General features: G+C 68.1%; 51 protein-coding genes and 2 tRNA genes (1 of these 53 only partly in view). 35 read left to right on the forward strand and 18 right to left on the reverse strand.

Going from position 1 to position 57,671, the window contains the following annotated elements; translation table 11 throughout:
- Both ACFY5C_RS06385 and ACFY5C_RS06390 read right to left on the reverse strand, forming a co-directional pair.
- Positions 1 to 1,021: the 5' portion of a glycosyltransferase family 87 protein gene (locus tag ACFY5C_RS06385; RefSeq protein WP_389441145.1), read on the reverse strand. The gene continues 479 nt to the left of window position 1, outside the view; 1,021 of the gene's 1,500 nt are visible here — the first part of the coding sequence; it begins with the start codon at positions 1,019 to 1,021; its stop codon lies beyond the left edge, outside the window.
- Positions 1,022 to 1,222: 201 nt separating this feature from the next.
- A complete protein-coding gene (locus ACFY5C_RS06390; RefSeq protein ID WP_389441147.1) occupies positions 1,223 to 3,916 on the reverse strand; it encodes a transglycosylase domain-containing protein in 2,694 nt (897 codons plus the stop codon).
- Between the two features lie 352 nt (positions 3,917 to 4,268).
- On the opposite strand from ACFY5C_RS06390, the gene ACFY5C_RS06395 reads away from it, so the two are divergent.
- The 4 genes from ACFY5C_RS06395 to ACFY5C_RS06410 all read left to right on the forward strand — a co-directional run bounded on the left by ACFY5C_RS06395 (position 4,269) and on the right by ACFY5C_RS06410 (position 8,077).
- Positions 4,269 to 4,952: a PadR family transcriptional regulator gene (locus tag ACFY5C_RS06395; protein WP_389441149.1), complete on the forward strand. Its 684-nt coding sequence runs from the start codon at positions 4,269 to 4,271 to the stop codon at positions 4,950 to 4,952.
- Positions 4,953 to 4,996: 44 nt separating this feature from the next.
- Positions 4,997 to 6,079, forward strand: coding sequence for an inositol-3-phosphate synthase (locus tag ACFY5C_RS06400; protein WP_389441151.1), 1,083 nt, complete (start codon positions 4,997 to 4,999; stop codon positions 6,077 to 6,079).
- Positions 6,080 to 6,176: 97 nt separating this feature from the next.
- Positions 6,177 to 7,454 (forward strand): MFS transporter, encoded by a 1,278-nt coding sequence (locus ACFY5C_RS06405; protein ID WP_389441153.1) that lies wholly within the window; start codon positions 6,177 to 6,179, stop codon positions 7,452 to 7,454.
- A 107-nt stretch (positions 7,455 to 7,561) separates the two neighbouring features.
- Positions 7,562 to 8,077 (forward strand): hypothetical protein, encoded by a 516-nt coding sequence (locus tag ACFY5C_RS06410; protein WP_389441155.1) that lies wholly within the window; start codon positions 7,562 to 7,564, stop codon positions 8,075 to 8,077.
- Positions 8,078 to 8,370: 293 nt separating this feature from the next.
- Here the strand turns inward: ACFY5C_RS06410 and ACFY5C_RS06415 are convergent, their stop codons facing one another.
- On the reverse strand, positions 8,371 to 9,813 hold the full coding sequence (locus tag ACFY5C_RS06415) for a CCA tRNA nucleotidyltransferase (protein ID WP_389441158.1): 1,443 nt from the start codon (positions 9,811 to 9,813) through the stop codon (positions 8,371 to 8,373).
- A gap of 269 nt (positions 9,814 to 10,082) precedes the next feature.
- Between ACFY5C_RS06415 and ACFY5C_RS06420 the strand changes: the two genes are divergently transcribed.
- From ACFY5C_RS06420 to trxA, 7 genes are all read left to right on the forward strand, one after another.
- Positions 10,083 to 12,497 carry a DUF6049 family protein gene (locus tag ACFY5C_RS06420; RefSeq protein WP_389441161.1) on the forward strand — a complete coding sequence of 805 codons (2,415 nt, stop codon included), beginning with the start codon at positions 10,083 to 10,085 and terminating at the stop codon, positions 12,495 to 12,497.
- Positions 12,498 to 12,542: 45 nt separating this feature from the next.
- Complete coding sequence (murJ, locus tag ACFY5C_RS06425) at positions 12,543 to 14,789, forward strand: murein biosynthesis integral membrane protein MurJ (protein WP_389441163.1); 2,247 nt, start codon at positions 12,543 to 12,545, stop codon at positions 14,787 to 14,789.
- Positions 14,790 to 14,926: 137 nt separating this feature from the next.
- Positions 14,927 to 16,648, forward strand: coding sequence for a protein kinase family protein (locus ACFY5C_RS06430; RefSeq protein WP_389441166.1), 1,722 nt, complete (start codon positions 14,927 to 14,929; stop codon positions 16,646 to 16,648).
- 30 nt (positions 16,649 to 16,678) lie between these two features.
- Positions 16,679 to 17,416 carry an RNA polymerase sigma factor SigM gene (gene sigM / locus ACFY5C_RS06435; protein WP_389441169.1) on the forward strand — a complete coding sequence of 246 codons (738 nt, stop codon included), beginning with the start codon at positions 16,679 to 16,681 and terminating at the stop codon, positions 17,414 to 17,416.
- Entirely contained in the window at positions 17,413 to 18,342 is a 930-nt protein-coding gene (locus ACFY5C_RS06440; RefSeq protein WP_389441172.1) for an anti-sigma factor family protein, read from the forward strand. Before sigM ends, ACFY5C_RS06440 begins: the two co-directional genes overlap by 4 nt.
- Positions 18,343 to 18,512: 170 nt before the next feature.
- Complete coding sequence (trxB, locus tag ACFY5C_RS06445) at positions 18,513 to 19,481, forward strand: thioredoxin-disulfide reductase (protein ID WP_389441175.1); 969 nt, start codon at positions 18,513 to 18,515, stop codon at positions 19,479 to 19,481.
- Between the two features lie 39 nt (positions 19,482 to 19,520).
- A complete protein-coding gene (gene trxA, locus ACFY5C_RS06450; protein ID WP_031484651.1) occupies positions 19,521 to 19,853 on the forward strand; it encodes a thioredoxin in 333 nt (110 codons plus the stop codon).
- A gap of 81 nt (positions 19,854 to 19,934) precedes the next feature.
- Here trxA and ACFY5C_RS06455 read toward each other — a convergent pair whose 3' ends face one another.
- The 9 genes from ACFY5C_RS06455 to rpmH form a co-directional block, all read right to left on the reverse strand.
- The gene (locus ACFY5C_RS06455; RefSeq protein ID WP_389441178.1) at positions 19,935 to 20,552 is read right to left on the reverse strand and encodes a GNAT family N-acetyltransferase; all 618 of its coding nucleotides are present in this window, start codon (positions 20,550 to 20,552) and stop codon (positions 19,935 to 19,937) included.
- Between the two features lie 320 nt (positions 20,553 to 20,872).
- Entirely contained in the window at positions 20,873 to 21,970 is a 1,098-nt protein-coding gene (locus ACFY5C_RS06460) for a ParB/RepB/Spo0J family partition protein (RefSeq protein WP_389441181.1), read from the reverse strand.
- Positions 21,967 to 23,040 carry a ParA family protein gene (locus tag ACFY5C_RS06465; RefSeq protein WP_369276251.1) on the reverse strand — a complete coding sequence of 358 codons (1,074 nt, stop codon included), beginning with the start codon at positions 23,038 to 23,040 and terminating at the stop codon, positions 21,967 to 21,969. Before ACFY5C_RS06465 ends, ACFY5C_RS06460 begins: the two co-directional genes overlap by 4 nt.
- 295 nt (positions 23,041 to 23,335) lie before the next feature.
- Positions 23,336 to 24,052, reverse strand: a complete 717-nt coding sequence (gene rsmG / locus ACFY5C_RS06470) for a 16S rRNA (guanine(527)-N(7))-methyltransferase RsmG (RefSeq protein WP_389441183.1) — start codon at positions 24,050 to 24,052, stop codon at positions 23,336 to 23,338.
- A gap of 127 nt (positions 24,053 to 24,179) precedes the next feature.
- Positions 24,180 to 24,692, reverse strand: coding sequence for a protein jag (locus ACFY5C_RS06475; protein WP_389441185.1), 513 nt, complete (start codon positions 24,690 to 24,692; stop codon positions 24,180 to 24,182).
- 15 nt (positions 24,693 to 24,707) lie between these two features.
- Positions 24,708 to 25,982: a membrane protein insertase YidC gene (yidC, locus tag ACFY5C_RS06480; protein ID WP_389441188.1), complete on the reverse strand. Its 1,275-nt coding sequence runs from the start codon at positions 25,980 to 25,982 to the stop codon at positions 24,708 to 24,710.
- 3 nt (positions 25,983 to 25,985) lie between these two features.
- Complete coding sequence (gene yidD, locus ACFY5C_RS06485; protein WP_389441190.1) at positions 25,986 to 26,339, reverse strand: membrane protein insertion efficiency factor YidD; 354 nt, start codon at positions 26,337 to 26,339, stop codon at positions 25,986 to 25,988.
- Complete coding sequence (gene rnpA / locus ACFY5C_RS06490) at positions 26,336 to 26,707, reverse strand: ribonuclease P protein component (RefSeq protein ID WP_365055372.1); 372 nt, start codon at positions 26,705 to 26,707, stop codon at positions 26,336 to 26,338. Before rnpA ends, yidD begins: the two co-directional genes overlap by 4 nt.
- A gap of 20 nt (positions 26,708 to 26,727) precedes the next feature.
- Entirely contained in the window at positions 26,728 to 26,865 is a 138-nt protein-coding gene (rpmH, locus tag ACFY5C_RS06495) for a 50S ribosomal protein L34 (RefSeq protein ID WP_005482975.1), read from the reverse strand.
- Between the two features lie 383 nt (positions 26,866 to 27,248).
- Between rpmH and dnaA the strand changes: the two genes are divergently transcribed.
- The 10 genes from dnaA to ACFY5C_RS06545 all read left to right on the forward strand — a co-directional run bounded on the left by dnaA (position 27,249) and on the right by ACFY5C_RS06545 (position 41,179).
- Positions 27,249 to 29,204: a chromosomal replication initiator protein DnaA gene (dnaA, locus tag ACFY5C_RS06500; RefSeq protein ID WP_389441193.1), complete on the forward strand. Its 1,956-nt coding sequence runs from the start codon at positions 27,249 to 27,251 to the stop codon at positions 29,202 to 29,204.
- Positions 29,205 to 30,062: 858 nt separating this feature from the next.
- Positions 30,063 to 31,193: a DNA polymerase III subunit beta gene (dnaN, locus tag ACFY5C_RS06505; protein ID WP_266824758.1), complete on the forward strand. Its 1,131-nt coding sequence runs from the start codon at positions 30,063 to 30,065 to the stop codon at positions 31,191 to 31,193.
- 207 nt (positions 31,194 to 31,400) lie between these two features.
- Positions 31,401 to 32,276, forward strand: coding sequence for a phosphogluconate dehydrogenase (NAD(+)-dependent, decarboxylating) (gnd, locus tag ACFY5C_RS06510; protein WP_389441194.1), 876 nt, complete (start codon positions 31,401 to 31,403; stop codon positions 32,274 to 32,276).
- A 160-nt stretch (positions 32,277 to 32,436) separates the two neighbouring features.
- Complete coding sequence (recF, locus tag ACFY5C_RS06515; RefSeq protein WP_389441196.1) at positions 32,437 to 33,558, forward strand: DNA replication/repair protein RecF; 1,122 nt, start codon at positions 32,437 to 32,439, stop codon at positions 33,556 to 33,558.
- A complete protein-coding gene (locus ACFY5C_RS06520) occupies positions 33,555 to 34,106 on the forward strand; it encodes a DUF721 domain-containing protein (protein WP_389441199.1) in 552 nt (183 codons plus the stop codon). Before recF ends, ACFY5C_RS06520 begins: the two co-directional genes overlap by 4 nt.
- Positions 34,107 to 34,583: 477 nt before the next feature.
- Positions 34,584 to 36,644 (forward strand): DNA topoisomerase (ATP-hydrolyzing) subunit B, encoded by a 2,061-nt coding sequence (gyrB, locus tag ACFY5C_RS06525; protein WP_389441202.1) that lies wholly within the window; start codon positions 34,584 to 34,586, stop codon positions 36,642 to 36,644.
- A gap of 42 nt (positions 36,645 to 36,686) precedes the next feature.
- Positions 36,687 to 39,278 (forward strand): DNA gyrase subunit A, encoded by a 2,592-nt coding sequence (gene gyrA, locus ACFY5C_RS06530; RefSeq protein ID WP_389441205.1) that lies wholly within the window; start codon positions 36,687 to 36,689, stop codon positions 39,276 to 39,278.
- A gap of 18 nt (positions 39,279 to 39,296) precedes the next feature.
- Positions 39,297 to 40,103 carry a DUF3566 domain-containing protein gene (locus ACFY5C_RS06535; protein WP_389441208.1) on the forward strand — a complete coding sequence of 269 codons (807 nt, stop codon included), beginning with the start codon at positions 39,297 to 39,299 and terminating at the stop codon, positions 40,101 to 40,103.
- 126 nt (positions 40,104 to 40,229) lie between these two features.
- Positions 40,230 to 40,306: transfer RNA gene (locus ACFY5C_RS06540), tRNA-Ile, on the forward strand.
- A gap of 129 nt (positions 40,307 to 40,435) precedes the next feature.
- Positions 40,436 to 41,179 carry an AAA family ATPase gene (locus ACFY5C_RS06545; RefSeq protein WP_389441210.1) on the forward strand — a complete coding sequence of 248 codons (744 nt, stop codon included), beginning with the start codon at positions 40,436 to 40,438 and terminating at the stop codon, positions 41,177 to 41,179.
- Between the two features lie 78 nt (positions 41,180 to 41,257).
- On the opposite strand, the gene ACFY5C_RS06550 is transcribed toward ACFY5C_RS06545, so the two are convergent.
- Positions 41,258 to 41,641: a DUF6344 domain-containing protein gene (locus ACFY5C_RS06550; RefSeq protein WP_389441213.1), complete on the reverse strand. Its 384-nt coding sequence runs from the start codon at positions 41,639 to 41,641 to the stop codon at positions 41,258 to 41,260.
- Positions 41,642 to 41,978: 337 nt separating this feature from the next.
- Here ACFY5C_RS06550 and ACFY5C_RS06555 point away from each other — a divergent pair, with 337 nt between their 5' ends.
- Positions 41,979 to 42,107 carry a DLW-39 family protein gene (locus tag ACFY5C_RS06555; RefSeq protein WP_003999697.1) on the forward strand — a complete coding sequence of 43 codons (129 nt, stop codon included), beginning with the start codon at positions 41,979 to 41,981 and terminating at the stop codon, positions 42,105 to 42,107.
- 303 nt (positions 42,108 to 42,410) lie between these two features.
- On the forward strand, positions 42,411 to 43,670 hold the full coding sequence (locus ACFY5C_RS06560) for a hypothetical protein (RefSeq protein WP_389441216.1): 1,260 nt from the start codon (positions 42,411 to 42,413) through the stop codon (positions 43,668 to 43,670).
- Positions 43,671 to 43,796: 126 nt separating this feature from the next.
- On the opposite strand, the gene ACFY5C_RS06565 is transcribed toward ACFY5C_RS06560, so the two are convergent.
- Both ACFY5C_RS06565 and ACFY5C_RS06570 read right to left on the reverse strand, forming a co-directional pair.
- The gene (locus ACFY5C_RS06565) at positions 43,797 to 45,632 is read right to left on the reverse strand and encodes a serine/threonine-protein kinase (protein WP_389441219.1); all 1,836 of its coding nucleotides are present in this window, start codon (positions 45,630 to 45,632) and stop codon (positions 43,797 to 43,799) included.
- 190 nt (positions 45,633 to 45,822) lie between these two features.
- Entirely contained in the window at positions 45,823 to 46,371 is a 549-nt protein-coding gene (locus ACFY5C_RS06570) for a DNA-binding protein (RefSeq protein WP_328880513.1), read from the reverse strand.
- Between the two features lie 181 nt (positions 46,372 to 46,552).
- Between ACFY5C_RS06570 and ACFY5C_RS06575 the strand changes: the two genes are divergently transcribed.
- From ACFY5C_RS06575 to ACFY5C_RS06590, 4 genes are all read left to right on the forward strand, one after another.
- Positions 46,553 to 46,625: transfer RNA gene (locus ACFY5C_RS06575), tRNA-Ala, on the forward strand.
- Between the two features lie 403 nt (positions 46,626 to 47,028).
- The gene (locus tag ACFY5C_RS06580) at positions 47,029 to 47,211 is read left to right on the forward strand and encodes a hypothetical protein (RefSeq protein ID WP_389442243.1); all 183 of its coding nucleotides are present in this window, start codon (positions 47,029 to 47,031) and stop codon (positions 47,209 to 47,211) included.
- Positions 47,208 to 47,882, forward strand: a complete 675-nt coding sequence (locus ACFY5C_RS06585) for an RNA polymerase sigma factor (protein ID WP_389441222.1) — start codon at positions 47,208 to 47,210, stop codon at positions 47,880 to 47,882. The genes ACFY5C_RS06580 and ACFY5C_RS06585 overlap by 4 nt, the downstream gene beginning before the upstream one ends.
- The gene (locus ACFY5C_RS06590; protein ID WP_389441224.1) at positions 47,866 to 48,708 is read left to right on the forward strand and encodes a hypothetical protein; all 843 of its coding nucleotides are present in this window, start codon (positions 47,866 to 47,868) and stop codon (positions 48,706 to 48,708) included. Before ACFY5C_RS06585 ends, ACFY5C_RS06590 begins: the two co-directional genes overlap by 17 nt.
- Before the next feature lie 128 nt (positions 48,709 to 48,836).
- On the opposite strand, the gene ACFY5C_RS06595 is transcribed toward ACFY5C_RS06590, so the two are convergent.
- Positions 48,837 to 49,550 (reverse strand): DUF5324 family protein, encoded by a 714-nt coding sequence (locus ACFY5C_RS06595; protein WP_389441227.1) that lies wholly within the window; start codon positions 49,548 to 49,550, stop codon positions 48,837 to 48,839.
- A gap of 325 nt (positions 49,551 to 49,875) precedes the next feature.
- Here ACFY5C_RS06595 and ACFY5C_RS06600 point away from each other — a divergent pair, with 325 nt between their 5' ends.
- Complete coding sequence (locus ACFY5C_RS06600; RefSeq protein WP_389441230.1) at positions 49,876 to 50,409, forward strand: peptidylprolyl isomerase; 534 nt, start codon at positions 49,876 to 49,878, stop codon at positions 50,407 to 50,409.
- 103 nt (positions 50,410 to 50,512) lie between these two features.
- On the forward strand, positions 50,513 to 51,397 hold the full coding sequence (locus tag ACFY5C_RS06605) for a rhomboid family intramembrane serine protease (protein ID WP_389441232.1): 885 nt from the start codon (positions 50,513 to 50,515) through the stop codon (positions 51,395 to 51,397).
- 349 nt (positions 51,398 to 51,746) lie between these two features.
- On the opposite strand, the gene crgA is transcribed toward ACFY5C_RS06605, so the two are convergent.
- Positions 51,747 to 52,001 carry a cell division protein CrgA gene (crgA, locus tag ACFY5C_RS06610; protein ID WP_328425900.1) on the reverse strand — a complete coding sequence of 85 codons (255 nt, stop codon included), beginning with the start codon at positions 51,999 to 52,001 and terminating at the stop codon, positions 51,747 to 51,749.
- 141 nt (positions 52,002 to 52,142) lie between these two features.
- Here crgA and ACFY5C_RS06615 point away from each other — a divergent pair, with 141 nt between their 5' ends.
- The 6 genes from ACFY5C_RS06615 to ACFY5C_RS06640 are packed head-to-tail and all read left to right on the forward strand — an operon-like array spanning position 52,143 to position 56,587.
- Positions 52,143 to 52,919, forward strand: a complete 777-nt coding sequence (locus ACFY5C_RS06615) for a DUF881 domain-containing protein (protein ID WP_389441235.1) — start codon at positions 52,143 to 52,145, stop codon at positions 52,917 to 52,919.
- Between the two features lie 24 nt (positions 52,920 to 52,943).
- Positions 52,944 to 53,669: a class E sortase gene (locus tag ACFY5C_RS06620; protein WP_389442177.1), complete on the forward strand. Its 726-nt coding sequence runs from the start codon at positions 52,944 to 52,946 to the stop codon at positions 53,667 to 53,669.
- A gap of 17 nt (positions 53,670 to 53,686) precedes the next feature.
- Complete coding sequence (locus tag ACFY5C_RS06625; protein WP_164905044.1) at positions 53,687 to 53,884, forward strand: hypothetical protein; 198 nt, start codon at positions 53,687 to 53,689, stop codon at positions 53,882 to 53,884.
- The gene (locus ACFY5C_RS06630) at positions 53,881 to 54,519 is read left to right on the forward strand and encodes an aminodeoxychorismate/anthranilate synthase component II (protein ID WP_389441238.1); all 639 of its coding nucleotides are present in this window, start codon (positions 53,881 to 53,883) and stop codon (positions 54,517 to 54,519) included. Before ACFY5C_RS06625 ends, ACFY5C_RS06630 begins: the two co-directional genes overlap by 4 nt.
- Positions 54,516 to 55,808 (forward strand): class E sortase, encoded by a 1,293-nt coding sequence (locus tag ACFY5C_RS06635; RefSeq protein WP_389441240.1) that lies wholly within the window; start codon positions 54,516 to 54,518, stop codon positions 55,806 to 55,808. The genes ACFY5C_RS06630 and ACFY5C_RS06635 overlap by 4 nt, the downstream gene beginning before the upstream one ends.
- A gap of 14 nt (positions 55,809 to 55,822) precedes the next feature.
- Complete coding sequence (locus ACFY5C_RS06640; protein ID WP_389441242.1) at positions 55,823 to 56,587, forward strand: class E sortase; 765 nt, start codon at positions 55,823 to 55,825, stop codon at positions 56,585 to 56,587.
- Between the two features lie 27 nt (positions 56,588 to 56,614).
- Here the strand turns inward: ACFY5C_RS06640 and ACFY5C_RS06645 are convergent, their stop codons facing one another.
- Positions 56,615 to 57,370, reverse strand: a complete 756-nt coding sequence (locus ACFY5C_RS06645; protein WP_389441245.1) for a restriction endonuclease — start codon at positions 57,368 to 57,370, stop codon at positions 56,615 to 56,617.
- Positions 57,371 to 57,671: the final 301 nt, after the last annotated feature.

Below are 57,671 nucleotides of genomic sequence, written 5' to 3' on the forward strand. Positions count from 1 at the left end.
GCGGGCGGCGCGGTGCGGTCAGCGTGAGTGCGGCAATGCCGAGACAGCACAGCAGCATCAGCAGCGTGGCGAGCGTGTTGACCGTCTCGGTGCTCAGCGGGTCGCTGGAGTTCTGGGCCAGGATCAGCCAGAAGGAGCCGAAGTCCACCCCTCGTTCCTGGCTGAACCGGTAGAACTGCGACCAGCCGTCCCAGGCCAGGAGCATCACCGGAAGGTTCACGACCAGCCAGGCCACTGCCGTGCCGCCCAGCGCCTTCCCGAAATCCCGCCACTTGCCCGCGCGCCAGCACAGGACGAACAGCGGGCCGAGGAGGAAGACGGGATAGAGCTTCGCGGCCGTGGCGAGCCCCAGCAGGACGCCGAAGGCGAGCGCGCGGCCACGTGACCACATCAGCATCGCCGCGGCCGTCAGAGCGACGGCCAGCAGGTCCCAGTTGATGGTCGCGGTCAGTGCAAAGGCGGGCGCCAGGGCGACCAGCAGGCCGTCCCAGGGACGCCTGGCATGCGTGCGGGTCACGCAGACGGCGATGACGGCCGCGCAGACCATCAGCATGCCGGCGTTGACCATCCAGTACCACTGCTCCTGGTCCTGGATGCTGCCGCTGCCCGTCGTGAGCCAGGAGGCGACTTCCATGAACACACCGGTCAGCACCGGGTACTCGAGGTACTGCATGTCGCCGGGAAGCTTGTCGAAGTACGGCACCAGCCCGTCGGCGAAACCACGCCCCTGGAACAGGTGCGGGATGTCCGAGTAGCAGGCATGCGTGTACTGCGAGCTGGCGCCGAAGAACCAGGCGCCGTTGTAGCAAGGTGCCTTCTGGACCAGCCCGAGGGCGAACATGCCGATCGCCACGAGCACGATGATCCGCACCGGAGTCCACCAGGACGTGCCGAGCAGGGCCCGCCGTCCGATGGGGCCACCGATCAGCTCACTCCCGTTGGCGGCGACCTCGTCCTCTCTGGTCGGCCGCACCAGGTCCGGCTCGTGCACGCTCGTGGGCGTCGTCTCTGCGCTGGGCATGGGGCACATCCTGCCGTACGTGTCTGAGAACGGTGCGAGGGCGACGGGATGAGCGGCTGAGTGTTTCACGTGAAACCGACGTTTCACGTGAAACAGGCCTCGCCCGCCACCCGCAATCGGCCCCGCTCATGACGAAGGCCGGTGGCCGGCTCCCCGTTGCGTGGGTGCCGGCCACCGGCCTTCTGACGTCGGACGAGCCCGTCAGCCTGACGGTCCGCCGAAGATGCCTCCGTTGCCGTTGGCATTGCCGTTGTTGTTACCGTCCGTCTCGGTTTCCGTAGGCGTCGGCGTGGAGGTCACCCCTCCGTCCGTGCCGCCGTTGTCCGAGCCTCCGACGTCATTGCACTGGAAGCCGAAGCAGGTCTCGGTCGGCGTAGGCGTCGGCGAGATCAGCGACTCACTGGGCGTCGGACTCGGAGTCGGGCTGGCTTCCTCGGTCTCACTGGGCGTGGGGCTGGGCGTCGGCGTGGGGATGTCGTTGACGACCTCACCGATGGGCGTCGGCACCGGGAACGGAGTCGGCTTCGTGCCCTTCAGCGCCTGCTCCATGTAGTCGTGCCAGATCTCGGCCGGGAACGAAGCACCGTGGATCTTCTCCTGACCGCCCGTTCCGAACATCTTCAGGAACTCGCGGTTCTGGTTCTTCTCGTTGTCGTCCAGCCGGAACATCGCGATCGAGGTCGACAGCTGCGGGGTGTAGCCCACGAACCATGCCGACCGGTTGCCGTCCGTGGTACCCGTCTTGCCGGCCACCTCACGGTCGCTCAGCTGGGCGCTGGTGCCCGTGCCCTTTTCGACGACAGTCTTCAGGACGTCCGTGACGTTGTCGGCGACCTCCGGGGTGAAGGCCTCCTTGGTCTGGGTCTTGTAGGAGAAGACCTCGCCGTCCTTGTCCGTCACCTTCTTGACGGAATAGGGGGCACGCTGCTTTCCGCTGGACGCGAAGGTGGCGTAGGCCCCCGCCATACGGATCGCGCTGGGCTGAGAGGTGCCGATGGAGAAGGACGGGTAGTCCGTACCGGTCAGGCTGCTCTCCAGGATGCCGGCGTCCTCGGCCGCCTCCTTCACCTTGTCCAGCCCGATGTCCATGCCGAGCTGCACGAAGGCGGAGTTCACCGAGTTCCTCATCGCCTCACGGAGGTCGATCCGGTAGGCGGGAGGAGTGCCGTACGACTCATCGCCGTCGTTGACCTGGTTCCATTCCTCCCCCTTCTCGTTCCGCCAGATGTCGCCCTTGTAGTCCCTGATCTTGAGCTTGTTCTTGCCGCTGTACAGGCTCTTCGGCGACACCTGGGTGCGCTCGTCCTGCGCCTGTTCCCCTTCGAGGGCCGGGTTCCGAACGCCCCACTTCATCGCGGCCGCGAGCACGAACGGCTTGAAGGTCGAACCGACCTGGGCGCCAGTGACGTCGGCGTTGTTGGTGAAGTGCTTCGTCGCGTCCTCACCGCCGTAGATGGCCTTGATGGCACCGGTCGCCGGATCCACCGAAGCCCCACCGAACTGCACGTGGGTGTCCGTCTCCGGACGCTTCTCGGGCTTGATGTTCGCCTTCTGGACCTTCTTCACCGAGTCTTCGAGTTCCTTGACCTTCTTCTTGTCGAAGGTCGTCTGGATCGAGAGGCCGCCCTCTCGCAGCTTCTGCTCGGTGACGTTGGTCGTTTTGCTGTTGTTGACCAGGTAGCCGTTGGCGAGGTCCACGAGGTAGCCGATCTGGCCGCTCAGCGCGGAATTGAAGCGCGGGTTCTTCCAGTCGGGCAGCTCGGTGTACTTGGCTCGCACCTCAGGGCTCAGATGTCCGTACTGGACCATCTTGTCGAGGGTGTCCTGCATCTGGATCAGGGCACGCTTCTGGTTGGCCTTGGCATTCGCCGCGGGGTCGATGGACTGGGAACCCGCGGGGTCGTAGTACGTGGCGCCCTTGAGCGTGGCCGCCAGGAACGCGCACTCGCCTTCGTTCAGCTTGATGGCGTCCTTGTTGAAGTACGCGCGGGCGGCGGCCTGGATCCCGTAGGCGTTGCGCCCGTAGTAAGCGGAGTTCAGGTAGCCGGCCATGATGTCGTCCTTCGACACCGTGGTGCCCACCTTGACCGAGATGAAGATCTCCTTGAACTTCCGTGAGAGCGTCTGGGACTGGTCGCCCAGCCTCGCGTTCTTCACGTACTGCTGGGTGATGGTGGAGCCACCCTGCGTCTCGCCACCGGTGGCCATGTTGAACACGGCGCGGGCGATGCCCTTCGGGTCGATGCCGCTGTCGCTGTAGAAGGTCTTGTTCTCCTGCGAGATCACGGCGTTCTGCATCGCCTTGGGAATCTGCGACAGGTTGATGATCTGCCGGTTGGTCTCGCCACCGGTGGAGACCATCTCGCTGCCGTCGGCCCAGTAGTAGACGTTGTTCTGCGCCGTAGCGGTCTCGTCCACCTGCGGGACGCCCACCATGGCGTAACCGATACCGGCCACAGCCACCAGGCTCCCGAGAAAACCGACGAACAGGCCAGCCACGAGCTTCCATGACGGCACCCAGCGCGCGACGCCGTACTTGCCCGCCCGGGGATAGTCGACGAACCGCTTCTTCCCAGGGGGAGCGGCACGCCCTCGGCCCCGGCCGGGACCGGGGGCACCGCCGGGAGCGGCGCGGCGGCCGCCCCGGCCCGGTTCCGCCGCTCTGCGGCGGCCACCGCCGCTTCTCTGGGCGGCGCGTCGTGCCTCGGCACGCCCGCCGTACGGGCGTTCCTCGCCTTCCGAACCGCTGACACCCGACCCGTACGAGTCGGAAGGAGATCCGGTGGCGCCTCGCGGTGCCGCACGGCGGCCGGAGGACGAGCCGGACTGGCCGCGTCGGGCCGCGGCACGTCCGCCGTCCTGCGGCTGCGGCGGTTTGCGACGGTGCTCGCTCATCGAACGACTACTCCTCGGGCAGGCGCACCCCTGCGCGCCTGACAACGGCGGCTGATTTCCGGTCCCCCCGAAGTACGGATGTGGTCGGTTCTGCATTCACCCGTACTGCACCAAGGACAACGACGCCCTCAGGGGTCACGCGGTTCCCGGTGCTGTGCATGGCGCACAGACTACGCACCGTCAAAGCCCGCCTAGACCCGAACTTCACCCCAAATCAGGCAACTCGCTCCACATGAATCGTTGATGTGATCCCGTTCACCGTTCCCCCACTTGTCGCGCCCGGAAGGCCGTTCTATCGTCTAGATGTATCGAGTCGATACATCAGCGCGAGATATGACGAGGAGGCGAGGGGATGAGCCGACGGTCCGGGATCCTCGAGTTCGCCGTCCTCGGACTGCTCCGCGAGTCCCCCATGCACGGCTACGAGCTGCGCAAACGACTCAATACGTCACTGGGTGTGTTCCGCGCGTTCAGCTACGGCACGCTCTACCCCTGCCTCAAGACGCTGGTCGCCAACGGCTGGTTGATCGAGGAACCGGGGCACACCGCCGAGGACGCCCTTGCCGCACCACTCGCGGGGCGTCGCGCAAAAATCGTCTACCGGTTGACGGCGGAAGGTAAGGAGCATTTCGAGGAACTGCTCTCGCAGACCGGCCCCGACGCGTACGAGGACGAGCACTTCGCTGCCCGATTTGCCTTCTTCGGACGCACTCCGCAGGACGTGCGCATGCGCGTGCTCGAGGGCCGACGCAGCCGGCTGGAGGAGCGTCTGGAGAAGATGCACGCCTCCCTGTCACGCACGCGAGAGCGCCTCGACGACTACACGCTTGAGCTCCAGCGCCACGGGATGGAGTCCGTGGAGCGCGAAGTGCGCTGGCTGAACGAGCTCATCGAGAGCGAGCGGGCCGGGCGGGACCTGAAGGGTTCCGCTGCCGGGGGGTCCGCTCAGCAGGACACCACAACTGGAGAGCCGGGCGATCTGCCCCGTCCCGGGGACACCCCCGGGACGGATTCGCCCGGCGACACCGCCACGTGAGAGCTCAGTCAGGGCCTCACTCGTACACACAGGGAGCAACCGGAATGGGTTCGGTTCGCGTAGCCGTCGTCGGCGTGGGCAACTGCGCCGCGTCGCTGGTTCAGGGAGTCGAGTACTACAAGGACGCCGACCCGGCGTCCAAGGTCCCCGGCCTGATGCACGTGCAGTTCGGCGACTACCACGTCCGTGACGTCGAGTTCGTCGCCGCCTTCGATGTCGACGCGAAGAAGGTCGGCCTCGACCTCGCGGACGCCATCGGCGCCAGCGAGAACAACACCATCAAGATCTGCGACGTGCCGCGCACCGGCGTGACCGTCCAGCGCGGCCACACCCTCGACGGTCTCGGCAAGTACTACCGCGAGACCATCGAGGAGTCCGCCGACGCGCCGGTCGACATCGTCCAGGTCCTCAAGGACAAGCAGGTCGACGTCCTCGTCTGCTACCTGCCCGTCGGTTCCGAGGACGCGGCGAAGTTCTACGCCCAGTGCGCCATCGACGCCAAGGTCGCGTTCGTCAACGCCCTGCCGGTCTTCATCGCCGGTACGAAGGAGTGGGCGGACAAGTTCACCGAGGCGGGCGTCCCGATCGTCGGCGACGACATCAAGTCCCAGGTCGGTGCCACCATCACGCACCGCGTCATGGCGAAGCTGTTCGAGGACCGCGGCGTCGTCCTGGACCGCACGATGCAGCTGAACGTCGGCGGCAACATGGACTTCAAGAACATGCTCGAGCGCGAGCGCCTCGAGTCCAAGAAGATCTCCAAGACGCAGGCCGTCACCTCGCAGATCCCCGACCGTGAGCTCGGCGAGAAGAACGTCCACATCGGCCCGTCGGACTACGTGGCGTGGCTCGACGACCGCAAGTGGGCCTACGTCCGCCTGGAGGGCCGTGCCTTCGGTGACGTCCCGCTGAACCTGGAGTACAAGCTCGAGGTCTGGGACTCCCCGAACTCCGCCGGCGTGATCATCGACGCCCTGCGCGCCGCGAAGATCGCCAAGGACCGTGGCATCGGCGGCCCGATCCTCTCGGCGTCGAGCTACTTCATGAAGTCCCCGCCGGTGCAGTACTTCGACGACGTGGCCCGCGAGAACGTCGAGAAGTTCATCAAGGGCGAGGTCGAGCGCTAAGCACCGCGGCGCCGTAGCTGAACGCTCCTGCCAGAGCTGCCGAGGGTCCCCGGGTTGTACCGCCCGGGGACCCTCCCCGTATGTGAGGCTGTGCCCCATGTCCGTCGTACGCGACCTGCGGGTCCTGCTGCGCTTCGGGAACTTCCGCCGCCTGCTCGTCGTACGCCTGCTCTCGCAGGGCGCCGACGGCGTCTTCCAGACCGCGCTCGCCACGTACGTCGTCTTCTCCCCGGAGAAACAGACGTCGGCCACAGCGATCGCCTCCGCGATGGCCGTCCTGCTCCTGCCCTACTCCCTGGTGGGCCCCTTCTCCGGCGTCCTCCTGGACCGCTGGCGCCGCCGCCAGGTCCTTGTGTACGGCAGCCTGCTGCGCACCGTGCTGGCCTCGGCGACGGCCGTACTGATCGTCACCGACGTCCCGGACTGGCTCTTCTACGTCTCCGCCCTGTGCGTCACCGCCGTCAACCGCTTCGTCCTGTCCGGCCTGTCCGCCGCACTGCCACGCGTGGTCGACGAGGAACGCCTCGTGATCGCCAACTCCCTTTCCCCGACCGCCGGAACTCTGGCCGCGACCGCGGGTGCCGGCCTGGCATTCGTCGTACGGCTGGTGGTCTGGGACTCCGATGCGGCCGTGGTGCTTCTGGGTGCCGCCCTGTACCTGTGCGCCGGGCTGGCGGCACTGCGCATGTCGCGGGAACTGCTCGGCCCGGATCGCGAGTTGGTGCAGCCACGCATAACGACGGCCCTGGCCGGCACCGCGCGCGACCTGGCCGCAGGTGTCAGCCATCTAGCCACGCCACCGCGCCGGGAGGCCGTCTGGGCTCTGCTCACGATGACCCTGATGCGCTTCTGCTATGGCGCCCTGCTGGTCATGGTGCTGATGCTGTGCAGGTACGCCTTCTCGTCGAACGCGGATGACGGACTCGCCCTGCTGGGGCTGGCGTTGGGGATCTCCGGCGCCGGCTTCTTCGCGGCGGCGGCCGCAACCCCCTGGGCGGCGGGGCGCTTGGGTCCCGGCCGCTGGATCGCCGTGTGCGCGGCGGTCGCCGCACTCCTGGTGCCCACGCTCGGCCTGCCCTTCGCCACAACTCCCATGCTGGTCGCGGCTTTCGTCCTCGGCCTGACGACGCAGGGGGCGAAGATCGCGACGGACACGATCGTGCAGGCCTCGGTCGAGGACGGCTTCCGTGGCCGGATCTTCTCCGTCTACGACGTGCTGTTCAACGTCGCGTTCGTCGGCGCGGCCGGAGTGGCCGCCCTTGTACTGCCGCCGGACGGCCGCTCAGCACCTCTCGTGGTCGCAGTCGCCGTTGTCTACGCGGCAGTTGCGGTGGCTATGGCCCGCTTTGAACACCGCTCTGTGTCACATCAATGACACAGAGTCCTCTGCGGCTACGGGACTGTCAGTGGTGGCCGGTAACTTACGTGCGTCTTATATCGCGCATTGTTCGCGCCACGCACCCATGTTCCAGGGGGACCCAAGTGACAACTCCGCCGCCCACAGGCAACCCGTTCGCCCAGGGCCAGAACCCGTACGCCCAGGGCCAGCAGCCCGTCGGCCCGCCTCAGGGCCAGGCCCCGTATCCGCCCCAGGGCGGATACCCGCAGCAGCCTGGGCAGCCGGGGTTCCCTCCGCAGGGGGCGGCGCCGTATGCGCCGGTTCCGCCGCAGCCCGAACGCAAGTGGACCTTTAAGAAGGTCAAGAACGTCGTCGTGGCCGTGGTTGTCGTCGGCGTGGTCGTCGGCGGCTTCATAGCCAGCCGGGACGACGCCAACACGGCAAAGGTCGGCGACTGCATGAGCATCGCCAACCCCGACAGCATCACCGACCCGGATCTCGAAGTGGTCGACTGCGGCGAATCCAAGGCCGCGTACAAGGTCGCCGAGAAGAAGGACGGCACCTCGTCCGGCTGCGACCGCACGAAGTACTCCGAGTACACACAGAGCGGCGACGGAGACTCCTTCACCCTGTGCCTTGAGGACCTCTCGCCCAAGTAAGCCGCGACCATACTCCGAGGAGCGTCGTTCCACGCGAAACGCTGCAGGGGGCATCGAACGGCGCCGCATCACCTCCGATGCGGCGCCGTTACATGTGCGAGACGAGGGCGCTAGCGCCTGGGCAAAGGTGATGCTTCACGACACACCCGCCGCGCACATGGGACGTTGGCCAGATCTGGCCGCTACCCAAAGGACTCACCCTCACGTGAGGGCGATGTTTCACGTGAAACATCGCCCCGCGACGTATCCCGGTGGGTGTGTTTCACGTGAAACACACCCCTGCCTCCCAGGACTCAGCCCTGCTCGGCCCACCACTCCTTCAGCGCCGCCACCGCCGCGTCTTGCTCCATCGGGCCGTTCTCCAGCCGCAGTTCCAGCATGTGCTGGTACGCGCGGCCGATCACCGGACCGGGACCGACGCCAAGGATCTCCATGATCTGGTTGCCGTCGAGGTCGGGGCGGATGGCGTCCAGTTCTTCCTGCTCCTGGAGTTGCGCGATCCGCCCCTCCAGGCCGTCGTATGCGCGGGACAGTGCAGCCGCCCTGCGCTTGTTCCGCGTGGTGCAGTCCGAGCGGGTCAGCTTGTGGAGGCGGTCCAGGAGCGGCCCGGCGTCACGGACATAGCGGCGGACAGCGGAGTCCGTCCACTCTCCGGTGCCGTAGCCGTGGAAGCGCAGGTGGAGTTCGACCAGACGTGAGACGTCCTTCACGAGCTCGTTGGAGTACTTCAACGCCATCATGCGCTTCTTCGTCATCTTCGCGCCGACCACCTCGTGGTGGTGGAACGAGACCCGGCCGTCCTTCTCGAAGCGACGTGTGCGAGGCTTGCCGATGTCGTGGAGCAGCGCGGCGAGGCGGAGGGTCAGGTCAGGGCCGTTCTCCTCCAGCGCCATAGCCTGCTCCAGGACGATCAGCGAGTGCTCGTAGACGTCCTTGTGACGGTGGTGCTCGTCACTCTCCAGCCGCAGAGCCGGCAGCTCGGGCAGCACATGGTCGGAAAGCCCGGTGTCCACCAGGAGCCTCAGCCCCTTGCGCGGGTGGGCGGACAGGATCAGCTTGTTCAGCTCGTCCCGCACCCGCTCCGCCGAGACGATCTCGATCCGCCCGGACATCTCCTGCATCGCCGTGACAACCTCGGGAGCGACCTCGAAGTCGAGCTGCGCCGCGAAACGCGCCGCCCGCATCATGCGCAGCGGATCGTCCGAGAAGGACGCCTCGGGAGTGCCCGGCGTGCGCAGTACCCGCTCCGCGAGGTCCTCCAGACCGCCGTGCGGATCGACGAACTCTTTCTCCGGAAGCGCGACGGCCATGGCGTTCACGGTGAAGTCACGCCGGACGAGGTCCTCCTCGATCGAGTCGCCGTACGACACCTCCGGCTTACGGGAGGTCCGGTCGTACGCCTCGGACCGGTAGGTGGTCACCTCGATCTGGTAACCGTCCTTCTGTGCCCCGACCGTGCCGAAGGCGATCCCGACCTCCCACACGGCGTCCGCCCACGGCCGCACGATCGTCAACACGTCCTCGGGACGGGCATCAGTCGTGAAGTCGAGATCGTTGCCGAGCCGACCGAGCAGCGCGTCCCGGACCGATCCGCCGACCAGGGCGAGTGAGAACCCGGCCTCCTGGAAACGGCGGGCAAGGTCGTCGGCAACAGGGGCAACCCGCAACAGTTCACTTACCGCGCGGTGCTGCGCCTGGTTCAGGGCGCTGGGCTTTTCTTCGTTGGCGTTCGGCACAACAGAAGAGGGTACGTGGCCCGGCCGACGGTGGGCGCCCCCATTAAAGGTGCATCCCGGGGCCCGCAGACAGCTCCCGCGATACGCGCACAAGATCTGCCCTTGCGACCTACGAAACGCTCCTCTCAATACGGGCACATACGGGACAGGCCGCCACTGTGAACCGATCTTGTGGAGGAGACCGCGGCACTTCCCCTCAGCGCGCATCGTTACCATGCGTGGACGCACATTCCGACGACCACTGACGACGACGAGGGACGGACGAGCGCGTGGCCGAGGCGGCAGACTTCCAGGGGATGAGTCCCTCACCTGCCCGCCGGTGGATGCGGCGCACCGGAGCACTGCTTGCCGGGGCGCCTCTGCTGGCCGGGCTGCTTCAGCTGCCCACCGCCGCGCCCGCGCAGGCTGCGGGGCAGGACTCCGTGAAGGCCGCTTCCGGCTCGGGCACGGTGGCTGTCGCTGTGGACTCGCTCACTCCCTCCGCCCCCAGTGACGGTGACACGCTGACCGTGTCCGGCACGGTGACCAACACGGGCAAGCAGGCCGTCACCGACGCGCAGGTGGACCTGCGTCTCGGGGGCACCCTCAACACCCGCTCGGCCATCGACAGGGTCGCCGCGCGCAGCGAATACCAGCAGGGCGTCGACGGAGCCCCGGTGGGCGGGAAGTACGTCAAGGAGTTCTCCAAGCTCACCCCCGGGGTGTCCCAGCGCTTCAGCATCTCCGTACCGGTCGACAAGCTGGATCTCGGGGAGGACGGGGTCTATGAGTTCGCCGTCTCCCTGTCCGGTGAGACGTCCGCGCGTCCGTGGGACCAGGTGCTCGGCATCCAGCGGACGTTCCTGCCGTGGCAGCCCGACGAGGCCGACCCGAAGACCCGTACAGCGGTGATGTGGCCCCTCATCTCCACCGCACACATGACGGCGCAGACGGGGTCGGACGAGTCGCAGACGCCGGTCTTCCATGACGACGAACTCGCCAAGGAGATCGCTCCCGGCGGCCGCCTCGAGCAGCTCGTATCGCTAGGCAAGGACCTCGACGTCACCTGGGTGATCGACCCCGACCTGCTGGCCTCCGTGGACGCGATGACGGAGCGCTACCGCGTCCAGGGCGAGGGTGATGCGACGACGGCGGGCACCCACCAGGCGCTCGCCAAGCAGTGGCTGGCCGAGCTGCAGGAGGCCGTGCAGGACAAGGAGGTCGTCGCGCTGCCCTTCGGCGACCCCGACCTGGCTTCCCTGGCTCACAACGGCACGAATGTCACCGGCTCGCTCAGCCACCTCAAGGAAGCCTCCGACGTCGCCGCCGACACGGTCGACTCGATCCTGCACGTGGAGCCGACCACCGACTTCGCATGGCCCGTGGACGGCGCCGTGGACCCGTCCATCGTCAAGGTCGCCACCTCCGCCGGCGCGGACAAGGTGATCGCCCGCAGCGACAGCCTCGCCGAGACGGCCGGGCTGCCCTACACGCCCTCCGCGCCCCGCCCCGTCGGCGGCGGTACGACAGCGGTCGTCACGGACGCTCGGATGTCGACGCTGTTCCAGGGCAACCTGACAAGGGCCTCGAGCTCGACACTCGCCGTGCAGAGGTTCCTGGCGCAGAGCCTGGCCCTCAACCTCCAGACGGACAATCAGCGCAGCATCGTCGTCGCCCCGCAGCGGATGCCTACCGCGAGCCAGGCCCGCGCGATGGCCGAGGCAGTGACGGCACTCCAGGACGGCACGTGGTCCCAGTCACAGGACCTCACCGCCGCCGCCACGGCCAAGCCCGACCCCGCCGCCACCACGCAGGTGCCTCCGGCGTCCAAGTACCCCTCCTCGCTGCGCAATCAGGAGCAGGAGCTGCCGCGATCCGCCTTCAAGCAGATCGCGACCACGCAGGGCAAGCTCGACAAGTTCAAGGTGATCCTCACCAACCAGGACCGGGTGGTGACCCCCTTCGGGCGGGCCATGAACCGGGAGATGTCCACGTCGTGGCGTGGCCGCCCCGCAGAGGCAGCTGACTATCGCAACGGCGTGGAAGCGTACGTCGACTCCCTGGCCGGCCAGGTCACGCTGATCGACAAGTCCGAGACCAAGCTGTCCGGACGCAGCGCCACGATTCCGGTGACGGTGCAGAACAACCTGGTGCAGGGCGTCGAGCACCTGGTGCTGCGGCTCTCCTCTGGTAGCCCGAGGCGGCTCGAGATCGGTGGGGAGCGCTTCGACGAACAGCGCGTGGCGGTGTCCGGCGGGCACAGCCAGACGGTGAAGTTCACCACGTCGGCTCAAGCCAACGGCCAGGCCACGGTCGTAGCCCAGCTGTACACCGAGGACGGCCAGAAGTACGGCGCACCGGTCACCTTCGACGTGAAGGTCACCGAGTTCACTGCCACCGTGATGCTGGTCATCGGCGGCGGTTTCCTCCTGCTCGTCCTCGCCGGGTTCCGTATGTACACGCAGCGCAAGCGCGCGGCGGCGCGGGCGGCCGAGGCGGACGGTCCGGAGGAGACGAGCGAGGCGGAGGGCGATCCGGAGAACCCGGAAGGCCCCGAGGACCGTCTCACGGCAGAGGACCTTCTCAAGGAGGAGTCCCGCGCGGACGCCCGGGAAGAGGGCCCGGAGCAGCCGAGTGACCCGGCACCGGACACCGCAGCGGAAAGCGCCGACCCGTCCGGCACGGGTGAGAGAGTGGACCGTTGAGCGATGTCGTGGCCGGTGGGCCCGGGACGATGAGGTGGGGTAACCATGAACGCGCCGTACGACGGTGACCGCGGCCAGGCCGCGGGCCCCTCGGGGCACCCCGAGGGCCCGCCGCCCGAGGACGGCCAGGTACCGCCGCAGCACCCCGCGGACATGTACCTCCAGGACGCCTACGACCAGGACCCCTACCGGGCCCAGGACCTCTCGTCCCAGGACCCGGTCGCAGAGGCGCTGTACGACCGTGCCGCGCATCCGCCGCCCCCGCCGGGCACGTACCCGCCGCAGCAGCAGCTGTACGCCCAGCCTCCCCAGTCGCCGTACGCTCCCGACCCCCAGGTGTGGGCGCAGACCCCGGCGCCCGAGCCGGAGGGCCCGACGCAGTACCTGCCGTACGGCGACGACCCCCGTACGACCCAGTACGTCGGCGTCGACGACCTCGTCACGCACTCCACCGAGAACCACCCGGAGCACGACGCCTTCGCGCACCTCTTCCGGGACCAGCAGCAGGGCGGCCACCCGCAGTACCAGCCGCCGACGGTCCCGGGACCTTCCCCGGCGCCTGCCGGGGGCCCCTACCCGGGCCCTGTGGCACCTGCCGCGGCCGAGGCCGCCGCACCGACGGCGACGCCCGCTCCGGCCCCTGCGCCGACCGCCAAGAAGGGCGGGCGGGCCGGCGGCCTGCTGAAGTCGAGCGCCGTGATGGCGGCGGGCACGATGGTGTCCCGGCTCACCGGGTTCGTCCGGTCCATGATGATCGTTTCGGCACTGGGGCTCGGCCTGCTCGGCGACTCGTTCCAGGTCGCCTACCAGTTGCCGACGATGATCTACATCCTGACCGTCGGCGGCGGCCTCAACTCCGTCTTCGTGCCGCAGCTCGTGCGGGCGATGAAGGACGACGAGGACGGCGGCGAGTCCTACGCGAACCGGCTGCTGACCCTGGTGATGGTGGCACTCGCCGCACTCACCGCCCTTGCGATGTTCGGCGCGCCGCTCCTGGTCAGGGCGCTGTCCACCCCGGTCGCCAACGATCCCGCCGCCAACGAAGTGGCCGTCACCTTCACCCGCTACTTCCTGCCCTCGATCTTCTTCATGGGCGTTCACGTGGTGATGGGACAGATCCTCAACGCGCGCGGCAAGTTCGGCGCGATGATGTGGACGCCGGTCCTGAACAACATCGTCATCATCGTGACGCTGGGAATGTTCCTCTGGGTGTACGGCACCGCCGAGCGCTCCGGCATGACCGTCACGAACATTCCGCCGGAGGGCCAGCGGCTCCTCGGCATCGGCGTCCTGCTCGGCCTGGTCGTCCAGGCCCTGGCGATGATCCCGTACCTGCGCGAGACGGGCTTCCGACTGCGGCTGCGGTTCGACTGGAAGGGCCACGGTCTCGGCAAGGCGGCGATGCTCGCGAAGTGGACGATCCTGTTCGTCCTGGCCAACCAGGCCGGCGCGCTGGTGGTCACCCAGCTGTCCACCGCCGCCGGCGTCGACGCCGATGTCGACGGCACCGGCTTCGCCGCCTACGCCAACGCACAGCTGATCTGGGGCCTGCCGCAGGCCATCATCACGGTCTCGCTGATGGCCGCCCTGCTGCCACGGCTCTCGCGCTCCGCCGCCGAGGGCGACAGCGGGGCCGTCCGGGACGACATCTCCCAGGGCCTGCGGACGACGGCCGTCGCCATCGTCCCCATCGCCTTCGGCTTCCTGGCCCTGGGCATCCCGATGTGCACGCTGATGTTCGGCTCCTCGGGCACCAGCGAGGCCACCAACATGGGCTTCATGCTGATGGCCTTCGGCCTCGGCCTCATCCCGTACTCCGTGCAGTACGTGGTCCTGCGCGCCTTCTACGCCTACGAGGACACCCGGACCCCCTTCTACAACACGGTGATCGTCGCGGCGGTCAACGCCATCGCCTCGGCCGCCTGCTACTTCGTCATCCCGGCCCGCTGGGCCGTCGTCGGCATGGCCGCCTCCTACGGCCTGGCCTACGCGATCGGCGTCGGCATCGCCTGGAGCCGACTGCGCAAGAAGCTGGGCGGCGACCTCGACGGCACCCGCGTGATGCGGACGTACGCCAGACTCTGCATCGCCTCGGTGCCCGCGGCCCTGCTGAGCGGTGCGGCCTGCTATGGGATCGCCCAGACCCTCGGCCAGGGCGTCATCGGCTCCTTCGCAGCCCTGCTGGCCGGCGGAGCCGTCCTCCTCGGGATCTTCTTCGTCGCCGCCCGCAGGATGCGCATCGAGGAGCTGAACTCACTGGTCGGCATGGTTCGCGGGCGCCTGGGTCGCTGAACCTTGGGTACGCGCACAACCATCGTCCGCCACCGTGTGTCGTGCATAGCGGCGGACTGTGGGCACAATTGGTTTCGGCGTCGGACGGCGCGCACTGAGTCGGACGGCGCGCAACGAATGGGGAGGCAGGAACGACGGTGGCGGAACGGAGCACGGCTGCCGTCGACGTGGCAGACAACAGCGGCGATGAGCCGCTGACCGCTCAGGCGGACCAGTCCACGGCCGACGGGGTGGCCAAGAATCGGGAGCGGGACACGGACATCGACGAGGCACAGGGGAGTGGCGGGACCGAGGGTCCCGGAAAGGCCTCACCGCCCGAACTGCACAGCGGTCACAAACTCGCCAGACGCTACCGCCTCGAGGAGTGCGTCACCCGTCTGGACGGCTTCAGCAGCTGGCGTGCGGTCGACGAGAAACTCCGTCGCGCCGTCGGCGTCCACATCCTGCCCGCGGATCACACCCGGGCCCGTTCCGTACTGGCCGCCGCCCGCTCCTCCGCGCTGCTCGGCGACCCCCGGTTCGTCCAGGTCCTCGACGCCGTCGAGGAGAACGACCTCGTCTACGTCGTTCACGAATGGCTCCCCGACGCCACCGAACTGACCACCCTGCTCGCCTCCGGTCCGCTCGAGGCGTACGACATCTACCAGATGGTCACCCAGGTGTCCGCCGCCATGGCGGCCGCTCACCGCGAGGGTCTGGCGCATCTGCGCCTCAACCCGAACGCCGTGCTGCGTGCATCGACCGGCCAGTGGCGCATCCGCGGCCTCGCCGTGAACGCCGCCCTGCGCGGCATCAGCTCCGACACCCCGCAGCGCGCCGACACCGAAGCCATCGGCGCCCTGCTGTACGCCGCGCTCACCCAGCGCTGGCCGTACGAGAGCGACGCCTACGGCCTGTCCGGGCTGCCCAAGGACATCGGGCTGATCGCCCCCGACCAGGTGCGCGCCGGCGTCCACCGCGGCCTGTCCGAGCTCGCCATGCGCGCGCTGGCCAACGACGGTGCGACCGCGTCCCGCCACGAGTCCGCGTGCACGACGCCGGAGGAACTGGTGAAGGCGATCGGCGAGATGCCCCGCATCCGCCCGCCGGAGCCCGCGTTCACGGCCCCGCCGGACTATCAGCACACGACATACCAGCAGGGCACGTACGGCCGCCGACAGGCGTCGCATCCGGGCGCCACCCAGCCGGTACCGACCCCGCCGCCCCCGCTGCAGAGCCGCACCGGAAAGGCCCTGAAGTGGGCCGTCTCGGCCCTCCTGATCGCGGCCCTGGGCCTCGGCAGCTGGCAGCTCGCTGATGCGCTCATGGACCAGGGCAGCAAGCCCGAGGACGGCAGCCAGACACAGACGACGGACGACAACGACAAGAACGGCGACAACAGCAAGCCGGTCCGGCCGATCAAGATCCAGAACGCCCAGGAGTTCGTCGCGAAGGGCGGCGCTCAGGCGCCGGAGGACGTGGCGAAAACATACGACGGCGACAGCTCGTCGTACTGGCGCACCAAGAGCTTCGTCGACGGCCCGGAGATGAACCCCGCGTTCAAGCCCGGTGTCGGCATCGTCTACGACCTCGGATCGTCGCAGTCGGTGTCGGCCGCTTCGATAGGGCTTCTGTATCCCGGCGACCACACGACCGTCTCGCTCTACGCGTCGGACTCCCTGACGCCCTCGTCGCTGGACTCAATGGAAAAGATCGGCACCGTCACGACGAGCGGCACCAGTGCGACGGTGAAGGTCACCAAGCCGGTGAAGACCCAGTACGTTCTGGTGTGGCTCACCGCCATGCCTCATGCGGACGGGGACCAGTACAGCGGTTCCGGGTACAAGCAGGCGGTCACCGACCTGAAGTTCACCGGCTAGAGCTCACCACGTCCAAGGGGAGGGGGTCCGATGGCAGAGGGCACCGCACACCGCGAGGTGAGCGACCAGGATCTCCTGGCCCTCCATGTGAAGGGCGACCCCGATGCCTTCGGTGAGCTCGTGCGGCGTCATCGTGATCGGCTCTGGGCGGTGGCGCTGCGGACGCTCGGAGACCGCGAGGAGGCCGCTGACGCCGTCCAGGACGCCCTCGTGTCCGCCTACCGGGCCGCCCACACGTTCAGAGGCCAGTCGGCCGTCACGACGTGGCTGCACCGGATCACGGTGAACGCCTGCTTGGACCGGGCCCGCAAAGCGGCCTCGCGGAAGACCTCCCCCGTCGACGACACCGAACGGCTGGAGCAGTTGCTGGAGCCTCACGAGGAGGCATCCGCTCCGGCCGAGCGCAACGATCTGCATCGCCAGCTGCTGGAGGCCCTCGGCACGCTGCCGCCCGACCAGCGGGCGGCACTCGTCCTGGTGGACATGCAGGGATACCCGGTCGCGGAGGCCGCCCGGGTCCTCGATGTGCCGACCGGCACCGTCAAGAGCAGATGCGCGCGGGGCAGAGCCAGACTCCTGCCTCTCGTCACGCATCTCCGCCCGGAAAGCGCCCGTGACGGCAAGGTCTCCGGCGAGAGGCGGAACCGGACGCAGGGGGCATCCGTCCCACCGGCAGCGGGTCCTCATGACACGGCGCAACCCAAGGATCCGCGCGACACCGGACCGAGTGATTCAGCAGCAGTGAAGGGCGGAGGTGGGCGAGCGTGACATCCACGACGGACACGGCCGGGCACCCGGACGTCACCGAGCTCTCCGACCTCACCGAAGGCCTACTCCCTCCGGCCAGGACCACCGAGGTACGGAGTCATCTGGACCAGTGCGAAGTGTGCGCCGACGTCCAGGCTTCGCTCGAGGAGATCCGGGAGCTGCTCGGCACCCTGCCCGGACCGGCGCGCATGCCCGCCGACGTCGCCGGACGCATCGATGCCGCCCTCGCCGCAGAGGCTCTGCTCAATGCGACGGCGCCCGACAGCGTCGATGTACCGACGCTCGCGGGAGAGACCCACACTCCTATCTCCGGTGCGGACGACAGCGCGCATGTTTCACGTGAAACATCGGCAGCGACCGACCGCCCGGCAGGGCATGCCCGCTCCTCGACCACCGGTCCCGGCCGCAAGGACCGCAAGAAGCTCGGGCGCCGCAGGGTGGCGGTCCTCGGCGCCGCCTTCACAGCTGCCGCCCTCGGACTCGGCTCCGTGCTGCTGACCTCACTGATGGGCGGCGGAGGGGCCGGCCCATCGGCCGATGGCGGGCAGACCACCGCCGACACCTTCTCCGCAGCGAAGCTGGAGGAGCAGGTCACGGATCTTCTCGCCGCGACCGAGAGCTCTCCGGGTACATCGCGTGGTCCGGACCGCAGCATGGGCATAGAGGGCACCCCCGACGACGAGAGCCCCAAGATCCTGCGCGAGATCACTGTGCCCGACTGCGTCAGGAAGGGCATCAACCGCGACGACGCGGCGCTCGCCGCTGAGCAAGGCGTCTACCAGGGCAAGGACGCTCTCCTCGTCGTCATGCCGGACGCTTCTGACGTCAGCCGGGTCACCGTCTATGTCGTGGACGCGACCTGTGTGAAGCAGCCGTCGTCGACCACGGCCAAGGTTCTCCTCAAGGACTCCTACCCGCGTTCCTGAGACCCCGGCCGCTTCTCCCCGTCCGGCCCGTCAACCCCTACGCTGTGGCGTCACCGTGTGCCCGGACACAGCGGGAATGCGCGCCCCTTAGGATCCGTTGGGTGGGGTGAGAGTCCTGAAAGGGGCTCCCCCCGGCCCTTCGACGCAGTCCAGAGACGAGGAATCAAGCCGTGAGCGATGTCCGTAACGTGATCATCATCGGCTCCGGGCCCGCCGGTTACACGGCGGCGCTCTACACCGCGCGCGCGTCGCTGAAGCCGCTCGTGTTCGAGGGAGCCGTCACCGCAGGCGGTGCGCTCATGAACACGACCGAGGTCGAGAACTTCCCGGGCTTCCAGGACGGCATCATGGGCCCCGAGCTCATGGACAACATGCGCGGCCAGGCAGAGCGCTTCGGAGCCGAACTCATCCCGGACGACATCGTCAACGTCGACCTGAGCGGTGAGATCAAGACCGTCACCGACACCGCGGGCACCGTCCACCGGGCCAAGGCCGTCATCGTCGCCACCGGCTCGCAGCACCGCAAGCTCGGTCTGCCGAACGAGGACGCCCTCTCCGGCCGCGGCGTCTCCTGGTGCGCGACGTGCGACGGCTTCTTCTTCAGGGACCAGGACATCGCCGTGATCGGCGGCGGTGACACCGCGATGGAGGAGGCCACCTTCCTCTCGCGCTTCGCCAAGTCCGTGACGATCGTCCACCGTCGCGACACCCTGCGCGCCTCGAAGGCGATGCAGGACCGTGCCTTCGCCGACCCGAAGATCAAGTTCATCTGGGACAGCGAGGTGGCCGAGGTCCAGGGCGAGCAGAAGCTCTCCGGCCTGAAGCTGCGCAACCTCAAGACCGGCGAGCTCTCGGACCTGGCGGTCACCGGCCTGTTCATCGCAATCGGCCATGACCCCCGCACCGAGCTGTTCAAGGGCCAGCTGGAGCTGGACCAGGAGGGCTACCTCAAGGTCGAAGCCCCCTCCACCCGGACCAACCTGACCGGTGTCTTCGGCGCCGGCGACGTGGTCGACCACACCTACCGCCAGGCGATCACCGCAGCCGGTACCGGCTGCTCCGCCGCTCTGGACGCCGAGCGCTTCCTCGCGGCCCTCTCGGACGAGGAGCAGGCCGAGCCCGAGAAGACCGCTGTCTGACCTCCACCCACCCCACGCACCACAGTTAAGGAGCCCGCCGTGGCCGGCACCCTGAAGAACGTGACCGACGACTCCTTCGAGCAGGACGTCCTCAAGAGCGACAAGCCCGTCCTGGTGGACTTCTGGGCCGCCTGGTGCGGCCCGTGCCGCCAGATCGCGCCCTCCCTCGAGGCGATCGCCGCCGAGCACGGCGACAAGATCGAGATCGTCAAGCTCAACATCGACGAGAACCCGGGTACGGCCGCCAAGTACGGCGTCATGTCCATCCCGACGCTGAACGTCTACCACAACGGCGAGGTCGCCAAGACCATCGTCGGCGCGAAGCCGAAGGCCGCGATCCTCCGCGACCTCGAGGACTTCATCGCCGAGTGATGTTTCACGTGAAACACGAATGGGCCAACCCTCTCGGGTTGGCCCATTCGCATGAGAGGGGCCCAGAGTCCAGAGCACCTCTCAGAGAGGCCGCAGCACGGGCTCCTTCTGTACGGCCCCCAGCAGCCGGTCGATCGCCATCTCCACGTCTTCCTTCCAGGACAACGTCGTGCGCAGTTCCAGCCGCAGCCGCGGAGAGGTGGGGTGAGGGCGCACGGTCTTGAAGCCCACAGCCAAGAGATGATCTGCGGGCAGCACACACGCCGGCTCCTTCCAACGCGCGTCACCGAAAGCCTCGATGGCTTTGAAGCCCCGCCGCAGCAGATCCTTGGCGACCGTCTGGACCATCACCCGGCCCAGTCCCTGTCCCTGATACCCGGGCATGATGAACGCCGTCATCAACTGCACGGCATCCGGCGACACGGGACTCGTGGGGAACGCCGTCGAGCGCGGTACGTAAGCCGGAGGCGCATAGAGCACGAAGCCCACCGGTACGTCGTCGACATAGACGACCCGACCGCAGGAACCCCAATCCAGCAGGACAGCGGAGATCCAGGCTTCCTTCTCGAGCGCAGGGGTGCCGGCTTTTACTGCGGCTTCACCACTGACCGGGTCCAACTCCCAGAAGACACACGCGCGGCAGCGCTTGGGAAGGTCCGGAAGGTTGTCCAGCGTGAGCGGTACGAGCCGGCGCCCCATGAAGGCTGTTCCTCGCTTCCTTCGCCCGCGGCATCGCGAGCGGCTGTCAGGGCGCTCCGTTCCCTGAGCAGGCTGCCGACGAATCCGCCGACCGCGCCCAGCCCAAGACCCGCGCTCACCAGTCCGGTGCGGCTCACCATTCGCATGGACCCCGCCCTCCCCTTAGAGGTCTGCCAGGTGGATGCGCCATACCCGAACGCATCGTATCCACGATGCGATTCCATCGATACCGCCAGAAAGCAAAGTGCGGGCCGTGTTCCGGTACACACCGGACACGGCCCGCATGGACAGACTGGGAAGGAAGCCCGGCCTGCCGGCCCTCAGGCCTCGTCCTCCTCAGCGTCACTCTCCAGAAGGCTCTTCTGGAGGGCGAGCTTCTCGCCCGGAGCAAACGTGCTGAGGATCCGCTCGAGGTCCTCCGGGGAGGCGAACTCGACGGTGATCTTGCCCTTCTTCTGGCCCAATTCGACCTTCACCCGTGTCTCGAAGCGGTCCGAGAGCCGGGTCGCGAGGTCGGACAGCGCCGGGGAGGGCACGGAGCCGGCCCTCGGCCCCCTGGAGCGCTGGGCCTTCTGCGGGCGGGAGCCCATCAGCGTCACGATCTCTTCGACAGACCGGACCGAGAGTCCTTCGGCGACCACCCGGTAGGCCAGCCGCTCCTGCTCCTCCGGGTCATCCACGGAGAGAAGCGCCCGCGCATGCCCGGCGGAGAGCACACCGGCGGCCACCCGGTTCTGGACCTTGGGCGAGAGCTTCAGCAGACGCAGGGTGTTCGAGACCTGGGGGCGAGACCGGCCGATGCGGTCCGCCAGCTGGTCGTGGGTGCAGTTGAAGTCCTTCAGCAGCTGATCGTAGGCGGCCGCCTCTTCGATCGGGTTCAGCTGAGCACGGTGCAGGTTCTCCAGGAGGGCGTCCAGGAGGAGCTTCTCGTCATCCGTCGCCCGCACGATCGCCGGGATCGCCTCGAGGCCGGCCTCACGGCAGGCCCGCCAGCGACGCTCACCCATGATGAGCTCGTACCGCGCGGGGCCGACCTGCCGTACGACGATCGGCTGGAGGAGACCCACCTCTTGGATGGAGGTGACTAGCTCTTGCAGAGCGTCCTCGTCGAAGACCTCACGTGGCTGCCGCGGGTTCGGCGTGATCTCGTCGAGGGGGATCTCCGCGAAGTGGGCGCCCATGGGAGATACGGGCGTCTCCACGACACCGTTGAGCGAAGGCTCCTCGGTTTCATGTGAAACAGGCGGCAGCGTGGCCACCTTGGCCGCAGCCACGCCGCGGTCACTCAGCACCGGGACAGCGGCGGGGGACGTGGACGTAGCGCCCCCCATCGCAGCCGGGGGCACCGTCTTCTCCGTCGGTGCAGCAGGGATCAGTGCGCCGAGACCACGACCCAACCCCCTCCGTCGCTCGCTCACTGGATCCCCTCCACCATGCTCGGGTTGTTCTGGGCGCCGAAGTGGGCGTTCGTCGGGTCGTAACTGACGCCGACGCCCTTCAGCGCGATTTCTCGTGCCGCCTCAAGATAGGACAGGGCACCGCTCGATCCTGGATCGTAGGTCAGCACGGTCTGCCCGTAGCTCGGCGCCTCGGAGATACGGACCGAGCGGGGAATGCTCGTCCGCAGCACCTCGTCGCCGAAGTGGCTGCGCACCTCGTCAGCGACCTGGGACGCGAGCCGCGTCCGGCCGTCGTACATGGTGAGCAGGATCGTCGAGACGTGCAGAGCGGGGTTGAGGTGCCCCCGCACCAGGTCGACGTTGCGCAACAGCTGACCGAGGCCCTCCAGCGCGTAGTACTCGCACTGGATCGGGATCAGGACCTCCTGCCCGGCCACCAGCGCGTTGACCGTCAACAGGCCGAGCGAGGGAGGGCAGTCGATGAGGATGTAGTCCAGCGGCTGCTCGTAGGCCTGGATTGCCCGCTGCAGTCGGCTTTCGCGTGCCACCAGGGACACCAGCTCGATCTCCGCACCGGCGAGATCGATGGTGGCCGGGGCACAGAAGAGCCCCTCGACATCAGGGACCGGCTGGACGACCTCCGACAGCGGCTTGCTCTCCACCAACACGTCATAGATCGAGGGAACTTCGGCGTGATGGTCGATCCCCAGCGCCGTGGACGCATTGCCCTGCGGGTCGAGGTCGATGACCAGCACACGGCCGCCATGCAGAGCCAGCGACGCAGCAAGATTGACGGTCGTCGTCGTCTTGCCCACGCCCCCCTTCTGGTTGGCGACCACCATGACGCGGGTCTGCTCGGGCCGTGGCAGGCCCTCGCCGGCGCGGCCTAGAGCCTCCACCGCCAGTTGGGCAGCACGACCGATGGGAGTGTCGTCCATCGGGGGCGGTGTTTCACGTGAAACATCGTCCCCCATCGACTCGGTACGGGGACCGGGGACCGGATCGGTCATCGGTCCCGCGATGTTGGCGTCGGACCGCAAGGATTCACTCTCCTCGACTTCAGGCTCGCAATGAACAGAGCCTCCCATGTCTTCGGGGTCGTGAACCAGTGAGGCCTGGTGTTCTGTGGAGAAATCCACCTCTGTGGACAACTCCGTGCCCCTCAGGGGGGACGGAGTGTCGTCGGAATCACCTTCTCCGAGAGAGCCGAGGGGCTTTCTGTCTCGAGGTTCGGCAGCGCGGCTGCGGCTGATGATGCCGTGAAGCAGTGAGCGACGTTTCACGTGAAACACGATGCACAGCTGCCGAGGCCGAACTGTCGCGACACTCCGGCATGGGTAGGTTTGCCAGCTTGTGTGGAGTACGTCTCGTCGTCAGGACGGATCAGCGGCGTCGGCGAGCGCGTCCTGTCCTGGCTGCCTTCGCGCGCTTGGCAGCGAAGCGCACACCTCCCGGGCTCTCCCCGACCTCGACCCGGACGACCGTCGACATGGGATCCACGACACCCTCACCGACATGCAGGATCGACGTCTCCACGGCTCCGAGCTTGCTCAGGGCGGTCGCAGCGCTCTTGAGCTCCTCCTCGGCGGTGTCGCCCTTGAGGGCGAGCATCTCGCCGTATGGCCGAAGCAGCGGAATGCCCCAGGTAGCCAGCCGGTCCAGCGGTGCCACCGCACGCGCGGTCACCACATGCACCGCCGGCAGCTTCCCCATGACCTCCTCGGCGCGGCCACGGACGACCGTCACATGGTCCAGCCCCAGCAGCTCCACGACCTCCGTCAGGAAGTTCGTCCGCCGCAGCAGAGGTTCCAGCAGCGTGATCTTCAGGTCCTCCCGGACCAGCGCCAGAGGGATGCCGGGCAGGCCCGCGCCCGAGCCGACGTCGCACACCATCACCCCCTCGGGGACGACCTCGGAGAGCACCGCGCAGTTCAGGAGATGCCGCTCCCACAGGCGAGGCACCTCTCGTGGGCCGATCAGGCCGCGCTGAACACCCGCCTCGGCGAGCAGTTCGGCGTAGCGGACCGCATCAGCGTAGCGATCGCCGAACACCTCACGTGCCTGCTCGGGCACAGGGGGAAGCTCCGCTGCCTCCGTCACGGGGGACCGTCCTTCCGTTCGCGCCGACGCAGAAAGCGCCCGCACCAGAACCACCAGAACTATTCAGGCTGACAAAGATCGGCCCCGCCTGCGCACAGACGGGGCCGGGGGGAACGTCGAGGACCGATCAGGCGGGAAGCACAACGACGAACCGCTGCGGTTCTTCGCCCTCGGACTCGCTGCGCAGGCCCGCGGACTTGACCGCGTCGTGCACGACCTTGCGCTCGAACGGCGACATCGGCTTCAGCTTCACAGGCTCGCCCGTGCTCCTGACCTCCGCGGCGGCCTTCGCACCCAGCTCGGAGAGCTCGGCGCGCTTCTTGGCCCGGTAACCCGCGATGTCCAGCATCAGCCGGCTGCGGTCCCCGGTCTCCCGGTGCACGGCCAGGCGCGTGAGCTCCTGCAGTGCCTCCAGCACCTCGCCATCACGCCCCACCAGCTTCTGCAGGTCTCGGCCGCCCGAGTCGCTGATGATCGAGACAGCGGCGCGGTCGGCCTCGACATCCATGTCGATGTCGCCGTCGAGATCGGCGATGTCGAGCAGACCCTCGAGGTAGTCCGCCGCGATCTCGCCCTCCTGCTCCAGGCGAGACAGGGTGTCTGCACCCTCGGCAGCAGCGGAGGTGGTGCCTTCCGTCACGGGATGGGCTCCTTCTTACTTCTTGGTCGGGGACTTGGGGCGCTGCGGACCGCCCTTGCGCTGCCCGGACTGGGCCTTGCTGCGGCTGCCACCGCTGCCGGACTTCTGCGCGGTCTTCTTGGCAGCCCCGGGCTTTTCGTCCGTGGGCTCGTCGGACTTCTCCAACGACGTCGTCGGCTCACCGGCCTGCTTGGGACCGCCGTGCTGACGCTGGGACTTGCTCTGCCGCTTCGGCTGCTGCCGCTTGGGGGCCCCACCGGTGGCCGGCGTACCGTCCTCGGTCACTGTGGCGACAGCGCCCTCGCCCTTCAGCACGGTGCCGTCGGCCTGCGCCGCGAGACCCGCCTTGCTGAGGCCGTTGATGAACTTGCGCTCGTACTCGTTACGGTCGCGGCCCTTGGCGACGATGGCCTTGACGATGGCGCGCTCACCGCGACCACGGGTCTTGCCGTGATCCGTGACGTGCTTGGTCAGACGCTCCAGGTACGCGGCCTGCGCCTTGGAACCCGGGGTCGGGTTGTTGCGGATGACGTACATCTGCTGGCCCATGGTCCACACGTTGGTGGTCAGCCAGTAGACGAGAACACCGACCGGGAAGTTGATGCCGAAGACGGCGAACATGACCGGGAAGATGTACATCAGCATTTTCTGCTGCTGCATGAACGGCGTCTTCACCGTGGTGTCGACGTTCTTCGTCATCAGCTGGCGCTGCGTGTAGAACTGCGACGCCGACATCAGGACGATCATGACCGCGGTGACGATGCGGACCGTGGTCAGCGAAGCATCGAGCGCGGCGACATCCGAGCTGCTGTCAGTGAACTTCGCAGCCAGCGGAGCACCGAAGATGTGCGCCTTCTGCGCGCTCTGCAGCAGGCTCTCGTTGATGACACCGATGGTGTCGTTGTTCGCGATGCTGTTGAGCACGTGGTACAGCGCGAAGAAGAACGGCGACTGCGCCAGGATGGGAAGACACGAGGAGAGCGGGTTGGTACCCGTCTCCTTGTAGAGCTTCATCATCTCTTCGGACTGGCGCTGTTTGTCGTTCTTGTAGCGCTCCTGGATCTTCTTCATCTCGGGCTGCAGCGTCTGCATGGCCCGGGTCGCCTTGATCTGCTTCACAAAGAGCGGGATCAGGCAGATACGGATCAGAATCACCAGGGACACGATCGACAGGCCCCAGGCCCACCCGGTGTCAGGGCCGAAGATGGCGCCGTACACCGAGTGGAACTGGACGATGACCCAGGAGACAGGTGTCGTGATGAAGCTGAAGAAGCTGGCAATCGTGTCCACTAATCATGCTCCTTGGGCATGGGACGGGGTCTCTGCGGCCGGGCCCGAAGGAACATTGTCCTCGGTGGCCGTTTCGGCGGCGGAGGGCCCGCCCTTGCGTGCGCGCCACGCGTTGCGCAGCAGCTCGTGCCACCGCGGGCGCTTGCGCGGCGGGACATGGTCCACACCGCCCAGCGACCACGGGTTGCACCGCAGGATGCGCCAGGCGGTGAGCGCCGTGCCCTTGATCGCACCGTGCCGGTCGATGGCGGTGTAGCCGTAGTGGGAGCACGACGGGTAGTACTTGCACACCGGCCCGAGCAGTGGACTGATCGTCCACTGGTACAGCTTGATCAGAGCCAGCAATGGGTACTTCATCGCGCGCCCCCTCCCAGCAGCCGCTGTAGAGCGGCGTCCAGGTCTTGGGCCAGCTGTGCATGGTCGGCGTCACCCGCACCGGGCAGCGCTCGTACGACTACCAGGCTACCGGGGGGCAGCTGGTCGACTCGGTCGCGCATCAGATGACGAAGCCTGCGCTTCACCTTGTTCCGCACGACCGCGCCACCCACTGCCTTGCTCACGACGAAACCCGCACGCGTCAGGGGAGCGCTCTCCCCAGGCGCGTGCGGGTCCGTGGCACCGCTACGAAGGTGGACGACGAGAGTCGGGCGTCCAGCCCGGCGTCCTCGCCGTACCGCGGTCGCGAAGTCCTCGCGCCGCCTCAGCCGATGCTCGGTAGGCAGCACGACGTCATGACCTGACGGGATCAGGCGGACAGGCTGGCGCGACCCTTGCTGCGGCGGTTCGCCAGAATCGCGCGGCCGGCACGGGTGCGCATCCGCAGACGGAAGCCGTGGGTCTTGGCGCGACGACGGTTGTTCGGCTGGAAGGTGCGCTTGCTCACTCGGGGGCTCCAGAAATCATTGGTAGTGGCGGGGTGCCGTCTTGGCTGTCACCGTGCGCCCACGAGTAGCTCGCGTTAACGCCCGAGTGCACCGCTTCCCGATCACCTGACGCGATCTGTGCCCATCGGAGGCAGGCGGCAGCAGCCATCGACAACTCGACCTGGTTACGGTACGCGCGGCTACGCCATCCGGTCAAACCAGAGGTCACGGGGAGACACTATCCACAGCCTGGGGACAACAACTTGAACCGCACCCGCCGCCCTGACTACCGTGACTGAACTCCGATTCGTTCCCTTGACCCCTTGATTCGGGCTCCGCCCGGTTTGAATCCCGACCCGTCCCACAATCACACGTTCGTGGGACCCGTGAGAGAGCGTGCCCTGTGGCTGACGTACCTGCCGATCTTGCCGCAGTGTGGCCACGAGTACTCGAGCAACTCCTCGGTGAAGGCCGCGGTCAGGGTGTCGAGGTGAAGGACGAGCACTGGATCCGACGCTGCCAGCCGCTCGCGCTGGTCGCCGACACCGCCCTGCTCGCCGTACCGAACGAATTCGCGAAGGGCGTGCTGGAGGGCCGCCTGGCCCCCATCGTCAGCGAGACCCTGAGCCGAGAGTGCGGCCGCCCGATCCGCATCGCGATCACCGTCGACGACTCCGCCGGCGAACCCCCGGCCCCGTCGGCGCCCCCCACCCCGCCCCAGCCGCGCTACGAGGAATCCGAACTCCCCCCGTACGAGGGCTACGGCCGCCACCGCGCCGACGACCAGCGACCCGGCGACCAGCTGCCCACCGCCCGGCCGGCCTACCCGAGCGAGTACCAGCGCCCCGAACCCGGCCCCGGCAGCTGGCCGCGCCCGAGCCAGGACGACTACGGCTGGCAGCAGCAGCGGCTCGGTTTCCCGGAGCGGGACCCCTACGCGTCGCCGTCGCAGGACTCCTACGGCCAGGACTCGTACCAACAGGACTCCTACGGCCCGCCTGCCCAGGACTACCGGCCGCAGCCGATGGAGCGGTCGTCGTACGACGGACACCGCCCCGACTACGAGCAGCAGCGGCCGGACTACGACCAGCCGCGCTCCGACTACGATCGCGACGCCCGGCGTGACCTGGACGCCCGGCGTGACCTGGACGCCCGTCGTGACCTCGACGCCCGCCGTGGCCTTGACGCCCGCCGCGACCGGCCCGAGCCGCCCTCCGGCTCCGGCCATGTGCACCGCGGCGGCCCCATCGGCGCGAACCTGCCGACCACCGGCGCCCCCGGCCCGCTGGCCGCGCAGCCCGCACCGGCGCCCGGACCCGGTGAGCCGACCGCGCGACTGAACCCGAAGTACCTCTTCGACACGTTCGTCATCGGCGCCTCCAACCGATTCGCGCACGCGGCCGCGGTCGCCGTCGCCGAGGCGCCCGCGAAGGCGTACAACCCCCTCTTCATCTACGGGGAGTCGGGGCTCGGCAAGACTCACCTGCTGCACGCGATCGGGCACTACGCACGGAGCCTGTACTCCGGCACGCGTGTGCGGTACGTGAGCTCCGAGGAGTTCACCAACGAGTTCATCAACTCGATCCGCGACGGCAAGGGCGACAGCTTCCGCAAGCGCTACCGCGAGATGGACATCCTGCTCGTCGACGACATCCAGTTCCTCGCGGACAAGGAGTCGACGCAGGAGGAGTTCTTCCACACCTTCAACACGCTCCACAACGCCAACAAGCAGATCGTGCTGTCCAGCGACCGGCCGCCCAAGCAGCTGGTCACCCTGGAGGACCGGCTGCGGAACCGTTTCGAGTGGGGCCTGATCACCGACGTCCAGCCGCCCGAGCTGGAGACGCGCATCGCGATCCTGCGCAAGAAGGCGGTGCAGGAGCAGCTCAACGCCCCGCCGGAGGTCCTGGAGTTCATCGCCTCCCGCATCTCGCGCAACATCCGCGAGCTGGAGGGCGCGCTGATCCGGGTGACGGCGTTCGCCTCGCTCAACAAGCAGCCGGTCGATCTGGGTCTGACGGAGATCGTCCTCAAGGACCTGATCCCGGGCGGTGACGGCGCGACGCCGGAGATCACCTCGACGGCCATCATGAGCGCCACGGCCGACTACTTCGGTCTCACGGTCGAGGACCTGTGCGGCAGCTCCCGCGGCCGCCAGCTGGTCACGGCCCGGCAGATCGCCATGTATCTGTGCCGTGAGCTGACGGACCTGTCACTGCCCAAGATCGGCGCGCTGTTCGGCGGCCGCGACCACACGACGGTGATGCACGCCGACCGCAAGATCCGCAATCTGATGGCCGAACGACGCGCCATCTACAACCAGGTCACCGAGCTCACGAACCGCATCAAGAACGGCTGACCGACCCAGCGATACGCACGCAAGGGCGCCCCCGGTGGACGACATCGGGGGCGCCCTTCGTCATGTCGCGGTTGTCGGCTGTTCGAATACTTGCCGCGTTACGGCCACTCTCCACAGATTCGGCGACTTTCTGCCGTCCACATCCTGGGGACTGCGAAGTTGTCCAGACTGTGTCCACAGAGGCCTCTGTCGCAAGACCATCAGACCAGGTCAACTGCCTGTGGATTCGTGGACGAACGATCTCCACAGACTGTGGACAGCGAGACGATCCACAGGCTGTGCATGAAGTTGTCCACCGGCAACCCACAGGCTGGGGCCAGTTGTCCCCAGTGATCCCCAGCTTCTCCACATCACTGTCCACTGTTCGGCAACGCGACGCGCCTTCTCACCAGCCCGAGTGAAAGGCGTCACACGAAGGTGCCGGGTTGGCCTGTGGGAAAGGTGGGTAAAGCTGGGGACGGCGCTGGGGAGAACTCGCCCCAGGCTGTGCATGGGGTGTGCAGAACTTTCCGTTCTCCACAGAAACGCCTGGTTGTCCACCGGCGTCGCCCACAGGACCCGTGGACAAAATCTCGCCTCTGAGCTGGGCAAACGGGGTTATCCACGGTTTCCACAGGCCCTACTACTACTCCCAACTAGAGAGAGCTGGGAATCCGTTTCGAAGTGGGTCCTGTGCACAACTCGCTGTCCGGCTCCCGGCTGCCCCTCGTCACGACTTGACCCCGAGAGGCACCTACTGTCAGTGGGGTGCGTCAGACTGTTCCCGGTGTCCTTCCCCTCACTGGGGCCGACGACACCGAGACAGACGACGAAGCCAGGCAGGCCGAGAAGCGCCGGCAACAGCAGGAGGCGGCAACAGTGAAGATCCGGGTGGAACGCGACGTACTCGCGGAGGCAGTGGCCTGGGCGGCACGCAGCCTCCCGGCCCGTCCGCCGGCGCCTGTCCTCGCCGGCCTCCTCCTCAAGGCCGAGGACGGCCAGCTGAGCCTGTCCAGCTTCGACTACGAGGTCTCCGCGCGGGTGAGCGTCGAGGCCGAGGTCGAGGAGGAGGGCACGGTCCTGGTCTCCGGCCGCCTGCTGGCCGACATCTGCCGCGCTCTTCCCAACCGACCGGTGGAGATTTCCACAGACGGTGTACGGGCGACCGTGGTCTGCGGCTCCTCGCGGTTCACACTCCACACCCTGCCTGTGGAGGAGTACCCGGCGCTGCCGCAGATGCCGACCGCGACCGGCACCGTCCCGGGTGAGGTCTTCGCCTCCGCCGCCGCCCAGGTGGCCATCGCCGCCGGCCGCGACGACACGCTGCCCGTCCTCACCGGTGTGCGCATCGAGATCGAGGGCGACACCGTCACGCTGGCCTCCACCGACCGCTACCGCTTCGCGGTCCGCGAGTTCCTGTGGAAGCCGGAGAACCCGGAGGCGTCCGCGGTGGCCCTGGTGCCCGCAAAGACGCTCCTGGACACCGCCAAGGCGCTCACGAGCGGCGACAGCGTCACCCTGGCCCTGTCCGGCTCGGGTGCGGGCGAGGGCCTGATCGGCTTCGAGGGCGCCGGCCGTCGGACGACGACCCGGCTCCTGGAAGGCGACCTTCCCAAGTACCGCTCGCTGTTCCCGACGGAGTTCAACAGCATCGCCGTGATCGAGACCGCCCCCTTCGTGGAGGCCGTCAAGCGCGTGGCCCTCGTCGCCGAGCGCAACACCCCGGTGCGGCTCAGCTTCGAGCAGGGCGTGCTCATCCTGGAGGCCGGTTCCAGCGACGACGCACAGGCTGTGGAAAGGGTTGACGCCCAGCTGGAGGGCGACGACGTGTCGATCGCCTTCAACCCGACCTTCCTGCTGGACGGCCTGAGCGCCATCGACTCCCCGGTCGCCCAGCTGTCGTTCACGACGTCCACGAAGCCCGCACTGCTCAGCGGCAAGCCGGCGCTGGACGCGGAGGCGGACGAGGCCTACAAGTACCTGATCATGCCGGTGCGGCTGAGCGGCTGAGCGGCTGCCGAGGTCGGCGCCGCGGTTGTCCACAGCGTCCCCAGCACCGGTGGATCACCGGGCCTGGGGACGAGCTGTCGGACGAAGCCGCAGGTGAGGGCGTACGTATGAGCGCCTATGCCCACGGATGTGCGCGTGCGTCCGGGTTTAGGCTCGTACGCGGGTACGAAGGTGCCCCACACGCCACAGCAACCTAAGGAACAACTGATGGAGCTCGGTCTCGTCGGCCTCGGCAAGATGGGCGGCAACATGCGCGAGCGGATCCGCCGCGCAGGCCACACCGTCGTCGGATACGACCGCAACCCGGACCTCGCGGATGCCCACAGCCTGGAAGAGCTTGTGGGCAAGCTTCCCGGCCCGCGCGTGATCTGGGTGATGGTCCCGGCAGGTGCCCCGACCCAGTCGACCATCGACGAGCTCGCCGAGCTGCTGGAGCCCGGTGACGTCGTGGTGGACGGCGGGAACTCCCGCTGGACGGACGACGAGCGGCACGCCGAGCAGCTGGCGGCCAAGAGCATCGGATTCGTCGACTGCGGCGTCTCCGGCGGCGTCTGGGGCCTGCAGAACGGCTACGCGCTGATGTACGGCGGCGACGCGGAGCACGTCGCCAAGGTGCAGCCGATATTCGACGCCCTCAAGCCGGAGGGCGACCGCGGCGCTGTACACGCCGGCAAGGTCGGCGCGGGGCACTTCGCGAAGATGGTCCACAACGGGATCGAGTACGCGATGATGCAGGCCTACGCCGAGGGCTGGGAGCTGCTGGAGAAGGTCGACTCCGTGACCGACGTCCGGGAGGTCTTCCGCTCCTGGCAGGAGGGCACGGTGATCCGTTCCTGGCTGCTGGACCTCGCGGTGAACGCCCTCGACGAGGACGAGCACCTGGACAGGCTCAGGGGTTATGCACAGGACTCCGGCGAGGGACGCTGGACTGTGGAAGCAGCCATCGACCACGCGGTGCCGCTCCCCGCGATCACCGCGTCGCTGTTCGCGCGGTTCGCGTCCCGCCAGGACGACTCCCCGCAGATGAAGATGATCGCGGCGCTGCGGAACCAGTTCGGCGGCCACGCGGTCGAGAAGAAGTGACCGGTGGAGCACAAGTGACCGGCGGGGCGGAAGTGCCCGTCGGAGACCAGGGAAAGTAATCCACACCCTGGGGATGTCACCCTGGCACCCTCAGGAGTGACCCGGTTGTCCACAACTGGGGACAGTCGAACCACATGTTGGGGGAGGTCGGCGAACGACCATGCACGTCACGCATCTGTCGCTGGCCGACTTCCGCTCGTACGCCCGGGTCGAAGTCCCGCTCGACCCGGGCGTCACCGCCTTCGTCGGACCCAACGGCCAGGGCAAGACCAACCTCGTCGAGGCCGTCGGCTATCTCGCCACCCTCGGCAGTCATCGTGTCGCCTCCGACGCCCCCCTCGTGCGCATGGGCGCGGACCGGGCGGTCATCCGGGCCCAGGTGCGGCAGGGCGAGCGGCAGCAGCTGGTCGAGCTGGAGCTGAACCCCGGCAAGGCGAACCGGGCCCGCATCAACAGGTCCTCGCAGGTCAGACCCCGTGACGTGCTCGGCATCGTACGGACCGTCCTGTTCGCGCCGGAGGACCTCGCCCTGGTCAAGGGTGACCCCGGGGAGCGGCGCCGTTTCCTCGACGAGCTGATCACCGCTCGCTCCCCGCGCATGGCCGGCGTCCGCTCCGACTACGAGCGGGTCCTCAAGCAGCGCAACACGCTTCTCAAATCGGCCGCCCTGGCCCGGCGGCACGGTGGCCGTTCCATGGACCTGTCCACTCTCGACGTCTGGGACCAGCATCTCGCCCGCGCGGGCGCCGAGTTGCTCGCCCAGCGCCTGGACCTGATCGCGACGATCCAGCCGCTGGCCGACAAGGCGTACGAACAACTGGCCCCCGGCGGCGGCCCCGTCGCGCTGGACTACAAGCCGTCGGCTCCCGGCGAGGCGCACACGCGCGAGGACCTCTTCGAGCAGCTGATGGCGGCGCTCGAAGAGGCGCGCAAGCAGGAGATCGAGCGCGGCGTCACCCTCATAGGCCCTCATCGGGACGATTTGCTTCTCAAACTCGGTCAGCTGCCCGCCAAGGGATACGCCTCGCACGGCGAGTCCTGGTCCTACGCGCTGGCGCTGCGTCTGGCCTCGTACGACCTGCTGCGCGCCGAGGGCAACGAACCGGTGCTGGTCCTGGACGATGTGTTCGCCGAGCTGGACACCCGGCGCCGTGAGCGGCTGGCCGAGCTGGTCGCGCCCGGCGAGCAGGTCCTGGTGACCGCCGCGGTCGACGACGACGTACCGCACGTGCTGACGGGGGCGCGGTACACGGTGTCCGAGGGGACGGTGGAGCGCGTATGAGCGAGCAGCCGTCCACGAACGACGACGAGGGCGCCCCCAGGAAGACCCCCGAACCCTCCGGTGTCGACCTCGCGCGCGTGGCGCTGAGGGCGGCCAAGGAGCAGGCACGCGCGCGTGGCGACGCGGCGCAGCAGAAGAAGCAGGCGCGGCGCGGCGGCCTGCGCTCCGGCGCGCGGGCAGACGGCCGCGACCCCATGGCGCTCGGCTCCGCCATCAACCGCTTGATCACCGAGCGGGGCTGGGAGGCCCCGGCCGCGGTGGGCGGGGTGATGGGCCGCTGGCCGCAGATCGTCGGCGAGGACGTCGCCAAGCACTGCGTGCCGGAGAAGTACGACGAGGACGAGCGGACCCTGATCGTGCGCTGCGACTCGACGGCCTGGGCGACGAACCTGCGGCTGCTCGCGCCGACGCTGGTCGCCCGCCTCAACGAGGACCTCGGGCATGGCGCGGTGAGGCAGATCAAGGTGCAGGGTCCCGGAGGCCCGGCCCGCCGCTACGGCCCGCTGCGCGCTCCCGGCAGCACGGGACCCGGCGACACCTACGGGTGATCGGACCGGCGGGGTCACGCGTGACCGGGCTTTCTGACAGCCGTCACAGCAGTCCCTGCAGCCCCGTCATCCACAGGTGACCGACATCACATCAACTGTCATCTCCGGCCACGAAGTGCCGCCGACGGCGTCCTCCGCGTACAACCGCACGCGGTTGCGAATCGCGACCTGACTCCTAAGTAGCCAAGGGTTGACGGCCGGAAGCGCTGAGTGGCTCTGTGAGCCTCTCGGAGCCCCCATCCGCATATCGGGAGTCGGGAGAGCCAGGTTCAGGGCGGCACATGCGGACTCAGGTACCGGCAAACCCCCATCACTGTCGGCGCTACCGGTAGACTGGAGCCCAATCCCGCCCCCATCGTGGGGACCGTCCGGGAAAAGCTGAGCAACGCTGATCAAGGCTTACCAACGCAACATGCCGCAGCCGCTCCGGCAACCCGCCGACGAGCCTGGCTCGTGCTGTGCCAGAAAGGGCGCTTCGTGGCCGATTCCGGCAACCCCAACGAGAACATCCCGTCCACCGACGCCGGCGCCAGCGGCGCGGTGACCTCGTCGAACGGCGAGGTGACCGCCTCGTACGACGCCAGCGCCATCACCGTCCTCGAGGGTCTGGACGCGGTCCGCAAGCGACCCGGTATGTACATCGGCTCGACCGGTGAGCGCGGACTGCACCACCTGGTGCAGGAGGTCGTCGACAACTCCGTCGACGAGGCGCTGGCCGGCCACGCGGACACCATCGACGTCACGATCCTCGCTGACGGCGGCGTGCGGGTCGTCGACAACGGACGTGGCATCCCGGTCGGCATCGTCCCCTCCGAGGGCAAGCCGGCCGTCGAGGTCGTGCTGACGGTCCTGCACGCGGGCGGAAAGTTCGGCGGCGGCGGCTACGCGGTCTCCGGCGGTCTGCACGGCGTGGGTGTCTCCGTCGTGAACGCCCTGTCGACCAAGGTGTCCGTCGAGATCAAGACCGACGGCTACCGCTGGACGCAGGACTACAAGCTGGGCGTCCCGACAGCCCCGCTTGCCCAGCACGAGGCCACGGACGAGCACGGCACCTCGGTCACCTTCTGGGCCGACCCGGACATCTTCGAGACCACCGACTACTCCTTCGAGACGCTGTCGCGGCGCTTCCAGGAGATGGCGTTCCTCAACAAGGGCCTGCGCATCAACCTCACCGACGAGCGCGAGTCGGCGAAGGCCACGGCCGGTGCGGACGAGGCGGGCGAGGACGAGAAGCACGAGGTCAAGGCCGTCTCGTACCACTACGAGGGCGGCATCGTCGACTTCGTGAAGTACCTCAACTCCCGCAAGGGAGAAGTGGTGCACCCCACCGTGATCGACCTGGAGGCCGAGGACAGGGACAAGCACCTGTCCCTCGAGATCGCCATGCAGTGGAACGGTGGCTACACCGAGGGTGTCTACTCCTTCGCCAACATCATCCACACCCATGAGGGCGGTACGCACGAAGAGGGCTTCCGTGCCGCGCTGACCTCGCTGATCAACAAGTACGCGCGCGACAAGAGGCTGCTGCGCGAGAAGGACGACAACCTCACGGGTGACGACATCCGCGAGGGTCTGACCGCGATCATCTCGGTGAAGCTGAGCGAGCCGCAGTTCGAGGGCCAGACGAAGACCAAGCTGGGCAACACCGAGGTGAAGACCTTCGTCCAGAAGGTCGTCTACGAGCACCTCAACGACTGGCTGGACCGCAACCCGAACGAGGCCGCGGACATCATCCGCAAGGGCATCCAGGCGGCGACCGCGCGCGTGGCGGCCCGCAAGGCCCGCGACCTGACGCGCCGGAAGGGCCTGCTGGAGAGTGCCTCCCTCCCGGGCAAGCTCTCCGACTGCCAGTCGAACGACCCCACCAAGTGCGAGATCTTCATCGTCGAGGGTGACTCCGCCGGTGGCTCGGCCAAGTCCGGCCGCAACCCCGAGTACCAGGCGATCCTCCCGATCCGAGGAAAGATCCTCAACGTCGAGAAGGCGCGGATCGACAAGATCCTGCAGAACCAGGAGATCCAGGCGCTGATCTCCGCTTTCGGCACCGGCGTGCACGAGGACTTCGACATCGAGAAGCTCCGCTATCACAAGATCATCCTGATGGCGGACGCCGACGTCGACGGTCAGCACATCAGCACCCTGCTGCTGACCTTCCTGTTCCGCTTCATGCGGCCCCTGGTCGAGGCCGGGCACGTGTACCTCTCCCGCCCCCCGCTGTACAAGATCAAGTGGGGCCGGGACGACGTCGAGTACGCGTACTCGGACCGTGAGCGTGACGCGCTGATCGAGATGGGGCGTCAGCGCGGCAAGCGTGTCCGTGAGGACTCGATCCAGCGCTTCAAGGGTCTCGGCGAGATGAACGCCGAGGAGCTGCGCGTGACCACCATGGACCAGGAGCACCGCGTCCTCGGCCAGGTCACCCTCGACGACGCCGCCCAGGCCGACGACCTGTTCTCGGTCCTCATGGGCGAGGACGTGGAGGCCCGCCGCCAGTTCATCCAGCGCAATGCCAAGGACGTCCGCTTCCTCGACATCTGAGTCGGTCTCAGCTGACCGCACCAGGAAGGACCTTCACCAGCAATGACCGACGAGAACACTCCCGTCACGCCTGAGGACGACGGCCTGGCCCTGCGCGTCGAGCCCGTCGGGCTCGAGACGGAGATGCAGCGTTCGTACCTCGACTACGCGATGTCCGTCATCGTCTCGCGTGCGCTGCCGGACGTCCGCGACGGCCTCAAGCCCGTCCACCGCCGCGTGCTGTACGCCATGTACGACGGCGGCTACCGCCCCGAGCGCGGCTTCTACAAGTGCGCCCGTGTCGTCGGTGACGTCATGGGTAACTACCACCCCCACGGCGACTCCTCGATCTACGACGCCCTGGTCCGCCTCGCGCAGTCGTGGTCGATGCGGATGCCGCTGGTGGACTCCAACGGCAACTTCGGCTCTCCGGGCAACGACCCGGCGGCGGCCATGCGCTACACCGAGTGCAAGATGGCGCCGCTGTCGATGGAGATGGTCCGCGACATCGACGAGGACACCGTCGACTTCACGGACAACTACGACGGCCGCTCCCAGGAGCCGACCGTCCTGCCGGCCCGCTTCCCGAACCTGCTGATCAACGGGTCGGCCGGTATCGCGGTCGGCATGGCGACCAACATCCCGCCGCACAACCTGCGTGAGGTCGCGGCCGGCGCCCAGTGGTACCTGGAGAACCCCGAGGTCTCGCACGAGGAGCTGCTGGATGCGCTCATGGAGCGCATCAAGGGCCCCGACTTCCCGACCGGCGCCCTGGTGGTCGGCCGCAAGGGCATCGAAGAGGCGTACCGCACCGGCCGCGGCTCGATCACCATGCGCGCGGTCGTCGAGGTCGAGGAGATCCAGAACCGCCAGTGCCTGGTGGTCACGGAGCTGCCCTACCAGGTCAACCCCGACAACCTCGCGCAGAAGATCGCCGACCTGGTGAAGGACGGCAAGATCGGCGGCATCGCGGACGTCCGTGACGAGACGTCCTCGCGCACCGGTCAGCGTCTCGTCATCGTGCTCAAGAGGGACGCGGTCGCCAAGGTCGTACTCAACAACCTCTACAAGCACACGGACCTGCAGACGAACTTCGGCGCCAACATGCTGGCGCTCGTCGACGGCGTCCCGCGCACGCTCTCCCTGGACGCGTTCATCCGGCACTGGGTGACGCACCAGATCGAGGTCGTCGTCCGCCGTACGAAGTTCCGCCTGCGCAAGGCCGAGGAGCGGGCGCACATCCTGCGCGGCCTGCTGAAGGCCCTGGACGCCATCGACGAGGTCATCGCGCTGATCCGGCGCAGCGACACCGTCGACATCGCGCGCACGGGCCTGATGGAGCTCCTGGAGATCGACGAGATCCAGGCCAACGCCATCCTCGAGATGCAGCTGCGCCGACTGGCCGCCCTGGAGCGCCGGAAGATCGTCCAGGAGCACGACGAACTCCAGGCGAAGATCACCGAGTACAACGAGATCCTCGCCTCGCCGGTCCGCCAGCGCGGCATCGTCAGCGCGGAACTCGCCGCGATCGTCGAGAAGTACGGCGACGACCGCAAGACCATGCTGGTGCCCTACGACGGTGACATGTCCATCGAGGACCTCATCGCCGAAGAGGACATCGTGGTCACGGTCTCGCGCAGCGGTTACGTCAAGCGCACCAAGACCGTCGACTACCGCGCGCAGAAGCGCGGCGGCAAGGGCGTACGCGGCACGAAGCTGAAGGAAGACGACATCGTCGACCACTTCTTCGTCTCGACGACCCACCACTGGCTGCTGTTCTTCACCAACAAGGGCCGTGTCTACCGGGCGAAGGCGTACGAGCTCCCGGACGCCGGGCGTGACGCGCGCGGGCAGCACGTCGCGAACCTCCTCGCGTTCCAGCCGGACGAGGCGATCGCCGAGATCCTCGCGATCCGCGACTACGAGGCGGTGCCGTACCTCGTGCTCGCCACGAAGGCGGGTCTGGTGAAGAAGACGCCTCTGAAGGATTACGATTCGCCGCGCTCCGGTGGTGTGATCGCGATCAACCTCCGCGAAACGGCGGACGGTTCCGACGACGAACTGATCGGTGCCGAACTCGTCTCGGCCGACGACGATCTGCTTCTGATCAGCAAGAAGGCACAGTCGATCAGGTTCACCGCTACGGACGAGTCACTGCGTCCCATGGGGCGCGCCACCTCGGGTGTCAAGGGCATGAGCTTCCGCGAGGGAGACGAGCTCCTCTCGATGAATGTTGTTCGACCCGGTACGTTCGTGTTCACTGCCACCGACGGCGGGTACGCGAAGCGGACCCCCGTCGACGAGTACCGCGTCCAGGGTCGCGGCGGCCTCGGCATCAAGGCCGCCAAGATCGTCGAGGACCGCGGCTCGCTCGTCGGTGCGCTGGTGGTCGAGGAGGCCGACGAGATCCTCGCCATCACGCTGGGCGGCGGTGTGATTCGTACGCGAGTCAGCGGGGTCAGGGAGACGGGCCGTGACACCATGGGCGTCCAACTGATCAACCTGGGCAAGCGCGATGCCGTCGTCGGTATCGCACGTAACGCCGAGGCGGGACGCGAGGCGGAGGAGGTCGACGGTGACATTGCCGTCGACGAGATCGCCGAGGGTGCCGCGACCACCGGCACGGACGAGGGTGAAACGCCCTCGGCCGAGTAGCACGAGGAGAGAGTCATCGTGAGCGGAGCCACGGGCGCCGGATCGTCCGGTACCTCGACCGGTTCAACAGCCGGTTCGGAGACGGGCGGCGGCCGTGGCTCCGCCGCGCCTGCGACCGACCCGCACACCACCCAGCTGAAGGCGATCAAGTCGCCCGCGAAGGCCTCGCCCTCGCCCGACGCACCTGGATCCCAGGGGGGACCCGTGACGGACACCCGAGGCTCGCAGACCCAGCAGTACGCGGCCGGCGCGGGCTCGGCCGCTCCGGGCGCCCAGCCCCAGCCCCAGCCCGCAGGGGCGCAGCAGGCGGCCACCGCGCCGTCCACGTCGCCGCTGCCCGGGGAACGGCAGCCGCAGCAGTCCGCCGGGCCCTACCACCCGCCGCAGGCCTACCAGACGCCCGCTCCGGAGAGCGCGGTACGCCGGCCGCGCACCGGTGCCCGTACGACGCCCCGCACCCGCAAGGCGCGCCTGCGCGTGGCCAAGGCCGACCCCTGGTCGGTGATGAAGGTCAGCTTCCTGCTCTCCATCGCGCTGGGCATCTGCACGATCGTCGCGTCCGCGGTGCTCTGGATGGTCATGGACGCGATGGGCGTCTTCTCGACGGTCGGCGGCACGATCTCCGAGGCCACCGGCTCGAACGAGTCGAACGGCTTCGACCTGCAGGCCTTCCTGTCGCTGCCGCACGTCCTGATGTTCACGTCGATCATCGCGGTCATCGACGTCGTCCTCGCGACGGCGCTGGCGACCCTCGGCGCGTTCATCTACAACCTCTCCGCCGGCTTCGTGGGCGGCGTCGAGCTGACGCTCGCGGAGGACGAGTGACCGTTGCCGCCGGACGGCGGCTTCAAACCTCTCCTGACGGTCCCCCGACAACCGATTTTGGGACTGCCCACGTCGTGCGCTAATCTTCAGGAGTCAGCGCGCGGGACACACACCGCAGAGCGCGGCGGGGCTATAGCTCAGTTGGTTAGAGCGCATCCCTGATAAGGATGAGGCCACAGGTTCAAATCCTGTTAGCCCCACCAGCGAAAAGACCCCCAGCCAGTCCGGTTGGGGGTCTTCGTCGTCGTTGAGGCGTCGTCGGGGAGATGTCGCTGTCGTCGTCGACGGACATCGGGCGCCCGATTGTCAGTGCCGGATGAGAGCCTGGCCGAATGATCGTCGAACGGGCATACGCGCATGTTGCCGAGGGCGAGCTGGAGGAAGACAGCCAGTGGCCCTGGTCGGTGCCGTGCGTGCGGCAGCTGCTGGAGGACGGCCTGAAGTTCACCGCGCCGGTCACGTTCCTGGTGGGGGAGAACGGCTCGGGCAAGTCCACCCTCGTCGAGGCGCTGGCGGAGGGCTTCGGCCTGGACTCCTGGGGCGGATCCGCGGGCTACAAGTACGCGAGCTGGCGTGAGCCGTCGGCGCTGGGCGGCCGGATACGGTTCGAGGCGACGCCGGCCGGTCGGCGCATGCTCCAGGGGCCTCGTACGCGCCGCAGAGGCTTTTTCCTGCGGGCGGAGACGGCGCTGGACGCGCTGGACCGGGAGCAGAGGACGGGAAGGCTGTCCGGGGCCGCGGACGAGATGAGCCACGGCGAGGGCTTTCTGATGGCCTTCCGCGAGCGGTTTCAGGAGCCGGGGCTGTACGTCATGGACGAGCCCGAGGCTGCACTGTCCTTCGCTTCTTGTCTTCAACTCGTGGGTCTGCTGTATGAACTGGGGCGTTCCGGCGCACAGATCATCTGCGCGACGCACTCACCTGTGCTGACGGCGCTGCCTGGCGCCGAGATCATCGAGGTGGGTGACCACGGAATGCGTCCCGCCGACTGGCGGGATCTGGAGCTTGTCGACCACTGGCGGCGCTATCTCAACGATCCATGGGCCTATCTCCGGCACATCGTCGACGAGGGGTGAGCACGCCGTGGCGCTCAGGCGCTTACGGGATGGTGCGCGTTGGGGCAAGGGGTGACGGCTCTGGGGCGGGCCGTCGGTTCAACGCTGGTGTGGCACGAGCGGTTGCGCCGGGGAGCCTGCGTGGACGCACTCCCGGGGGGCCGACGGTGGGCTCGCCGCCTCCGCTTCCGTTTCCGTGAGCGGTCGGTGCCGGCAGCTGGGGGTCTTGCCATGGGCCTCGGCTCGGATGCGCTGCTTCATCGTGGGGGGCAGTGCTCTGGCGTAGGACCAGGCCCAGTTCGGCATCGCAGGCACCGTCAGCTCCGCGCTGCGGTCGCTGTCGTCGCTGCCGCCCTTGCGAGACGTCTCGGTGTGCGGCACCGCCGCGGCGGTGGTCGACGTGACAAAGCCGAGCGCTGAGCACAGCGCGAGGAAGGCGGTGACGATGGCCGTCCACAGGTTCATGACCTTGTTCCTGGTCATGGCCCCTCACTTTCGGGTTGGGCGATTTGCGTACTTTCCTCATGATGTGTATGGGGGCCGAGAAGTCATGGACCGACGCTCATGACGCGTCGATCTTCAGATGAACACCACTCGAATGGGCGCAAGAGAGCGGAAGAGTGCCGAAAGCTGGAGGAAGGGCCGCGAAGTCACCGTCTGTCGGGGTGTGATCACCCTCCGATCGGAGCGACATCATCCGCTTCTACTGCGCTGTTCCGGAGGGCAGTTGAGCCCCGACGCAGGTCACCGATCGGTATCGGTCGGTGTGTATAGTCGGGCGCCAGAGGTCCCCTACGTCAAGGAAAGACGAGGTCGCGCGGTGAAGAAGCTTCTCCTGGTCGCACTGGCCGCCATCGGCGGGCTCCTCGTGTACCGCCAGATCCAGGCGGATCGCGCCGAGCAGGATCTGTGGACGGAGGCGACTGACTCCGTGCCCACGGGTTCGTGAGTCACCACTTCGGAATCTGAACCAGACCCCGACCGCCGTAGCGGTCGGGGTTTTGTGTGCTCGTGTTGCGGGACTGGCCGGGAGGCCTTAGAGCCGGGCGTTTCGGACAGTCGTACGGATTGCGTGGGTGCCGAGCGGCCGGGCTGGGCAGGATGGGCGAGTCCATGGTCCGGCGGCGGCGAGGGGTGGCGCGTGATGAGGCGGCGGCGTAGGGCGTGGTGGCGCCGCGCGGGGGTACGGCCGGGCGCGTGGGTGCGGAGCGATGCGAACACGCGGCGCGGTAACTCCACGGCACCCACGCGTATGGCCGTCGTAGGGGCACTGCTCCTGTGCACGACCGCCGCGCTGCCGAGCGGAGCCGCTCTCGCGGCCGGCACGCCCACCCCGTACGCGTTCGCGCCCGACGCCCGCACCGTCGCGGGTGCGACAGGCACTGCGGATGCCGTACGCCTCACACCCGGAGCGACGTACAAGAGCTCCCTGCCGAGCGACGGGAAGATCTACTACCGCCTCGATCTCGACGCCACCTCTGACACATACGTCTCCGCGACCGCGATCCCCGCCCCCGGCAGCACCGTCGCCGCGAACGACGGCATCAGAGTCTCTGTGCAGGACGCCGACGGCCGCTCCTGCTCCTTCCGAACCGAGCAGTTCCGCGTCGTCCAGAGCCCGCGGCCCATCGCGGCCTGGGCAGCACGAGAGATCTCCGCCAACAAGCCTCGTTGCGAGACAGCGGGCACCTACTACATGGTCGTCGAGCGCGTCGGTACGGCGAGTTCCGCGCCGGACGCCTGGGACCTGGAGCTCTTCGCCGCCTCGGAGCCGTCCCTGGAGCAGGCCGGCGCGACGAGTGCCCCTGAGGCGTGGGACTCCGCCTCACCCACCCCCCTCACCGGCGAGGGTGTGCGCCGCGAGGGCGGCTCCGGCTTCGCCTCGGCGGTGTCCGTCGGCGAGGGAGTCTGGAGCGCCGACATCGAGCCCGGCCGGACGTTCTTCTACAAGGTGCCGCTGACCTGGGGGCGCCAGCTGTACGCCACCGCCGAACTGGGCAGCTCGGCCGGCGGCGACGGCACCGCGGTCGGTGCCCTCGACCTCTCGCTCCACAACCCCGCGCGCGGCCTCGTCGACGACGCCAGCACCTACTACGACGGCAGCCAGAAGAGCGCTGAGATCGATCCCCTGCCGCCGGTCGCGTACGAGAACCGGTACGCCGTGAGCGACCGGGTCAGCGGCATGCGATTCGCCGGTTCCTACTACCTCGTGGTGCACCTCGCGGCCGAGGTGGCCGAGAAGTACGGCGACGGGCCGCTGCCGCTGACGCTGCGTGTGCGCGTGGGGGGTTCGGCGGAGCCCGGTCCAGGTTATGCGGGGGAGTCCGAGCCGCCGGGCGTCTTTCAGGCTGGTGGAGTCGATCCGGGGGCCGCTGCGGAAAGCGGGGCCGGGGGCGGCGGTGACGCTGCGATGGCCGTGCTTGCCGTGAGCGGGATCGGGGCCGGGACTGTGGTGCTGGTGGTGCTGGGCGTGTGGACGGTGGTGGCTCGGCGAAGGGTTGGCGCGCTGTAGGCGGGCGGGGCCTGTAAGGCGGGGGGAACCTCGGCTTGTGGGTTCGCTGCCCACCGGTCGGCCCATGGCGTGTGAACCCGGCGGGGCCGGGGCGGCCGACCGGCGTCCTCCGGCACCTCGGCGGCCTCAGACGCGGGTCAGCGCCCAGAAACCCACGGCGTAACAGGCAAGCGCCAGCAGCAGGAGCGGGATCGCCACCTTGGCGGGTGGGCCTGGGCGGCGCGCGATGCCGTGGGCGGCGCGGCGGGTGGCGCGGTGCCCGCCGCGGCGGTGCGGCTGCGGAACTGGGGGCGCCGATGGTGGAACCTGCGGGCTCTGAGCGGTGTACGAAGCAGTAGAGGCATCGACGCGTTGGTGTTGCACCGGCGTCGGGGGCTGAGACGGGTACTGCGGTGTGTGCGGGTGGGGGGAGGACAGCACGTGGGTGGTGTCGTAGGGGGAGCCGTGGGGCGAGTGATGCTGCACGCCGGGGTGTGCCTGGCCGGACTCTCTCTGGCCTTGTGCCTGGCCGGACTCCCACTGGCCCTTTGTCTCGCCCTGGCCCTGGCCCTGGCCCTGTGCTGGGTGCGGCGGGGGCGGGGGCGTGTGAGTCCGAAGGGAGGAGGAGGTGGCCTGCGGGGGTGGCAAGTGGAAGCTGCCGGTGTCCGACATGGTGAGGCGCCCGTCCCGCGCATCCCTGTCGCTTCCGGTGTTGGGCTGCGAGGCGGCGGACGTCTGCTGGGCGGCGGGCGACTGTGGGCCCGGGTGGGGGGCGGCGTGCGGGGCGGGCGGGGACTGCGACGGCGCTACGTCCGAAGCCGAAGCCGAAGCCGGGGTCGAAGCCGCAGCGGAAGCCGGGGTCGAAGCCGAAGCGGAAGCCGGGGCGGAAGCCGGTCCGGCCACGCCCTGGCGTGGATCGCTCGGGGCAGTACCCGAGCTGGTGCCGTTGCCGGTGGCTGCGTACCCGGCGCCGCGCGCCGCCGACCCGGAGCCGGGAGGCGTGGACACAGAACCGGTGTTCGCAGTCGCTGCAGAGCCCGAGGCCGTGCCCGCGCCGAACTGGAGCGAGGCCCCCGTGCTCTCCTCGATGCCGGGCGCCCGTTTGAACGGCCCGTCCGGCCCGAACCCCGAAGGCAGGGGCCCGATTTGGTCGAAGATCTCGATGAGCTCGTCATCGGGACCGGGCTCCGGCAGGAGTTCGACGGCCGATGCCAGAGCCTTGCGCGCCCCCGTGGCCGTGCGGAACCGCGCGTGTGGATCCGGCTGCAGCAGCGAGGCCACGACCTGCCACAGCGGCTCGGGAATGCCCGTGGGCGCACCGGGAGTTCCGTGCGCGGTGAAGTACTGGACGAGCGCCTTGACGTCAGGCTTGGCGCCCTCCAGCAGATAAAGCGCCACCAGTCCTACGGCGAACAGGTCGGCAGGGAAGTCCGGTTCCGAGCCCATGAGTTGCTCGGGCGCGAGATAACCGGGCGTTCCCACCACGAGGTTGGTCTCGGTCAGACGCGGCTCACCGAGCCGCATGGCGATACCGAAGTCGGACAGACGCAGGCGCGGGCGGGCGGTGCCGGTTGCTTCGAGGAGCAGGTTGGCGGGCTTGATGTCGCGGTGGACGACACCCTCCGAGTGGACAGCTGCCAGTCCCGCGAGGAGCTGGTCCAGGAGCGTGCAGACGAAGGAGGGCGGCAAGGGGCCGTAGTCCCCGATGAGATGGACCAGCGACCCGCCGGCCACCAGGTCCATGGTGAACAGGACCTTGTCGTCGTCGGCGGCCCAGCTGGCGGGCGCGAGCACATGGGGGTGATCGATCCGCAGTGCCTGCTCGCGGACGAACCGCAGCAGCGAGTGCGCGTCGCTCTGCTGCAGCACCTTGGCGGCCACATACCGGCGGCGGCGGTGGTCCCAGGCACGCCAGACGGCGCCGACGCCTCCGCGTCCGATCGGGTCGACCAGTTCGTACCGGCCGGCGAAGACCTCACCCATGGCTGTGCGTCGCCCCTCCCCCTTCGACTACCCCCCTTGCTTCCCCCTCGACGAGCGATACGACTCCCCTCGCCGACTCCCCTTCTCGCCGCCTGGCCGCGGCGAGGGATATGCCCGGCCCCTCGTGCCCGCTCAGGATGCAGGCCGTCGGCCCGGTTGCCGAACCCCCTTCGGCGACCGGGCCTCGGGGTCAGTTCTGGTGGGACTGGTAGTGCGTGACCGCGTCGGACGTGCGGCCGGCGCCGTACACCCGGAGGAACTCTGCCAGTTCCGGGTGGGTGGGGGCGAGGGTGTCCGCGGCGTCGATGATGTCTCCGGCGGCCGCCACCGAACGCAGCAGGGACTGGATTTCGCGGACCACCCGCTTGACCGTGGGCGCACCCGAACTGCTCGTGGTCTGCGTCGTGTTGCTCAGAACCGAACCCCCCTGCGACTTCTTGATCTCCTCCATGCGCTCGGTGGCCTCCGCAGCGCTCACGCTGCCGTCTGCGACCTGCCCTGCCAGGTCCTGCAGCAGCTGCACCCGCTGAACCACGGCCGGGTTACCGATCTTCGCCCGCTGTCCGCTCATCAGCTGCGACAGCATCGGTGCGGACAGCCCCAGTACCCCCGCGAGACGAGCCTGGTTCAGACCAAGATCGTCGATCAGCTTACGGAAGAGCGTCCCCAGCGGCTCCCCGTACCAGTTCCGCTGCAGATCCCGCGCTCTTGCGGTGGCTTCCTGCTGTGCGGCGTCCATTGCGTCTCCCCATCGCTTCCCCAAAACCGCGGTTCGCTGTAGCGAACCACGCCGAGCATCTTACGGAGAGTGGTCGTTCATCGGGACCCCCAATCTTTTTGCGAGATACGGGGGGCGACCCGGTACTCTGGTCTGCGGCGCCCGCCGGTACGTGGTTCTTCCGGTTGGTTGCTCCCCTTCCGGGGCCTTAGCTCAGTTGGTAGAGCGCTGTCTTTGCATGGCAGATGTCAGGGGTTCGACTCCCCTAGGCTCCACACTCCGGACCGGTCAGATGCCTCGTCGCCTCTGGCCGGTTTTTGTATGCCCCGGTCCCGGACGGACGCGATCTCCTGAGTGACGTGCGTCACGTGGCAGCCCGCGGGGCAGTTGCAGACGTTTGCGCAAATGTGTGGCATCGGCGCAGTCCCCGAGATCGGTGCGCAGGTGGCGGACGTGGCGCCAGGGTGGCGGGCCCGGGCGGGCATGCCGTGTGTGAGCTGGCGTGAACGTGACGGCGTAATCAGAAGGATGCGCTCCGTTAAGAAAATCTGTGCGGGACTTGCACACACGGGCCGTTGCAAACGTCATCGTGGGCGGAGGGCGTAAACACGCGCCGTCCCGAGGCCCACCGGGGGTGCTGAGCGGCCTCGCCTTGCATCAGGAAGGCACAACAGCACAGTGACGATGGACATTGCCGGTGAGGTGATCCTGGCGGCGCTCGCCCTACGGGTGTTCGGCCGTGACGCGGTCGTTCTGTTGCGTCGGCTGGCCGCGGCCGGAGTACGAGCGGGCATCAGCGAGATGCGGCGTGACCTCACCGAGGCCGCCAAGGACCCCCACCACGAAGGGCAGGCATCGTGAGTCAGGACCTGCCGCGCCAAGCCCCTCGCGCCCCGCGCATGAAGAAACTGCCGCTGGACTTCGAGGCCTTCCACCAGATGTACCGGCCGCTGTACGTCAACTGGGCCAAGTCCAGGCTCGGTAACTGGCACGACGCCGAGGAAGCGGTCGACGCCGCCTTCGAGCAACTGCTGAAGGCGTGGAACACCGTGCTGTCCAAAGAGAACCCCGCCGCATACGCCTGGCGTGTGCTCAAGAACAGCACCATCGACCACTCCCGCACCCGCGACCGCCGTCCGGCACTCATCGGCGAGGCCTTCGAGACCGTGGCGTTGGACCGGGCCGTCGACCCCATCAGCCAACTCGAGGAAAGCCTCAACCTCTACGCGGAGATCGGCCAGCTGCCACCGCGTCAGATGGACGTGGTCCTCCTGCACTTCGGGCTCGGCTACAACGCGGTCGAGATAGCGGCCGCCCTCGGTATCACCCCGGCCGGTGTGCGCTCCACCGTCCGCCACGCCAAACGGCGCCTCCAGCACGCGTACGGGGTGAAGAAGAGCCTCGCGGAATCCCGTGCGGAAGCCGAGCCCTGCACGGGCGCGGAAAGGCCGACCGGCGAAGGGCCGACCGACGAAGGGCCGACCGGCGAAGGGCCGACCGACGAAGGGAATGCCGATGACATCGCCCATTGACGAGCTGCTCGGGCGGGCACGCCTCCTCCGTCCGCCCTACACCCAGGCAGCCATAGAGGCGGCGGCCGAACGCCTGTCCGCGCGCGCAGCCTCCTTCCCGCACCCCACCCACCCGAACCCGGCAGACGCCACCGCCGACCAGGCCCCGCCGATCCCGCCGGGCCAGGCTCCTCCGGCCGACGAACGCTCCGCCGCCGACGATCTTCAGACCCTCTGCGAGACGGTCATCACCCACACCGACGCCCTCGCCGACCTTGAGGAATTCCTCGCTCGAGCCCTGCCCCAACCCCCGGGAGCCCGGGTCCTCGGCTGCATGCTTCAGCTCTGCGCACGGGAGGAGTCGGCACGCTTCTGGTGGCAGTACGCCGCAGGCGCCGGCGACTCCGCCGCCAGCTACTGCCTCTATCTGCACCACCGCGCCCTGGGTGAACCCGGCGTCGCCGACTGGTGGCAGACACAGCACGCCCGGTACGCCCGCAGCGTCCGGCCCGAGACGGACGACCCACCCGGCCAGGGCGCCGTCGGAGCGGACGCCGCCATCCGCGTCGAGGACTCCGGACCCGAGCCCGAGGACGAGATCAGCACCACCCTCCGCGTCCTGCGCGCCCTCAAACCCGACTGCTCACCCGTCCCCGACCCCGTCAACGCCGTCCTGCACTACATCCCCGCCGCCGTTGCCTACGTCGACGACGACCTGGACCTTCCGCTGCCGGACCCCGACTTCACCGACCGAATACGCGCCCTCGCCACGCCGCCCCCGGTGATGCAGGACGCCGCCCGGCGCCGCCGCCGACTCGCCCCTCTGCCATCACGACGGCGGACGTGACCGGCGTTTCACGTGAAACACCGCTGTGGGGCGGGAGACCCTCAAGTCTCCCGCCCCACAACGCAGTTCAACACCCCGACCGTAGCCGGGCCTTCACATCACCGGTCCTCGCCCTGCCGGCCCCCGTCCTACAGGCCGTCGTCGCGCCGCGCGGCCTCCTCCTCGGCTTCCTTCGCCTGGACCTCGGGATCGAGTCCGGACTTGCCGCTGCCGTCCACCGAACTGAGACGGTTCGACTCGGGGACCTCAGTCGCAGCGGGAGGCTCGACCAGCCAGTCCGGGTTGGCCTGCTTGTCCCACCACTTCCACGCGGCGAACGCTCCGCCCGCGAGCGCGCCGAGCACCGCCAGCACCTTCACAGCACGACCGGCCTTGGCGCGCCGCTCGTGCCTACGGACGAGCTTCTCGATCTCCTTCGCCGAGACCTGACCACGCAGCGCAGCCATAACAGCCACACCACGCGCGGTGGCCTCGTCCCTCACGGGTCCGGCCGCGGCCACTGCCTGCTCAAGCCTCGGCCGGGAGTACTCAGCGGCCTGCCGGGCAGCCTTACGAGTACGGACGGCGGCTTCGTGCGCGGCGTTGTCGACGCCCGGCGGCACATGGGCAAGGGCCTGCTCCAGGCGCGGCGCGACATACGCGCCGTACTGCAGGCGGGCCTGGGCGCGGGCCTGCTCGGTGGCCTGCGTCACCTTCGGCGCGAGCCGTACGCGTGCCTCGTGCGCGTAGTGTGCGGCCCTGTCCTTGGCGGTGTCGGCGTAGGGCGCCACCACTTCCGCGGCGTGCAGCACGCTGTCCTTCGCCGAGCCGGTCGCGGCGCGCACGCTGTCGATGCGGGTCACGGGTTCCTCCTCCACGGTGGCGTACGGTAATTCGACTTTCCACACTTTTACGGATCATGCCTGTCAGAACGCTGCGCTGCATGTGAGGGCGGGCATTTGGGTGCCCATGAACTTGATCAAGTGCAATAACGGACCAATGCGGGGCAACGGTGGCTTGTCGTCGACAATGCCACGGTTCTCCCCGCCGCGCCCCCGCCACGGACCGACTCGTCGGGTTTTCTGCAAGCAATCCGCCAGGTTGCGTACCGATGAACGAGCGCCGGGGACGGCTGTCGCCGTACGTGCGAGGATCGTGGGGTCACAGGAAGACAACGGAAGGCAGATCGTGGCCGAGCAGCTCTACGCCACCCTCAAGACCAACCAAGGCGACATCGAGGTCCGGCTCCTCCCGAACCACGCGCCGATCACGGTCAAGAACTTCGTCGAACTCGCCAAGGGCGAGCGTGAGTGGACCAACCCCACCACCGGGGAGAAGTCCAAGGCCAAGCTCTACGACGGCACGGTCTTCCACCGGGTCATCAGCGGCTTCATGATCCAGGGCGGTGACCCCCTGGGCAACGGCACGGGCGGCCCCGGCTACCAGTTCCAGGACGAGTTCCACCCCGACCTCCGCTTCGACAAGCCGTACCTGCTCGCCATGGCCAACGCCGGACCCGGCACCAACGGCTCCCAGTTCTTCGTCACCGTCTCCCCGACGACCTGGCTGAACCGCAAGCACACCATCTTCGGCGAGGTCACCGACCCGGCCAGCCAGAAAGTCGTCGACGCCATCGCGAGCGTCCAGACCAACCCGCGCACCGAACGCCCACTCAACGACATCGTCATCGAGTCGGTAGTCGTCGAGACCCGTGAGGGCTGAGCCCGACACCTCCCGCAGGGAACCAATCGCCCCGCTCGTCCGTAAGGATGAGCGGGGCGATGTATGAGGACGTGCATCGCGTACGACGACCTAGGGGACCCTCATGGACCAGTCGGCAGGCAGCCCGCAGGACGCGCAGAGCCTGCCCGTCTGCTACCGCCACCCGGACCGCGAGACCGGCATCCGCTGCACCCGCTGCGAACGCCCCATCTGCCCCGAATGCATGGTCAGCGCCTCCGTCGGCTTCCAGTGCCCCGACTGCGTCCGCGGCGGCTCCGGCACCGGACACGCACCTGACGCCGCCCGCCCCCGCACCATCGCAGGCGGCACCATCGCCGCCGACCCGCGCCTGCTCACCAAGATCCTCATCGGGATCAACCTCGCGGTCTTCATCGCCGTGCAGACCAGCACAACGCTCCTGAACGACCTCGTCCTCATCGGCTCCTGGCCCCCCGCCCCCTTCAACCCCACCGAAGGCGTCGCCGAAGGCCAGTGGTACCGCCTGGCGACCTCGATGTTCACACATGAGGCCATCTGGCACTTCGCCTTCAACATGCTGAGCCTGTGGTGGCTCGGCGGCCCCCTCGAAGCCGCCCTCGGCCGCGCCCGCTACATCGCGCTCTACCTCTGCTCCGGCCTCGCAGGCAGCGCCTTCACCTACCTACTGGCCGGCCCCACCACAGCCTCGCTCGGCGCCTCCGGCGCCATCTTCGGCCTCTTCGGCGCCACCGCCATCCTGATGCGGCGGCTCCAGTACGACATGCGGCCGATCATCGCCCTGCTGGTGATCAACCTGATCTTCACCTTCGGGTGGAGCAACATCGCCTGGCAGGCCCACATCGGCGGCCTCGTCGCCGGCGTCATCATCGGCTACGCCATGGTCCACGCCCCGCGCGAGCGTCGTGCGCTGGTGCAGTACGGCACATGCGCGCTGGTCCTGGCCGCGGTGGCCCTGATGACGGTGCTGAGAACGCTCCAGCTCACCTGAAGCTCACCTGAGCCGCCCCGTTATCCACGTGAGCGGCGCTGTTGTCCACAGCGTGTGGCGGATCTTGTGCGCACGGTGCGGGAACAGCTACGCCCCCTGCCTGAGCCCTGCGTTTCCGCAGGTCAGGGAGGGGGCGTACGTGGGTTCGAGAACCCTTCGGGTGACCGGTGTGGCTGTCGTACCGGCGTCAACGCCCGATGGGTTATCCACAGATCGTCGTCTTTTCCCCAGTCAGGTTGTGGAAATTGCTGCAAGGCTGTGGATAACTCAGCGGATAGCCCTGGGCAGAGCTCCGTTCACCATGAAGCGGCCGCCGCGTCGACTGCCGCTCAAGGTGTCGCCTCGACCGCTACTTCCACTGTGTGGAGACGCCGAAGCCGGCGGCGATGAAGCCGAAGCCGACGACGATGTTCCAGTTGCCCAGTGCATCGAGGGGCAGCGAACCGTCGGTCACATAGAAGACGACGATCCAGGCGAGACCGATGAGGAACATGGCCAGCATCACGGGCGCGACCCAGGCGCGGCTGTTCAGCTTGATCGCGGTCGTCTGCTTCGACGGCGGCGGCGTGTAGTCGGCCTTCTTGCGGATACGTGACTTCGGCACGAGGGTCTCTCCTGTCGATGCGCTGCGTGGCCGCGCAGGGAACTGTGGCTGGCTCGGGGCAGCGTACAAGGGGACTCTGAATGCTCCCCCGGGCGTCCGTTAGCGTAGTGCTTCCGCGGCGCCGAAGGAGATAAGGGTACGTTGAGCAATTCTGCCGACTCCCCCGGGGCGGGATCCAGCCCTGTACGCGGCCGATTCCGGCCGGTGCGGGTGCTGACCGCGGCTGTCTTCGCTCTCGCCGGGCTTATTTTCTTCACCAGTTTCAACACGGCCAAGGGCACCAATATCCGCACGGACGCCTCGCTGCTGAAGCTCTCGGACCTGATCCACGAGCGCAGCCACAAGAACGGCGAGCTGGGCGAGTCGAACGCGGCCTTGCAGGACGACGTGGAGGCCCTGGCCGAGCGCGACGACGGCAGCACCAAGGCCGAGGACGACAAGCTGGCTGCCCTGGAGAAGAACGCGGGGACGCAGAAGCTGACGGGCGAGGCGATCTCGGTCACGCTGAACGACGCGCCGCCGAACGCCACCGCCAAGCTCCCCGGCTATCCCGAGCCGCAGCCCGACTACCTGGTCATTCACCAGCAGGACCTGCAGGCGGTGGTGAACGCGCTGTGGCAGAGCGGTGCCAAGGGCATCAAGGTCATGGACCAGCGGCTGATCTCCACCAGCGCGGTCCGCTGCGTCGGCAACACCCTGATCCTCCAGGGCCGGGTCTATTCACCGCCGTACAAGATCACGGCGGTTGGTGATCCGGAGAAGATGCAGCAGGCGCTCGCGGCCTCGGCGGCGATTCAGAACTACATGGTGTACGTCAATGTCTACGGTCTTGGCTGGAAAGTCACCGAGGACGGGACGGTGACTCTGCCGGGTTACTCGGGCACAGTGGATCTGCAGTACGCCAAGCCTGTGGAGTGAGTGAGCCCCTCTCTGGAGCTGCCGGTGCGTGTCGTCGTCAGGACCGTCAGCGAACTGTGCGTCACCGTCGGAACCGTGATCGTCCTTTTCGTCGCCTATGTGCTGTTCTGGACCGGCGTGAAGGCCGACAACGTCATGGACGACCAGATCGATCAGTTACAGGACCAGTGGGCGCTGGGGGCGGTACGCCCGACGCCCGCGGTCCCCGGCGGTTCGGCGAGTCCGGGCGCCGCCACGAGTCCGGGTGCGACCACGGGTCCGCCGAAGCCGGCCCCGTATGCCGCGGACAAGCCCTTCGCGATCATGCACATCCCGCGCCTTGGTTTCACGTGGAACAAGCCGGTCCTCGAAGGCACCGCCACCAAGACCCTCAAGAAGGGGCTCGGCCACTACGCGAACACCGCCCAGCTCGGGCAGAAGGGCAACTTCTCGGTCGCCGGTCATCGGCGCACGTACGGCGACCCCTTCAAGGACTTCCCGAGGCTGCGGCCCGGCGATGCGGTGGTGCTGACGGACGGGACGACCTGGTTCACGTATCGGATCGACAAAGGCCCCTACAAAACCGTGCCCACCGACATTGAGGTGATTGACCCTGTGCCCCGTAAGTCGGGGTACACGCGTGAAGGCCGCTATCTGACCCTGACCACCTGTGATCCCGAGTGGGGTCACAGTCACCGGCTGATCGTGTGGGCCCATCTCGACTCCACTCAGCCTGTGGAGGCCGGGAAACCGGAGGCGTTGCGCCGTTAGTCTGGTGGCTGTACGGCGTGAGTCTGGTGCCGTGGTGCGACGGAAGGGACGGCATGTACGGCTGGATCTGGCGGCATCTGCCGGGGAACGCGTGGGTGAGGGCGCTGCTCTCGCTCGCTCTGGTCGTGGCCGTGGTCTACGTCCTGTTCAACTACGTCTTCCCGTGGGCCGAACCGCTCCTGCCCTTCAACGATGTGACGGTGGACAACCAGTGAGCGCGCGCATTCTCGTCGTGGACAACTACGACAGCTTCGTCTTCAACCTGGTCCAGTACCTCTACCAGCTGGGTGCCGAGTGCGAGGTGCTGCGTAACGACGAGGTGTCGACGGCGCACGCGCAGGACGGTTTCGACGGCGTCCTGCTGTCCCCGGGTCCGGGCACGCCCGAGGAGGCCGGTGTCTGTATCGAGATGGTGCGCCACTGTGCCTCGACCGGGGTGCCCGTCTTCGGCGTCTGCCTCGGCATGCAGTCGATGCAGGTGGCGTACGGCGGTGTCGTGGACCGTGCGCCCGAGCTGCTGCACGGCAAGACCTCGCTGGTCGAGCACGGGGGCAAGGGTGTCTTCGCCGGCCTGCCGACACCCTTCACCGCGACCCGCTACCACTCGCTGGCCGCCGAGCCGCAGACGGTGCCGGCCGACCTCGAGGTCACCGCACGGACGCACGACGGCATCATCATGGGCCTGCGTCACCGTGAACTTCCCGTCGAGGGCGTGCAGTTCCACCCGGAGTCCGTGCTGACCGAGCACGGGCACCGGATGCTGGCCAACTGGCTGGTGGAGTGTGGCGACCAGGGCGCGGTGGCGAGGTCGACGGGGCTCGCCCCGGTGGTGGGCAGGGCCACGGCGTGACCGCGCTGCGCCCCGAGCGCAAGTCCGGCGCCACGTACGGGGAGTCCTTCACGGACTCCTACGGCGGCGTCGGCGACCAGGGCACCTCGTACGGGCAGCAGCCGTATGGGGGGCCGGGTGCGCTCGGGGAGCGGTACGGCGAGGAGGGCCACGTCACTCAGGGCCACGGGCAGGGGCAGGGCGCCGAGGGCTACGGCGGTGACGGCTACGGCGGCGGATACACGTACGGCACCGACGGCTACGGAACGCAGAACCGCGTCGACGCGGGCTACGGCACCGAGGGCTACGGCACCGAGGGGGCCGCCGCGGCTCGACAGCCGTACGAGGAACCGTATGCGGAGCCGTACATACCGCCCGCGGACGACGAGACGGTGGCCCTGCGGGTACCCGATCCGCCGCCCCTCGGTGGCCGCGTATCGGCTTCTGCCGCCTCTTCCGCAGCTTCCGCCACAGGAACCCCGACGGGCGGCCGTGCGGCCCGCAGAAAGGCCGCCAAGCGGCGGCACGGGCGCCGTGGTGGTTCACACGCGGCGTCGGAGCATGCCGAGACGGGCTCGGAATCCTCGCAGGCCCCCCTCTCGCGCTTGGAGGCCCGCAGACAGGCAAGGGCACGTAAGCCCAGCGCGGGTGTCCTCGCCAGCCGGGCGATCGGTGAGGTGTTCATCACCACCGGCGTGCTGATGCTGCTGTTTGTGAGCTACCAGTTGTGGTGGACGAACGTCCGGGCGCACGCCCAGGCGGACAGGGAGGCCAGCAGCCTCCAGGACGACTGGGCGAGCGGCAAGCGCAACCCGGGGACCTTCCAGCCGGGGCAGGGCTTCGCCATCCTGCACATCCCCAAGCTGGACGTCGTGGTCCCGATCGCCGAGGGCATCAACAACAAGAGGGTGCTCGACCGGGGCATGGTCGGCCACTACGCCGAGGGCAAGCTGAAGACGGCGATGCCGGATGCCAAGACCGGCAACTTCGCGCTCGCCGGGCACCGCAACACCCATGGTGAACCGTTCCGGTACATCAACCGGCTCGCACAGGGCGACGAGATGGTCGTGGAGACGCAGGACAAGTACTACGTCTACAAGATGGCGTCGATCCTGCCGGTGACGTCGCCGAGCAATGTGAGCGTGCTGGAACCTGTTCCACCGGGGTCGGGCTTCACCGGGCCGGGCCGCTACATCACACTCACCACGTGTACGCCGGAGTTCACCAGCAAGTACCGGATGATCGTCTGGGGCAAGATGGTCGAGGAACGGCCGCGCAGCAAGGGCAAGCCGGATGCGCTCGTCAGTTAAGGGCAGATGAAAAAGTGGCAGCGACCACCGACGGCACCGAAGAGCAGACGGCCGCCCCCGCAGCACCGCGCCCCCCGGCACGCCGCCGCGGCAGGGGCCGGATCGCGGCGGCGGTCAGCGTCTTCGGCGAACTCCTGATCACGGCGGGCCTGGTGCTGGGCCTGTTCGTCGTCTACTCCCTGTGGTGGACGAACGTCGTCGCCGACCGCGCGGCGGACAAACAGGCCGACAAGGTCCGTGACATCTGGGCCCACGAGGACGAGGACTCCGGCCGTCCCGCCGAGTTCGACTCCAAGAACGGCATCGGCTTCCTGCACGTGCCGACGATGAGCGGGGACGACATCCTGGTCGAGAAGGGCACGACGTCGAAGATCCTCAACGACGGCGTCGCCGGCTACTACACCGACCCAGTCAAGGCGACCCTGCCGACCTCGGGCAAGAAGGGCAACTTCTCCGTCGCCGCGCATCGTGACGGCCATGGCGCGGAGTTCCACAACATCCACAAGGTCAAGAAGGGCGACCCGATCGTCTTCGAGACGAAGGGTGACTGGTACGTCTACAAGGTCTACGCCGTCCTGCCGGAGACCTCGAAGTACAACGTGAAGGTTCTCTCCGCCATCCCGAAGGAGTCGGGGAAGACGAAGGCGGGGCGCTACATCACGCTGACGACGTGCACGCCGATCTACACGAGCCGGTACCGGTATGTCGTGTGGGGCGAGCTGGAGCGGGTGGAGAAGGTGGACGAGGAGCGGACGCCGCCGGAGGAACTGCGTGACTGACTGAGGTCCTCCGGAGACCTCAGTCCCCTAGCATGGTGGAGGCCCGAAGCCGCAACTTCCTCTTGCAGCTTCGGGCCTCCTTGTGTTCAGGGCTCGTGATGTTGAGGTAGGGCGCGAACCTCTTGCGTGGGCGACGAGGCTGGAAGGCCTTTCGAGCCTCTGCAGCCGGGCGTGGTGCTGGTGGAGTCGTCGTTCGATGCGCTGGACGCCTGCGCGCAGCGCGATCATCTCCCTGCGGTGCTCGCCTGACGTTTCGATCAGGGCGTTGAACATGGGGACGACGGTCTTGCCCAGGATGTGGGTGATGCGTTGGTCGATGCGGTCGTCGAGGGAGGCGCTGTCGGTGGGGGCAGGGTTTTCCACAGGCTGTGCGCGGGCCGCGTACTCCATGTCAAGGAGGTACACACGCACCTGACGTGCGACGTCGCTGTCTCGGAGGAGCATGGCGACGTTGAGGACAGCGCGGCGGGGGTAGATGGTGAGGCTTCGACGAGCCTGTGAATTGCTGCCCAGCGAGAGTGACATGTTGTCACTCTCGAAGTTCCGCAGCTCAGGGCCTCGCAGTACAACTATGCCGTTGGTTTCCAGCTCTTCGCGGTGGCGCTTGGTGAGCTGTCGGATGGCATCGGCGGTGACGCCGAAATACACGGCCACCATCGCCGTCGTCACATGCATCCCGTCCGGGAGCAACGACAGTGCCTTCACTCTGTCGAGCACGTGGGTGCGTTCCAGCACGCTGTCGCGCAGGCTCTTCGACTCCAGCAGTGCCGATTCGTTGATCACGTTCTGCCCTTCCGATCCTGGTGTGGCCGTATGGCCGGGGCAGAGCTCTGGCTCCCCACCCCACCCGATCAACGAAGCTTCAGATATGAAGACACGATCGACATGGGCACTCCTGTGCGATGGCCGGCAGAAGCCGCTGCACCGGCCGTCGCGCAGGACCCGGCTCGGCGCGTATTCGCAGCCCATGGGGCTCAACCTCGTTCGTACGGCTTCTACCGGTATGTACGCCCGCTCGAGCAAGGAGATCGCCAGAGCCCCGGCACCTGTTGAAGGTGCCGGGGCTCTGGTGTAGGGCCTTGGT

This window comes from Streptomyces sp. NPDC012935 (assembly GCF_042900345.1).
Lineage (GTDB): Bacteria > Actinomycetota > Actinomycetes > Streptomycetales > Streptomycetaceae > Streptomyces.

What these genes read in the sequence shown, in the direction of transcription:
- murJ (WP_389441163.1), top strand. Translation starts at nt 12,543, where the DNA reads ATGAACGCGCCGTACGACGGTGACCGCGGCCAGGCCGCGGGCCCCTCG.
- ACFY5C_RS06405 (WP_389441153.1), top strand. Translation starts at nt 6,177, where the DNA reads ATGTCCGTCGTACGCGACCTGCGGGTCCTGCTGCGCTTCGGGAACTTC.
- ACFY5C_RS06565 (WP_389441219.1), bottom strand. Translation starts at nt 45,632, where the DNA reads ATGGGTGAGGTCTTCGCCGGCCGGTACGAACTGGTCGACCCGATCGGA.
- ACFY5C_RS06560 (WP_389441216.1), top strand. Translation starts at nt 42,411, where the DNA reads ATGGCCGTCGTAGGGGCACTGCTCCTGTGCACGACCGCCGCGCTGCCG.
- yidD (WP_389441190.1), bottom strand. Translation starts at nt 26,339, where the DNA reads ATGAAGTACCCATTGCTGGCTCTGATCAAGCTGTACCAGTGGACGATC.
- sigM (WP_389441169.1), top strand. Translation starts at nt 16,679, where the DNA reads ATGGCAGAGGGCACCGCACACCGCGAGGTGAGCGACCAGGATCTCCTG.
- ACFY5C_RS06550 (WP_389441213.1), bottom strand. Translation starts at nt 41,641, where the DNA reads ATGACCAGGAACAAGGTCATGAACCTGTGGACGGCCATCGTCACCGCC.
- ACFY5C_RS06570 (WP_328880513.1), bottom strand. Translation starts at nt 46,371, where the DNA reads ATGGACGCCGCACAGCAGGAAGCCACCGCAAGAGCGCGGGATCTGCAG.
- ACFY5C_RS06390 (WP_389441147.1), bottom strand. Translation starts at nt 3,916, where the DNA reads ATGAGCGAGCACCGTCGCAAACCGCCGCAGCCGCAGGACGGCGGACGT.
- ACFY5C_RS06455 (WP_389441178.1), bottom strand. Translation starts at nt 20,552, where the DNA reads ATGGGGCGCCGGCTCGTACCGCTCACGCTGGACAACCTTCCGGACCTT.
- recF (WP_389441196.1), top strand. Translation starts at nt 32,437, where the DNA reads ATGCACGTCACGCATCTGTCGCTGGCCGACTTCCGCTCGTACGCCCGG.
- ACFY5C_RS06395 (WP_389441149.1), top strand. Translation starts at nt 4,269, where the DNA reads ATGAGCCGACGGTCCGGGATCCTCGAGTTCGCCGTCCTCGGACTGCTC.
- ACFY5C_RS06545 (WP_389441210.1), top strand. Translation starts at nt 40,436, where the DNA reads ATGATCGTCGAACGGGCATACGCGCATGTTGCCGAGGGCGAGCTGGAG.
- ACFY5C_RS06400 (WP_389441151.1), top strand. Translation starts at nt 4,997, where the DNA reads ATGGGTTCGGTTCGCGTAGCCGTCGTCGGCGTGGGCAACTGCGCCGCG.
- ACFY5C_RS06465 (WP_369276251.1), bottom strand. Translation starts at nt 23,040, where the DNA reads ATGGGAGGCTCTGTTCATTGCGAGCCTGAAGTCGAGGAGAGTGAATCC.
- ACFY5C_RS06590 (WP_389441224.1), top strand. Translation starts at nt 47,866, where the DNA reads ATGACATCGCCCATTGACGAGCTGCTCGGGCGGGCACGCCTCCTCCGT.
- gnd (WP_389441194.1), top strand. Translation starts at nt 31,401, where the DNA reads ATGGAGCTCGGTCTCGTCGGCCTCGGCAAGATGGGCGGCAACATGCGC.
- ACFY5C_RS06605 (WP_389441232.1), top strand. Translation starts at nt 50,513, where the DNA reads ATGGACCAGTCGGCAGGCAGCCCGCAGGACGCGCAGAGCCTGCCCGTC.
- gyrA (WP_389441205.1), top strand. Translation starts at nt 36,687, where the DNA reads ATGACCGACGAGAACACTCCCGTCACGCCTGAGGACGACGGCCTGGCC.
- ACFY5C_RS06520 (WP_389441199.1), top strand. Translation starts at nt 33,555, where the DNA reads ATGAGCGAGCAGCCGTCCACGAACGACGACGAGGGCGCCCCCAGGAAG.